The sequence below is a fragment of the Paenibacillus gallinarum genome (assembly GCF_014836635.1).
Classification (GTDB): domain Bacteria; phylum Bacillota; class Bacilli; order Paenibacillales; family Paenibacillaceae; genus Paenibacillus; species Paenibacillus gallinarum.
In genome coordinates, this window is record NZ_JACSQL010000002.1 from 1 (window position 1) to 57,671 (window position 57,671).

The following is a 57,671-nucleotide window of genomic DNA, read 5'->3' on the forward strand; positions in this document are numbered from 1 at the left end:
TGTGGCGGAATTGGCAGACGCGCGCGACTCAAAATCGTGAGGGAAACCGTGGGGGTTCGAGTCCCTTCACCGGCATATATATTTCGGGATGTAGCTCAGCTTGGCAGAGCACCTGGTTTGGGTCCAGGGGGTCGCATGTTCAAATCGTGTCATCCCGATTATGAAAAGGTTATTGCTTAGGCAATAACCTTTTTTTGTATATAAAGATTGGATCTCGGTCACAATAGACTAAAAAGTGTGTTAGAAGGGGATCCAATTGAAGTTTCTTAATTTTAATAAACGATGGAAAAAAATCAAACGAACGCTAACAACATTCACGATATGTGTTTTACTTGCATTACTAGCTGGAGCAGGCTTACCGATTTCTCAGATGGTACAATCCCTCTTAACAGCAGGCAGCATTGAAGTGATGGAAGAAAACTCATCCCTTGAAGACAGCAACATGGCCCAAGCCAGTCTATTGGAACAGATTCGTTCAAACGACAAATTGAGCCGTGTTTTTTTAGAGAAGAACTATGTTTGCGGTACAGAAACCATAAACTTGGGTAACTTCACTCCTGAAGAAATGATCACTCTAGTCAAGCAGCATCCTGGCTGGTCTGGTTATATTGAGGCGGAAAATGATCTAGTAGTGCAGGAAACGGTTAATGACCTATCTCCGCATTGCAAAGAAAACGCATATATGAGTTTGGATAAAGAAGGGAACCTAACTCTCTTTGAGGGGAAGCCGAAGGAAGAGAAGGCCATTCGTACTTTTTTTCAACTTGATGTTGGTTCGATGGAAACCTCATTACCAGCGGGTGTACTTGAGCAACTGCAAAATGGTATACGTGTTCAGGATATAGAGGAATATAATAGTGTGCTTTCTACTTTTGGTGATTACGCGGTTGCCCCTGTAGGGAATATTGTAGATTAGATAAGAATAGATAGTGAGAAAAGGCGGATGAGGGTCCGTCTTTTTTTGTTTTTTATACAAAAAATTCAAGGAATATTCGGAGTTTTCGTCGAAGCGCAAACTTTTTCGTTATAGGGCTGGAACATTTGATATAATGAATAAACGATACATATGTTCGCAGTATGTTAAGGAGAGATGTGTTTGCGTTTTTTAGGAATTGACCCGGGTATTGCTATTGTTGGTTTTGGTTTTATAGATAAAACAGGGAGTAAACTCACTCCCGTTCAATATGGATGTATACAGACAGAGGCACATACACCTGATGAGGAAAGACTGCTGCATGTGTATGAGGCTATGTTGCAATTAATTGATAAATATAAGCCTGATGCTGTGGCATTAGAGAAACTATTTTTTAATCGAAATGTGACGACAGCGATGTCGGTTAGTCAGGCACGGGGTGTGTTGATTCTCGCAGCAATCCAAAGGGGATTACCTATTGCGGAGTATACACCGATGCAAGTCAAACAGGCTGTCGTAGGCTATGGTAAAGCAGAGAAGAGACAAGTTCAGGAAATGGTCCGAATGTATCTTAAGTTACAAACCATCCCTAAACCGGATGACGTAGCCGATGCACTGGCTGTAGCCATTTGTCACGCTCATTCTTACGCGCTAAATTCTAAGATAAATGAGGTTTTGAAAAAATGATCGACTATATCAAAGGACCGATTGTGATCATTGAGAATGATCATGTCGTAGTTGATGTGCAGGGAATTGGATATCAGATTTTTTGTCCGAATCCTTATATATTTGCTAAGCAAGAAGGTGTTGTTACAGTATACACACATCACCATGTAAGAGAAGATGCGATGCTGCTTTATGGGTTTGGAAGTCGTGAGGAACAACAACTATTTCGGAAACTCATTGAGGTCTCAGGAATTGGTCCACGTGTTGCCCTTGGGATTTTAACTGGCGGTACACCAGAACAACTGGTTACGGCGATACATCAAGAGAATATTACCTTTTTGACCAAACTCCCAGGGATCGGGAAAAAGACAGCACAGCGTATGATTCTCGATCTAAAAGACAAGCTGGATGGCTTTGGTGGGGCGATATATGCTACTGGACTATTTGCTCCTAATGTAGCAGATGAAGGCGACGGTTCATACTGGTCCGAGGCTAGAGAAGGTCTGAAAGCCCTTGGATATACAGACAGTGAGCTCGATAAAGTATGGCTTCGCATGAAAAACGATACAACCGCAGAAGATACAGCAGATGTACTTATGAAGAAGGCTCTTAAAATGCTTTTTACAGGATAAACAGGAATAGAATAGAGGGATAAGTATGGATGACCGGATCATATCGGCCAACCTGATGATGGAAGATCAAGCGGTGGAGCTGAGTTTGCGTCCCCGCTATTTGAATGAATACATTGGACAGGATCAAGTAAAGGAAAACTTAAAGGTATACATTGAAGCTGCCAAGATGAGAAATGAAGCACTAGATCATGTGCTCTTATACGGCCCGCCAGGACTAGGTAAAACCACGCTGTCAAACATTATTGCGAATGAACTTGGTGTGAACCTGCGAACTACTTCTGGACCGGCGATTGAACGGCCTGGTGATCTTGCAGCTTTGCTGACCAATCTGCAAGAAGGGGATGTCCTGTTTATTGATGAAATTCACAGGCTTAATCGTTCTGTAGAGGAAGTGCTGTATCCTGCGATGGAGGATTTTGCACTCGATATTATGATTGGTAAAGGCCCAAGTGCGCGTTCCGTGCGTCTAGACCTCCCACCTTTTACTTTGATCGGTGCTACGACAAGAGCAGGTCTATTATCTGCTCCACTTCGAGATCGATTTGGAGTGATCAGCCGGCTTGAGTTTTATACTGTGGATGAGTTAACCTTTATCGTTTCCCGTACAGCGGATTTACTTGGTATTGAAATTGTTGGGGATGCAGCAGAAGAGATTGCCCTTCGGTCGAGGGGGACACCGCGTATTGCAAACCGTCTACTCAAACGTGTTCGGGATTTTGCCATGGTACGAGGAGATGGAATCATTACTTCGTCACTAGCAGAAGAGGCACTTAAAAGACTGCAAATCGATCCGCGTGGACTTGACGATATAGATTATAAGATGCTGAAATCGATGGTCACAAGCTTCCGCGGAGGGCCAGTAGGTCTTGATACAATTGCAGCGACAATTGGGGAAGAAAGTCAAACGATTGAAGATGTGTACGAGCCGTATCTCCTGCAAATTGGTTTTCTGCAAAGAACTCCGCGGGGCAGAATGGTGACTCCAGCTGCTTATGAGCATCTAGGAATTCCGATGCCGACAGATAGATAACTGGATGCTTACACAGTACATTTTTTTGTATTGTGCGTTGCTCCAGGGTGAAAACTAGCGAACAGGAATTTCTGGATCAACGAATAGGGAGGAGAACGATAAATGAACCGAATAACAAACACTCAAAGTGTCCGCTCCTTATGGACAAAGGGAGCTAAGATGACCCTTGCTGCAGTACTGCTGGCAGGTAGTTTATGGGGACCACTTCCATCAGCTAGTGCTGCAATAAATGACACCATTCGTGTCGCACTGTTCGCAGATCTCGGAAGCACCTATAGATCCACTACACCTGCAGTTACACTTCAGACGGATGGAGATTGGACTGCTGGGATGAATGGGGCATCAGGTTATGAATCATGGATATCATTGCCTGCGTTGACACAAACTCGTTTTAGTGTCGATGGTTTTCGTGTGAAAGTGCTAGAAACAGATGTATTCAAGACGGCTTCCGGGGCTGCAAAAGTACTGCAGGGAACAGTCGATAAACCTATCATTTATCAATCTTCTAAAAACGGAAAAACAATATATCAAGTTTACACAGGAAACTACTCAACATCAGCTCTTGCTGAAGCAGCTGCAGTACGAACACAGAAGACAGCTGCTTCTTATTTGGCTGGACAAAAGCCAGTTGTAAAAGGCAGCAAGCATAGTCAAGCAGGAGTATTTGCAAGTAAGAAAGATGCGGATACAACGCGTGATACGATAACTGCAGGCGGCTATGATGCCTTTACAGTCATTCAGTCGGAAGGCGGTAGTCCTGAATATGCAGTATGGGTTGGTGAAGAAACAACAGATGCTTCTTTAGCTGCGTTAGAAAAACTCGTGAAAGTAAAATTGCCACAACTATCTTTAAGTTCGGTAAGTGCGGGAATGAATGCTTTAATCATTAGGCAAGATGTGACTCTTAATTTGGTCTCCCCAGAAGTAACCAACCACTATATAGTAAGCGGAACCGATATGAAGTTAATGCTGGACTCGAGTAGCACTGGCATAAAAGTAACGGAGCGTTCCGCACGTACATATCGAGGAGATTTTGAAATAAGTGCATATAACGGGCAACTCGCTCTTGTCAATCAAGTACCACTTGAAGAGTATCTGTATTCAGTTGTTGGAGCTGAAGTATACACATCTTGGCCAGCAGAATCTTTAAAAGCACAATCCGTTGCTGCGCGGAGTTATGCACTTTTTCAAGGAAATAAATTCAAGATCGCTAATGTGGTAGATACAACGTTAAGCCAAGCTTATAACGGAATCGGATCGGAACATCAAAATGTAACAAATGCCGTAAATGCTACTGCTGGAGAGGTTATTAAAAGCGGTGGGAAAGTCATTGAGGCTATTTTTTCTTCCAATGCGGGAGGGATAACAGCGGATCCGTCTGAAGTGTGGAATGGTGGCGGGAATCTATTCGCAAGCGTAGATAGTGCAGGAGATAAGTCTGCTCAAGAAGGGACACATAATTGGTATCATGTACTTCTAAGTGACGGAAAGACAGGCTATATTCGGGAAGATAATACAAAACTGCTGGAAGGAACGACTGCAGCGGGACTACCTAAACTTACGGTTACTGCTAAAAATACAAATGTTCGTAAAATTCCTCTCATTCAGTCGAGTGTCTCCCCTGTAGCCCAGCTAAATCCAGGTACCGAATCGGTTATTCTTGGGAAAACGAAAGAATCAGGTACGTACAGCTGGATGCGTGGACCGTTTACATCTGCGGAGATTTCAGCGATGCTTCAAGGGAAAATATCAACGACCGTTCCATCCACTATTTCTAGCTTGGAAGTAACAAGCCGGGGTCCATCTGGTAGAGCAGTAGAAGTGAAAGCGAATGGACAAGTGCTTGGTGTTAAATACGGAGATGCATATCGTAGTGCTTTTGGAAGTTTACCGAGTACTTTGTTTGATATTACGAATACCGGAAGTTATACTGTACTAGGTGCAAATGGACAGGTTGTGACTAAATCTGGGGCAGCTGGAGCTTCTGTAGTATCAGCTTCCGGTACGACATCTTATTCTGGAAACTCCCTGGTTGTCATGAACAAAGACAGCGAGGCAAGAGCAGTTAGTAAGTCCCAAGCTTTTCTGTTTACAGGTCAAGGATATGGGCACGGGCTAGGTCTGTCTCAGTGGGGAGCAAAAGGACTTGCAGATGAAGGGTATGATTACCAGTCTATTTTGAAACACTATTATCAGAACGTAACTATAGTTAAGGAATGACGACATAATGAATGTAGATCTATATGATTTTGAGTTACCTGAATCTTTGATAGCTCAGACACCACTTGAAAATCGAACTGCATCAAGACTCCTGACGCTGAACAAGGACAGCGGGGAAATGGAACACCATACATTTTCAGATATCATTAATTATCTTCATCCCGGCGATACGTTGATTCTGAATGATACAAGAGTTATACCTGCAAGATTGTTTGGCGTAAAAGAAGATACAGGAGCTAAAGCAGAAGTTCTGCTTCTCCATAATCTTGGCGACAATCGTTGGGAGACCCTTGTTAAGCCAGGGAAAAGACTGAGAAAAGGGGCTGTCATTCGTTTTGGAGACGAGTTGTCAGCTACGATTGAAGAAGAGATCGATATGGGGGGACGGATTATCCGTTTCCATTATGAAGGTATTTTCCAGGAAATATTGGACCGGCTTGGTCAAATGCCATTGCCTCCGTATATTAAAGAAAAATTAGAAGACAAAGAGCGGTACCAGACGGTTTACGCGAAACATGAAGGGTCCGCAGCCGCTCCAACGGCAGGGCTCCATTTTACTACTGAACTGCTTGAGGCAATTAAACAAAAAGGAGTTCGCATTGGTTTTCTTACTCTCCATGTAGGACTTGGAACGTTTAGACCGATGTCAGTAGACGTAGTAGAAGATCATGTTATGCATGCCGAGTATTACTCCATCTCGCAGGAGACAGCAGATTTAATTAATGATACCAAGAAGAATGGCGGAAGAGTCATTGCTGTTGGGACCACAAGCTGCCGAACTTTGGAGACGGTAGGAAATCAATTTGAAGGTCAAGACTTGGCTGCAAGCAGTGGCTGGACGGATATTTTTATATATCCAGGGTATACGTTCAAAGTAGTGGATGCACTCATTACTAATTTCCATCTTCCCAAGTCTACTCTTGTGATGCTGGTCAGTGCCCTTGCAGGCAGAGAGCAAATTATGGAAGCTTATAATGAGGCAGTGAAACAACAATATCGTTTCTTTAGTTTTGGAGATTCGATGTTTATTTATTCAGATAGAGGATGAGAGAAAAATGTCAGCAGCGATAACCTATGAACACATTAAAACTTGTAAACAATCAGGAGCACGTCTTGGACGCGTTCATACTCCGCACGGAGTAATTGAGACTCCTATTTTTATGCCAGTAGGCACACAAGCAACGGTGAAAACGATGAGTCCGGAAGAACTCAAAGAAATGGAAGCGCAGATTATTCTGAGCAATACCTATCATTTGTTTCTTAGACCAGGACACGATATTGTTCGTGAAGCAGGTGGACTTCACAAATTTATGAACTGGGATCGTCCTATTTTGACAGATAGCGGTGGTTTTCAGGTATTTTCCCTCAGTGAAATGAGAAAAATAACAGAGGAAGGCGTGCACTTCCGCTCTCATTTGAATGGAGATAAATTGTTCCTTTCCCCTGAGGTAGCCATGGATATTCAAAACTCACTAGGTTCTGATATTATGATGGCATTTGATGAGTGTCCGCCATATCCGGCAGACTATGAATATGTTAAAAAATCGCTCGAGAGAACAAGCCGCTGGGCTGAGCGTTGTCTTGAAAGTCATGCGCGGCCAAATGATCAGGGATTGTTTGCAATCGTTCAAGGCGGAATGCATGAAGATTTACGGAAACAGAGCGCTCGGGATTTGACTTCCATGGATTTCCCGGGGTATGCTATTGGTGGACTTAGTGTGGGAGAACCCAAACATTTAATGTACGATGTGCTGGATTACACTGTACCTTTGCTGCCTAGTAACAAACCTCGTTATTTAATGGGGGTAGGTTCACCAGACGCATTGATTGAAGGTGCAATTCGCGGTATAGATATGTTTGACTGTGTGCTTCCAACTCGTATTGCCCGGAATGGGACAACGATGACAAGTCAGGGTAGACTCGTTGTTCGTAACGCGAAATACGCCCGTGATTTTGGTCCACTTGATCCTGAGTGCGATTGCTACACATGTCGGAATTATTCAAGGGCTTATCTTCGTCACTTGATCAAGGCTGATGAAACATTTGGTCTAAGGCTTACTACGTACCATAATCTTCATTTCTTGTTAGACTTGATGAAGAAAGTACGTCAAGCTATTATGGATGACCGGTTGCTTGATTTCCGGGATGAATTTTTTGATCAATATGGATTGCATGATAATGACAAAGGGTTCTAAGTAAACTACTTATAACCAATTCTTGAAAGGGGGGAATAAAATGTTGAATTTCACAGCAACAACAAATGCAGCTGGTGGTGGTTTGCAGCTAATCATTATGATGGTACTTATGTTCGCAGTGTTTTACTTCCTGCTCATTAGACCACAGCAAAAAAGACAAAAAGAACATCGAAACTTATTGAATTCCTTGAAAAAGGGAGACAAAGTAGTAACGATTGGCGGCCTTCATGGTACGATCACAGAGGTAATGGACGATACTGTTGTACTGCGTGTAAACGATGTCACTAAACTGACATTTAACCGTAGCAGTATTAGTGCCGTATCTCCTAGAGAGAGCGTTGAAGATAAAGCATAAGTAAAAAGAGGACTCCTGTTTAGGAGCCCTCTCAGACTGCAGGCACACTAGCTTAAACTGGTGTGCCTGCAGTCTTTTTTTATTCTAGATCATGATGTTTTAGGATTTTTCTACATTCACTCCAAAAATACCGCCGATTGCTCCTAAAATAAATGCAGCCCCCCATTGCAGAACATCTTTCAGTTGTAAGGAGGAATCCAGAGCAAGAAAACCAATGAGGAGGATTAGAAGTCCGTATACCGCTCCCATAATTCCACCGTGATACCATCCGCGTTCGTTTGATCTTTTGCCTGATATAAAGCCCCCTATTAGTATTGAAACAGCATGTACTACGTAAGTGTAGAATGATAAATCCTGCTCACGCATACCGGTAAGCCAAAGAAAAAGCGATAGAACGAATGCACCGATAAACATCCAGATGAAAGCAGCATTTAAACCAGAGAGCAGAGGACTATTAATTCGTACAGAAAACAAACGGCGAACAAATTGCATGAAGGTGACCTCCCTTAATCATTCGGTACTCATTAATACATTGTATGGTCAAGCTATCCATGATATGAACTGATTTTCCATTAATTAATGGGCATGACTTTTCCATGTTCGGTCAACCTATGAACTGTTATGGAACGAATCAATACGACTCACAATGCGGGGAGGATAAATTAAAAGATGGATCACATCATGTTACATATTGGTAGGACAATTCTCATGTATTTTATAGCTGCATTCGCCATTCGACTGATGGGTAAGAGAGAAATTGGAAAATTATCTGTTTTTGATCTGGTAATATCCATTATGCTCGCTGAAATTGCGGTGTTTGCTATTGAAGATATAAAAAGACCGATTTATGAAGGAATCGTTCCTATTATTGTTCTCGTTGTTCTGCAAGTGGGTATCGCTCTGATCGGACTTAAAAGCCGCTGGTTTCGACTCGCTCTGGATGGTAAACCGGTCATCCTGGTCTCTAACGGTGAATTGCAAAGAGAAGAGATGAGAAAGCAACGTTATAATTTAGATGATCTAATGCAGCAGCTCAGAGAGCAAAGTATTGATAATGTTGATGATTTACAATTCGCGATCCTGGAGACGACAGGCAAACTCACCACCTTTAAAAAGGAAAACAATGCTCCGTTGTCTGGCAACTCAGGGGACTCAGGATCCGCAGCAAATGAGAGCGATTTGAAATCAAAAGAAGACATTAAAAGTAATGATGAGAGTAAGGAACATATAAAGGCAATGCAAAATATACGTTATGGAGCTCTGCCATTACCGCTGATTATGGACGGGAAAGTACAAGATGCTAATTTGGAGTTAATTGAGAAAAATCGTTTCTGGCTCAAAAATCAGATTCAAGAAAAAGGAGTCAAAGATTTTAAGGATGTATTTTTATGTTCTATTGACCACAAAGGAGAGCTGTACGTTAACGTAAAGAAAAAACCGTAATTCATTTATTTACGACGAATCCAAGCGCCTAGAATAGGAACACGAGATAAATCATGAAGATCAATTAAGCGACAAGCTGCCATAACCGATAAATAGAGAAGCAGACCTATAAAGCTAGAAGCAAGAAACTGAAGGAACAATATACTCGGCCAAGGGAGATGATGAAATAAATATTGAACAACGGCAGCCATTATGATCATTCCTGTTCCCACTTTTAGAGCATCAAGCCAGCGAAAACGAAACCCAAGGAGCTGCTTTAGACTTCTCCCATGCAGCAGAGTTACAATAAGGGCATTAATACAGATGGCTATAATGGCGCCATAAATACCGTATTCGGGTTTTGAGGCAAGATAAAGGATAAGACTGATCTTAATGATGGCGCCCAGCATTGTATTGAACAGCGCCTTTCCAGGACGATCTAAAGCTTGTAGAGCCGCTTGCAAGGGAGCTTGAGTGTAAATAAATAGAGCAAAGGGAGACATCGTCCTCAGCATATTTGCAATGGAACTATTATTGTAAAGAAGCAGGCACAGCGGTTCTGCGAGGACATACATAATGACTGCAAACGGTCCCCCGGTCACTAGCGCTAAACGTAGAGATTGGTGCATTCTTTTATGAATTGTTTTGTAATCTTTTCGGGCAGCAGCTTCAGACAGAGAAGGAACCAAAGACGTAGCAAGTGAAGAAGTGAGTGCACCTGGTAAAAGAAGCAAAGGAATTACCATACCCTGCATCGCCCCGTACTGTGCTGTTGCCATTGCTTTTGTGAATCCGGCGAGAGCAAGACTTTGTGCTGTGACAATCGTTTCGAGAAGATATGAGATGGAGCCAACCAAACGTCCCGCTGTAACAGGAATTGAAATAGACATGATTCGTTTGAATATAGATTTACTTTCCATCTTAGTCTTGTTGGGCTGCGGAATAGGTGCGGGCACCAATATCCCAGCTTTTCTATTGCGTTCATGCTGCCAAAGTAAAACAAACATGCCGATAAGCTCTCCTGCTACTGCACCGAGCATGGCTCCCGCTGCCGCAAATTCGATTCCTTTTGGTAACAGAAGATAGGAGAACCATAGTACGCACAAAATACGCATGAGTGTTTCAGCAATGGAGGAACTCGCAGACGGAATCATATTTTGTTTTCCTTGAAAATAGCCCCTGTATACGGATGAGACGGCGACAATTAAGATCATGGGCGTCATACTAACAAATGTGTAATAAACCCTTTCATCTGTGAGAATTCGGCTCGTTACAAAAGGAGCAAATAGGAGGCATAACGCTGTAAAGACGGCACCAGCAGTCAAAGTAAAGAACAGACTTGTTTTTAAGATTTTCTCTGACGCTTTTACGTCTCCATGGGATTCAGCCTCAGCTACAAGCTTAGCAATGGCTAGCGGAATTCCACCTGTAATGAGTGTTACGATAACGATGAAAAAGGGGTATCCTTGCTGATATAAGCCAACGCCTTCCGCACCAATGACCCGTGGTAAGACGATTCGGGGTATGAATCCCAGGATCCGATTAATGATGCCGGCTGCTAGCAAAATCATAGTCCCCTGGATGAACGTTTGTTTTTTCATAAGTGTTAATCCCTCTTCCCCATGGGTTAGTACATAATAGGTTTTGACATATGGTACTAGTTCTACTTCATGAATATGCCGAACCTGTCCCATCTCATGACTGTTAGTTAACAATCAGATGATTTCCCTTAATTCACCAGGGAGATGCTCGTTCAGCTAGGCAGGAATACTGTAGGAAGATGTCGAATAGGTAAGCAGGAGCACAAAAGGAGTGATTTAACGCCATGGAATCATTTATTGAAGAAATGGACGCCCACGAGTTGGAAAATGCAATTGAGCTCTTATGCTGCAGTAAGGCAGAAGAACTTCAATTAGTGGGATATCAATATGTAACAAGTAAGGATGTTTGGAATTGCGTCAGCCGCAAATATGAAAAACAAGGAATCCCCCCACTCCATCAACTGGTTAATGATATTTTGTCGCTGAAAGCTACCAGTTTTATGAACTTTATGACAGTATCTGCATACCGAGGCTCCTCTTTCTAAGGAAGAGGACTTTTTTAATGAAAATTGACTGAGATTTCCTGCATCGCTATAATGGGAATATTGAGAATGAAGGGGGAACTATGGACGGCATGAAGAGAATAGTCAGTTTCATTCTGGTCGTGCTTGTAACGGTCGGCTTAATGGCCTATACAAGTCCGGGGCTGCTCAAAGATATACGTTTGGGCCTCGATCTTAAGGGAGGCTTTGAGATTCTATATGAAGCACAGCCGCTCGAAGCTGGACAAGCAATCACCAGAGAATCACTTACACAAACTGCAAAAAGCTTGGAACAACGTGCGAATGCACTAGGTACAAGTGAACCCGAAGTAACTACAGAGGGTACGAACCGCATTCGTTTAAGGCTTGCAGGCGTTACGGATGAGGTAGAGGTCCGGAGTAAAATGAAAGAACCTGCCGAACTGACATTTCGGAGTGCGACAGAAGATGATGAGCCCGGAACATACAGCAAAATCGAGCTTCGTGGTAATGAATTTGTTGAGAACGGCGCATCCGTCGTTTATGACTCTCTGAACCAACCGATGGTCGATATTCAGGTGAAAGACAAAGATAAATTTGCTGAAATTACAAAACGTCTCCAAGGTAAAGCACTGGCTATATATCTTGATGATGAATTGTTGTCCGCTCCTGAGGTTAAACAAACATTAACCGATGGTAAAGCACAAATCTCAGGCAGTTATACAAGAGAAGAAGCAAATGAGCTTCGTGATACGATTAACTTAGGAGCATTGCCTCTTAAACTGACAGAGAAATATTCCCAGAGCGTTGGGGCTAGTCTAGGTCAATTATCACTTGAGCAAACGATAAAAGCAGGGATTATTGCTTCCATCTTTATTCTAGTCTTTATGATTAGTTTGTATCGTATTCCAGGACTCGTAGCAAGTTTTGCGCTCATCACACATACTTGGCTTGTACTCGCTATTTTCTATCTCGGTGATTTTGTTCTGACTCTTCCGGGTATAGCGGCCTTCATTCTAGGTATTGGGATGGCAGTCGATGCCAATATTATTACTTACGAACGGATTAAGGAAGAACTTCGCAGCGGGAAAAGTATCCTGTCTGCTGTGAAATCAGGTGAGAGAATTTCGTTCCGTACGGTCATGGATTCTAATATTACAACGATTATTGCCGCATCCGTTATGTTCTGGTTAGGAACCGGGTCTGTAAGAGGATTCGCCATCGTTCTAATTATTGATATTGTGACAAGTATCCTCACGAATGTCTTCTTCTCCCGCTTCTTATTGAACCTGCTTGTGAAAGCAAATCTCATCAAGAAGCCTAGTTACTTCGGAGTGAAGGAGAGTGAAATTCGTGCGCTTTAATTGGGATTTTGATTATATTAAAATCAGTAAGTATTTCTATACCTTTTCTATTATTATTACACTGCTTGGTATTTTAAGTCTGGCGGTCTTTGGACTTAACTACGGAGTGGATTTCCGATCAGGTTCGAACGTGGATATTACAGCAAGCAAATCAGTAACGAAAGAAGAGATTGAGCCGGTCCTTGAAGAAATCGGACTCGCAGCGGATGAACCTCAGATCTCTGCAGGAAGTGACCGAGTTAATATTCGTTTTCCTTCTGTACTTAATGAAGAACAAGAAAGCAGCTTAAAAGCGTCCTTTAACGAGAAAATCGATCCTGAGGCTTCCTTTGAAGTGAACACAGTTGATCCAGAAATGGCGAAAGAGCTGGGTAGAAATGCAATTTATGCTGTTCTACTTGCAAGCTTGGGTATCATGATCTACGTAACGATCCGTTTTGAATGGAGATTTGCGGTTGCTGCCATTGTGGCATTACTACATGATGCGTTTGTTGTCATTAGTATTTTCTCACTATTCCGGTGGGAAGTGGATCTAACCTTTATAACGGCAGTACTTACCATTGTCGGGTTCTCGATTAATGACACCATTGTAGTATTTGACCGTATACGTGAAAACTTGCGTTTCTCTAAAATTAAGACACGTACAGATTTAAACGAAGTCGTAAATCGCAGTATTTCACAAACGATGACTCGTTCTCTGTACACAACAGTTACTGTATTCATTGCATCGTTGTTCCTGTTCCTGCTTGGCGGAGAGTCCATTCGGATGTTCTCACTTGCGATGGTCATCGGCCTTGTATTTGGGGCTTACTCATCCATCTTTATCGCAAGTCCATTATGGGCAGTACTTAAAGGCAAACAAAAACCAAATCACAATAATCCTTCTAAGACGACTCCATAACTTACTCAAGGATTACCGAAAACCGCGTCTTATGACTATAGGCGCGGTTTTCTAATATAACTGTCTTACGTGTAGAGGGGGAACACGGATGACCACCAAACAACACCGAGCAATACATGTAATGTTCTGGATGGAAGTTTGTAAGAATACAGTTTTAACAATTATTAAGGGAAGCGTTGGTATTGCTTCGGGAAATAAAGCATTATTAAGCGATGCTCTATATTCCGCAGGCGAAGCAGGTTCTCTTTTTACACGACAATATCAAGTATGGAACGGTAAAGGATCGCCCACAGAATCTTCAGAGAAAAGGAAGAAAGTTGGCCAATTCATAGCACTCATTGTTCCGCTGATGGTTCTATTAGGAGGGCTTCAACTTGCCATATCTTCTGTCCAAGTCATGATTAAGGCAGATCCGGAGCCCCCGCATATCAGTGCATTAATTGCAGCAGTTATCGCTTTCACTTTTGCTGAAATTTGGTTTCAGTATGAATGGCGCCATACATATAAAGACGCTGAACGTTCGATTATGAAGCATTATTTTGAACAGCACAGATACGCATTTTATACTTCCTTATTGGTACTTACTGGAATTATTTTGTCTATGATTGGTAAATCATTTGATTATTTCTATCTTCTTTATGCTGATCCTATCGCTGCTCTTGTAACTTCAGGAATCGTGATCTGGAGAAGCTATCTGCTTATAACAGGTCACATACCTCGGCAAAAAGAGGAATCTTATTTAGATACCTATGATTACATGCAGACAGTTCAGCGTGTTCATGGTATTGTTACCGTGGAGCATATTTGTGCCTATGAACGTGAAGAAGGAATCCATATTGATTTAACAATAACCGTCAATCCGCGAATGACCGTAGCAGAAGCACAAGAAGTAGCGGAAAGATCGAAAGTACTACTAATGGGACGTTTTGAACAAGTATCTAGAGTTCAGCTGAAAGTCGTTCCCTACCAATCAGAATACCCATATAAAAGTAATTGTGAGCTTGCCGAAAGAGAGACAAACACATTACTACAATAAGAATGTAAAATGAAAACTCAGGATTATCTGAGTTTTGTTTTTTTGCTAGAAAGAAAGGTGATTAATGAGTGCTTTATTCTCAATATCATTGGAACGAGCCTAAGATTACAGATGAGCAGATAAACGGCTTATCAGAGGAATTATCCACTTCTCATTTGATGTCAAGATTATTGCTAAACCGAGGTATCGATAGCAAATCAACAGCAGAGCAGTTTTTGCGTCCTTCTGATGAGGTGCTTCATGATCCGTACCTTATGAAAGGAATGGACCAAGCTGTTCCACGTATCCGTGAAGCTCTTGAACAAGGAGAACATATCCTTATTTATGGTGATTATGATGCCGATGGAGTATCCAGTACTTCGCTTATGATTTATCTTATGAGAGAGTTGTCAGCCTCGTACGATATCTATATTCCTCATCGAGCCAATGAAGGATACGGTCTTCATAATCATGCACTGGATTGGGCGCACCAACAAGGAGTTACCTTAGTCATTACCGTAGATACAGGAATTAGTGCCGTCGAACAGATTGCTTACGCTAAAACACTCGGAATAGATGTCATTGTTACGGATCACCATGAGCCGCCTGAAGTTCTTCCTGAAGCATACGCCTTAATTAATCCTAAACAGAAGGACTGTCCTTATCCTTTTAAAGGGCTTGCCGGGGTTGGTGTTGCAATGAAATTGGCAGAAGCGCTTCTAGGAAGTGTACCTCGTGCCTGGATGGAAATCGCAACGATCGGGACCGTCGCTGACCTCATGCCGCTTATAGAGGAGAATCGGGTTATTGTTCAAAGAGGCATCGAAGAAATGAGAAACACCTCATTCCCCGGAATTCGAGCCCTGTTAGAAATCAGCGGAGTGGACATGTCTACTGTTAATTCAACGAATGTTGCCTTTGCTCTTGCCCCTCGTATTAATGCGAGTGGTAGACTTGCCCATGCAGGCAGAGCAGTTTCTTTGTTAACAACGGAAGACCCTGATGAAGCTGCGCATCTTGCGGAGGAACTAGATCTGCTTAATCGTGAGCGGCAGCAGGTGGTAGAACAAATGACGCAGGAAGCTTTTGAGATACTGGAGCAAAAAAAAGTGGATGGTAAAGTTCCTGATGTTATCGTTGTAGCTGGTGAGGGCTGGAATCTAGGCGTAGTGGGTATCGTCGCTTCAAAAGTGCTTGAGAGATATTATCGTCCTACACTGATCTTGGGGATTGATCCTGCCACAGGAAAATGCAAAGGTTCGGCTAGGTCCACTCCTGGACTTGATATGTATGAAGCTTTGACTGCTTGTAAAGACATCATGGATCATTATGGAGGACATCCGGCTGCGGCAGGAATGACGCTTCATCGGGATAAACTGGAGCTGCTGGAGCGTAAACTGAATGAGTATGCCGGCCAAGTAATGAAACCCGAGCATTTTATTCCTGTTACAGAAACAGACGGAGAGTGCCGTATATCCGAAGTACCGCTGAATGTAATTGAAGAAATGGAACAATTGCAGCCTTTTGGTATGAATAATCCTACTCCTAAATTTATTATTCGCGATGCTAAACTGATGGCAAGCCGGAAAATGGGAAAAGATTTAACTCATTTAAAATTAACGATTGAACAGGACGGGAAAATGCTGGATGCTATTTCTTTTGGAAAAGGCAAACTTGCTGACTATATCCCAGAGGGATCTGTAATCGATGTGATGGGGACGCTTCAAATTAATGAATGGAATGGGTCTAGAAAACCTCAATTCATGATGGAAGATATCCGAGTGAAAACACGTCAGGTGTTTGATTACCGTGGATGCAGAGAACCTCTTGAGGAAATGAATACCATTCTAAAAGACCTATCTCATAGAATAATTCCTAATGCTGGAAAGATTGCAGTTCTTGTTCAAGAGAAAAACTTATTTGCTATCGAAAACCATTTGTATGAAAAGGCAGTTTGGGTATATGATAGGAAGGTTGGGATCGTTCCGTGGAACGATTCGGCCAAAAAAATTGGCGATAAGCATCTGGAAAGTCTGTTTGTGCTGGACATCCCTGAAACTGCAGAGCAATGGACAGCCATGCAAAGCATGATTGTGAAAGCGAATAATGTCATTCTTCTTCACCGTACGGTTGAGCCTAAACAAAGATTACAACGACCGAGTCGTGATGACTTTAAACGTATATATGTCCTTATTTCGAAATGGGGACAGGAAGCTGTGCCTGAAAAAGAGATGATTGAGGCTTTAAGCCGACAATGTGGATATTCTGTAAGAATGATGTCAAAAGTCATGGACGTGTTTGAAGAGTTGTCGTTTATCAAACGTCATTCAGGTACATTGACCTTTGTGACAAATCCGCCGAAGCAGAGTTTGACGGATTCCAGGAACTACCAGGCTATTGAGCAGCTGGCTGAAATGGAGAAAGCCATGTTTGATTTGGCAGCGCCCCAACTGATGCAATGGATGAAATCTCAGACAAAGGGTGCATCCTAGCTCATTTAAATTAGGAGGAGATTATTTTGGATTTTAAAGAGTACATTCGGGTTATACCTGACTTTCCACAACCAGGAATCAGTTTTAAGGACATTACAACCCTACTGAAAGACGGCGAGATGTATCGCAAAGCTATAGATGAAATGAAAGAAATGGTTTCTGATCTGAAAATTGATGTTATTGCGGGTCCAGAAGCACGTGGATTTGTAGTAGGTGCACCGCTTGCTTATGCACTAGGTGTTGGTTTTGCTCCGATTCGTAAAAGCGGAAAGCTTCCAGGTGAGACTATTGAACTTGGATATGACCTAGAGTACGGAAAAGACAAGCTTGCAATGCATTCAGATGCGATTGAAAAAGGACAAAATGTGCTGATCGCTGATGACCTGCTCGCAACAGGAGGCACAATTGCAACATCCGTAAGCCTTGTAGAACAACTTGGAGGCAAGGTGGTAGGTGCTGCTTTCTTGATCGAGCTAGAAGACCTTAAAGGCAGAAATAAATTGACGGACATCAATGTATATTCTTTAATGAAATACTAAGTTTGTAAGCAATAATAATTCTCAAACTGAAATTTTAGATTTCTAGGTGACAGGTTTCCCGGGAAATATCCTGAAAACTTGTAATCTGGTTTTTAGGTTTTAAAAAAGGTATCCTCCACACGGAGGATACCTTTTTTGGTCTTAGTGATTATTTTTTTTAACTGATTCTTCAATCCAACCAAGTTTATGGAACAGACCGAACAGAAGGCTTGCAATCATACCCACTATCGTTGCTAGTGCCATCCCTTTTAGTTCAACCGTACCAATGGTAAGTGTTGCACCACTGAGGCCTGTTACAAATACTAAGGTAGTAAGTATCATATTACTTGTTTTAGAAAAGTCTACTTTTTGCTCTACAAAAATACGGAAACCAGATGCGGCTATAATCCCGAAGAGCAAAAGTGATACGCCGCCCATGACTGCATCAGGTATATTAGCGACTACCGCTGTAAACGTACCTGAGAATGACAATATAACAGCAATAATCGCCGCACCGCCAATAACAAAAATGGAATACACTTTTGTAAGTGCCATAACACCAATATTCTCACCGTATGTTGTGTTCGGTGTAGATCCGACAAAACCAGAAATGATGGTTGAGATTCCGTTACCTAGTAGAGAGCGATGAAGCCCGGGGTCTTTCGATAAATCTTTTCCAACAATACTGCCTGTAACGAGTAGATGACCAATGTGTTCGACAATAACAACAAGTGCCACAGGTACAATGGTAACAATCACGCCAATATCCCATGAAGGTGTAGTAATCGTTGGTGCAGTTATAAGGTCCACATTTGTAATAGAGTGAATATCAACTTCGCCCATGAAAAAGGCTAGTGCATAACCTGTAACGATCCCAATCAAAATATGAATGATTTTAGCAAACCCGCGGAACAAGAGTGCACCTAGTACGGTTACACCGAGAGTTACCATAGAGAGTGTAATTGTGGTAGCATCAGGAGCCCAATTCGGATTGGTTGCCGGGTTTGAATTAATCAGTCCTGCCATTCCTGCGGCAACAGGGACAATCTCTAGTCCAATCAGGGCAACAACAGCACCCATTACAGCGGGTGGGAAGAGTACGTCAAGCCATCTTGTCCCAACAAACTTAACAATAAGTGCTACGAGACAGAAGATAATACCGGTAATAATAAAAGCAGCCAGTGCCATTGAGTATCCATTACTCGGATTATTATCTATTACCATAGTTACAGGCGCAATAAATGCAAAACTTGATCCAAGATAGGCAGGAATCTTCCCTTTACATATAAATATGTATAGAAGTGTTCCTAAACCATTCATTAACAGAATCATCCCGGGATCTACACCGAAAAGATTAGGAACAAGAACAGTACTTCCAAACATAGCGAACAAATGTTGCATGCTGAGTAAAAAACCTTTTCCTAATGGTAGTTTTTCATTAACTTGTATTTCGCGTTGCAAAATGAGTCCACTCCTTATTCAATTTTCATGTCTTGCTGTAAAAGTCGTAATCTCCAACAATCTTTACTAGGATATACAGATTTCCGTCATTTTTCAATGTAATTTTTTGCGGAAAAACGGGTATGTTGGATCAGACATAAAGGAAAGGAATATTGAGAAATGGAGATAACCCTCAGATTATGTCATCTACTGGCGATGGTTGACGTAGAAGCAGGTAAGCGTCATAATATTATAAAATCACTTTTTCGGGGAACCTGTGTAGACGTAAGATCAGCGGGTTCCATTTTATTATAGAAAGGAATCGGACAAATCTAGATGGGCATAGAGCAATTACTGGAGAAGGCTGGAGCCTATATAAAAGAACCTGAGCTTATCCTGATCCGTGAGGCTTATGACTTTGCTGAAGAAGCCCATCACGGACAGACGCGCAAATCAGGTGAACCGTATATATTGCATCCGCTGGCGGTGGCAGACATCGTGGTGAATATGCAGATGGACAGCATATCAATTATTGCTGCCCTGCTTCATGATGTTGTAGAAGATACTACAGTTCCTCTGGATGAAATCAGAAAGAAATTTGGCGAGACGTGTGCCATGCTAGTCGATGGATTAACTAAGCTGGAACGAATTAAGTTCCGTTCGAAGGAAGAACAGCAAAACGAGAACTATCGTAAGATGTTTATCGCCATGGCGCAAGATATCCGTGTTATTGTGATTAAACTAGCGGATCGTCTTCATAATATGCGTACTCTTAAATATCAGTCAGAAGAAAGCCAACGTCGTATTTCATATGAGACATTGGAAATTTTCTGTCCTATTGCTAATCGGTTAGGTATTTCTGCGATTAAATGGGAGATGGAAGATATCGCTTTGAGATATCTGAACCCGCAGCAATATTACCGGATTGCAAACCTGATGCATAAGAAACGGGCAGAGCGTGAGCTCTATATTGATAACGTTATTGACCGAATCAATGAGAAATTGGGAGAAATGGGGATTCAAGCGGATCTTTCAGGAAGACCCAAACATATCTACAGTGTTTATAAGAAAATGACGACAAAGAACAAGCAGTTTAATGAGATTTATGATCTGCTTGCTATTCGTATTATCGTTGATAATATTAAGGACTGTTATGCAACCTTAGGCATTATCCATACGTTATGGAAGCCGATGCCAGGCAGATTTAAAGATTATATTGCGATGCCAAAAGCGAATATGTACCAGTCCCTTCATACAACGGTTGTTGGACCAAATGGTGAGCCTACGGAGGTTCAAATTCGTACTTGGGATATGCACCGTACTGCTGAATTTGGTATTGCTGCGCACTGGGCTTACAAAGAAGGCGGAACGAGTAATCTTGAAGACAGCATCACTTTCTTCCGGGAAATTCTTGAATTGCAAAATGAAGCAAAAGATGCCTCTGAATTCGTTGAATCTCTTAAAATGGATTTCTTCTCTGATCTGGTGTTTGTTTTTACGCCAAAAGGAGAAGTCATTGAGCTTCCGGCAGGATCGGTACCGCTGGACTTTGCTTACCGGATCCATACAGAGGTCGGTAATCGAACCATTGGAGCAAAAGTGAACGGTCGGATTGTTCCGCTGGATTATCAGCTGAAAACCGGGGATATCGTTGAGATTTTGACTTCCAAGCATTCTTATGGTCCGAGCCGAGATTGGCTGAAAATTGCGCAGTCTTCTCATGCGCGCAGCAAAATCAAGCAATGGTATAAGAAAGAAAAACGGGAAGAAAACGTTGAAAAAGGCCGAGAGAGCCTAGAGCGTGAAATGAAACGCCTTAGTCTTGAACCTTCTCAGTGGCTGACAGACGACAAACTTCAAGAAGTAGCTAAGCGTTTTGCTTTTAATGATATTGATGATATGTTATGTGCGATCGGATTTAGCGGCATTACAGCATCTCAAATCGTTACACGTCTTACTGAAAAACTCCGTAAGGAGCAAGAAGAAACGAATCTTCTGGAACTAACTACGGAACGGAAAGATATCAAAGTAGCACCTGAACGCAAAGTACAGCATACCAATGGTGTTCGCGTGAAGGGAATTGACAATTTACTCGTACGCTTTGCCAGATGTTGTAATCCTGTACCTGGAGACGAAATTGTCGGCTATGTTACGCGCGGACGAGGTGTGTCTGTGCATAGAACGGACTGCCCTAACCTGCCGTCTGTCGATGGACAAGAGGAAGAAGCAGCCCGCGTGATTGAAGTGGAGTGGGAAATCGAAAGCGAAACAGCAAACTACAGTGTCGATATTGAAATAACAGGACATGATCGGAATGGTTTGCTTAATGAGGTGCTTCAGGCTGTCTCTGAAAGCAAGACGAATATTTCCGCTGTTACAGGCAGAACAGATAAGAACAAACTGGCTCAAGTGCATATGACGATTCTCATTCGGAATACAGATCATCTGCAGTCTGTTGTGGAGAAGATCAAACGAGTGAAGGACGTATATAGCGTACATCGAATTATGCAATAGGCTGTAAGGTAAGGGGTATGTAAATAGTGAAAGTGATTATCCAGCGTTGCAGCAGCGCTAAAGTTACGGTGGACAACGACATTATCGGCCAAATCGGTCAAGGACTTATGCTTCTTGTGGGTGTTACTCATGAAGATGAGGAGAAAGATGCAGATTATTTGGCTGAGAAGATTGCGGGTCTGCGTATTTTTGAAGATGAATCCGGTAAAATGAATCACAGTGTTCTTGATGTACAAGGGGCTATTTTATCGGTATCCCAATTTACGCTATACGCAGATACACGCAAAGGAAAAAGACCAAACTTTATGGCTGCCGCGAAGCCAGATGTAGCTGAACCATTGTATGAATACTTTAACGAGCAGTTAAGAAAAAAAGGGCTGCGAGTGGAGACCGGGAAGTTTGGAGCCATGATGGATGTGTCGCTCACAAACGATGGCCCTGTTACCTTGATCCTTGAAAGTAAAGTGTGAGAATGCTTTGGAAGTTTGTTTAAGAAAAGACCCTGACTAATAATAAAAGGACCCGGACATAATAGGAGATATAACCGAAATGATCCGTCAAAAAGAAGGTGCTTTTATTATGCGTCAATCTTTTAAACAAGCGAACATGAGTTACTCATCTTTACTTCTGCCGAGTAGTGTTTCGGAAGCGATGCACCTTGCCAGGCAGGCATCGAGCAATCTACCGGCTATTTTTGAAACAAGACAATTGGATAAACCGGCAAGGGAAAATATGCCTCGCCCATAAAAGTTATTGCGATCCTCCTGATTGGCTGATTAATCTCAGTCAAACAAGGGGGATCGCTTTTTTTGATGCATCGTTATGAAGAGAACAATATCAAGTATTTTTACCTTTTATGTTATAAACACCCCATAGCAGGGTAATTACATCTCGAGGCATATTAGCCAGAAAGGAGACGATATCGATGAGTAAAATCGCATTTTTATTAGCAGACCAATTTGAGGATTCCGAGATGAAGGTACCTTACGATGAGGTGAAAAAAGCAGGACACGAAGTCGTTATTGTCGGACTTGAAGCAGGTAAGACAGTTAAAGGGAAACAAGAGAAAGCAGAATATAAAGTTGACAAAGCAATTGCAGATGTTAAAGCAAGTGACTTTGATGGTGTAGTTATTCCAGGCGGTTCTTCTCCAGAAGCCCTGCGTGGCAATGAAGACATATTGAATTTTGTAAAAGAAGTAAATAAATCAAAAAAACCAATCGCAGCGATCTGCCATGGTCCACAAATTTTAGCGAGTGCGGAGCTGTTGTCCGGTCGGACGATTACTTCCTATCCACCGCTGAAAGACGACATGGTTAATGCGGGCTCTACATTCGTGGACAAAGAAGTAGTCGTTGATGGTAACTTCATTACTTCCCGTACACCGGAAGATGAACCAGCATTTGTTCGTGAAATTCTAAAAGCAATATAATTAGATATGTCACTTTACCTGGATACATCACTTTAAAGGAGGGTTTGTCATGTCAAAGAGGATACAAGCATATTTTAGAACGGAAAATGAGGCAGAAGGGGCAAGAACTTCACTACAGGTCTATGCGACAGAACAGCTTGAGGTGGGTGAATTAGAGTCCGGAGTAGGAAGGGAAAAACATATCCTGCTCCCCTTCGTACCGAATAACGGAGGTTCGGGCACTGCAAGTGGAACTGGAGGAGTTGGGGTAGCAGGTACAGGATCAGCTCAAGGGGTTCCCATAGTACCTGTTATTACAAATGATGATCGTGGGGAAGTGGCTTCTGCTGATATTAACGGCAACCGGGAAGGCGGTATTCTAAATGCGGAGGATGTATCATCAGCGGATCATGACGACCTCCGATATGTACTTTCTTGTAAGGTGAAAGATGATGAATATAATGATGTGGTGAACAAAATTCGTCAGAACGGCGGTTTTGTAGAAACATTTGAATAACTAATAATGAGTAAAAACAAGAGCTTTTCCCCAGGGGGAAGGGCTCTTGTTTTGTTATGATATGTATAGGACTCGACAAAATAATTAAAGCGTTTTCATATTTGTAACATACTTGTAATATAAACAACATCTTTCGTTAATATCGGCTGTTTATAATAACAGCATGACCCCCTTTTTTAATATATTTTACTTTTAACCTACAAACCGTTTTTGTAGGTTTTTTTCTGTCTTTTTTTATTTGGTCTGCACAATCAGGTCATTTGAAATGGATATCTCTCACCTGTTGTGTAAATTTATGATGTGAAATGCTTGACTTTGATGTATGGGTTCATTACAATCGAACAATAATAGATAATATAAATGATTCGATGACAGGACCAAGTACTCCGTGCCCCACATGCCTAGAGATGAATCCCTTTGGCTGGAAGGATTCTCATGATGACCGGACGAATGACTTCCTCGAGAACGAGTGGCGAAAGAAATATGGAATCCTAGATGGGTTCGTATATGTATGAGTAGCCATTACGCGCTGACGAGCGTTACACGTTGAAGCGAATGAATGGCTAGTTTTTTTCATGCCTGTATAAAGGGTGTGTGCTAGTTCATCTTTCGAAATGTGGGTGGTACCACGGTAGATTCTTGCGATTCAGCAATCTCTCGTCCCTGTTTCAGTAATGAAACAGTGCGGGAGATTTTTTTGTTGTATAAAGATTGATTAGGATATAGTGGAGGGATGAAAATGGCTTTTCAAAAACCGACAGGAACTCAGGATTTGTTACCAGGTGTCGTAGAAAAGTGGCAGTATGTCGAAGAGAAAGCAAGAGATCTCTGCAGACGGTTTAACTACCGCGAAATTCGTACTCCTATTTTTGAACAAACGAACTTGTTTGAACGCGGAGTAGGAGAAACAACGGATATTGTAGAGAAAGAAATGTACACGTTCCGGGATAAAGGGGATCGCAGTATGACACTTCGCCCCGAAGGAACAGCGGGTGTCGTTCGTTCTTATGTAGAGAACAAGTTGTATGGAGAACCGGATGTAACCAAATTGTATTACACCGGACCTATGTTCCGTTATGAGCGTCCACAAGCGGGCCGCCAGCGTCAATTTCACCAGTTTGGTGTTGAGGTGTTCGGAGCTGTAGATCCTGCAATTGATGCTGAGGTTATTGCGCTTGGATATCAGTTCTGTCGTGAACTTGGACTTCAGGGCGTTAGCGTAGAGCTAAACTCTGTAGGGAATGCAGAGAGCCGTGCTGCGTACCGTGAGACTTTGCTTAGCTTCCTTAATCCAATGAAAGATACCTTGTGTAAGGATTGTCAATCTCGGATGGAGCGTAACCCGCTTCGTGTGCTGGATTGCAAAGTGGATCAGGATAAATTTACAGATGCACCTTCTATTTTAGATAGTCTTAGTGAAGAGGAAATGACTCATTTCAAAAAAGTGCAACAATTCTTGGATGAAATCGAGATTCCATATACACTCAATCACCGTTTAGTAAGAGGTTTAGATTATTACACTATGACGGCGTTTGAACTCAAAGCCGAAGGAATTGGGGCAATTGATACCATTGGCGGAGGCGGACGATATAACGGTCTTGTGGCTGGTATAGGAGGTCCAGATCAGCCAGGTATTGGTTTTGGTATCGGACTGGAAAGAATCTTACTTATCCTTGATAAACAGGGAGTAGATTTGCAGGCGGTCAAACCACTTGATGTTTATTTTGTAGCTTTAGGTGAGGCTGCCGAACATGAAGTAGGAAAACAAATCTTTAAACTGCGTCAAGCAGGTTTCAGTGCAGAACGAGATTATTTGGGACGTAAAATGAAAGCTCAAATGAAATCTGCCGATCGCTTAAAAGCACGTTATACTGCAATTCTTGGTGATGACGAACTTGAGCGTGGAGAAATTGCGATCAAGTCGATGGAAAACGGTGAGCAACAAGTTGTAAAACTAACAGATATCGAATCCGTATTACGTTAGAAGTTACAACAACTTAATATACAGCTCTATGCGAAGCAGAGCAGAACACGCCGAAGGCTAAGGGTCTAAATCACCTGCCTTTACTGCTCCAAGCGAAGCAGAGCAGAACACGCCGAAGGCTAAGGGTCTAGATCACTTGCCTTTACTGCTCTAAGCGAAGCAGAGCAGAACACGCCGAAGGCTAAAGGTCTAGATCACTTGCCCTTACTGCTCTAAGCGAAGCAGAGCAGAGCAGAACACGCCGAAGGCTAAGGGTCTAAATCACTTGCCTTTACTGCTCTAAGCGAAGCAGAGTAGAGTACGCCGAAGGCTAAGGGTCCAGATCACTTGCCCTTACTGCTCTAAGCGAAGCAGAGCAAATCACGCCGAAGGCTAAGGGCCTAAGTCACTTGCCTTTACTGCCCCAAGCGAAGCAGGACAGAATACGCCGAAGGCTAAAGGTCTGGCTCTACGCCCTTACTGCTCCAAGCGAAGCGGAGTAGAACACGCCGAAGGCTACAAGGGTTTAAACTCTTTAGATCTTATCGGCTTCGAGCGAAGCTAAGCAGTATATCCGCCGAAGGCGTATTAGCGCATGGAAGCTGCGACGGCGTATTTGCAAAGCAAGTACGCAAGGCAAGCAGCGACTCCTTCCGCAAACGTAAGTTTTTTCTACCATCCACTACCTGAGATCAGTTCGCTAGTTCCGGGTGTCCAGAGGGCAGCGCCCTCTGGGGTCCTCCCTGTCAGGGAGGATTTAGGTGGGTGCATTATAACTATAAGGGAGCAATCACAAATGAAAAGAAGTCATTATTGCGGTACGCTTACGACCGAACATATTGGACAAACCGTTACACTGAACGGATGGGTACAAACTCGCCGTGACTTGGGAGGCGTCCTTTTTATTGACCTGCGTGACCGCAGTGGTATTGTACAGGTTGTATTTAACCCGGCATATTCTGGTGAAGCGCTGAGTATCGCAGATCGCGTTCGTTCCGAGTATGTTATTGCAGTATCAGGAACCGTAGTGAAACGTGACGAAGAAACAGTTAATGCAAACTTGCCGACTGGGCAAATTGAAGTGCAAATCACAGAAATCGAAGTACTGAATGCAGCAAAAACACCTCCATTCTTCATTGAAGATGGGATTGAAGTTGATGAATCTCTGCGACTAAAATATCGCTATATGGACTTGCGTCGTCCTGAAATGCAAAAAACGCTTAAACTGCGTTCAAAAGCAGCGAAAGTATTCCGTGACTTCCTAGACACGCAAGACTTTGTTGAAGTAGAAACACCAATCCTGACGAAAAGTTCACCAGAAGGTGCGCGTGACTATTTGGTACCAAGCCGTGTACATGATGGAGAGTTCTTCGCTCTTCCACAATCTCCACAAATCTACAAACAGCTGTTAATGGTGAGCGGACTTGAGCGTTACTACCAAATCGCTCGTTGTTTCCGTGACGAAGATCTTCGTGCGGACCGTCAACCTGAATTTACACAAGTCGATATCGAAACTTCCTTCTTACAACAGGATGATTTGCTCCCAATGATGGAAGAATTGATGGTTAAATTGTTCCGTGAAACAAAAGGAATTGAACTGGAAACTCCTTTCCAGCGTATTACTTATGCGGATGCAATCGGAAAATACGGTTCAGATAAACCAGATCTTCGTTTCGGTCTAGAACTTGTAGAGATGAATGATATTGTGTCCACAAGCGGTGTGAAAGTATTTGCTTCTGTTATTGAAAAAGGCGGAGAAGTAAAATGCTTGAACGCGAAAGGTTGCGGAACTTGGACGCGTAAAGAGATCGATGAACTTGGACCTTATGCAGCTCGTTATGGAGCTAAAGGACTAGCATGGATTCAAGTAAAAGAAGGGGAATTTAAAGGACCAATCGTGAAATTCATGTCCCCTGAAGAAATTGAAGCGATTAGAGAACGTACAGGCGCAGAAGATGGAGACCTGCTGTTATTCTCTGCGGATAACAAAAAAGTCGTAGCGGATGTACTTGGTGCGCTTCGTTTGAAAATTGGCCGCGACTTAGGTCTGATTGACGAAAACAAATTTAAGTTTGCTTGGGTCGTAGACTTCCCTCTCCTTGGATATGATGAGGATGAAAAACGTTATGTAGCGGAACACCATCCGTTCACACGTCCAAAAGATGAAGACCTTCACCTGTTCGACACAGATCCAGGTCAGATTCGCGCTCAAGCTTATGACCTTGTACTGAATGGTTATGAAGTGGGCGGCGGTTCAATGCGTATTTACAAACGTGACATCCAAGAGAAAATGTTTAACGCAATTGGTTTGTCTCCAGAAGAAGCAAATGATAAGTTTGGATATCTGATGGAAGCATTTGAATATGGTACACCACCACACGGCGGGATTGCATTTGGATTTGACCGTTTGGTTATGCTTCTTGCAGGGCGCACAAACTTGCGTGAAACGATTGCTTTCCCGAAAACAGCAAGCGCAACAGATCTGCTCATGAATGCACCTTCCGAAGTGGATGCGAAACAGCTCGAACAACTTCATATCCGAGTGGCACGTAAAGTCAAAGCAGAAAAGAATTAAGTAAGGGGGACAAAAAGTCACCATGCTACATCAATTTTCTAGAACGGAACTTGCCATCGGAGCAGAAGGCCTCGACAAACTGAAGAACAGCACAGTAGCTGTTCTTGGAATCGGGGGCGTAGGCTCTATGGCAGTCGAAGCACTGGCAAGATCGGGAGTTGGACGGATTATTCTAATCGATAAAGATGTCGTGGATATTACGAATATTAATCGTCAAATTCACGCGCTGACAACAACGATCGGTCAGAAAAAGGCGGATCTAATGGTAGATCGGGTAAAACTCATCAATCCAGAATGTGATGCAATTGCACTAAATATGTTCTACACGGACGAAACATATGAAGAACTTTTTAAATACGATCTGGATTATGTCCTGGATGCGTCCGATACGATTATTTACAAAATCCATCTGATTAAAGAATGCCGTAAGAGAGGCATTCCGATGATCTCTAGTATGGGCGCAGCGAATAAAATGGATCCAACCAAGTTTGAGATTGCAGATATTTCTAAAACATCAATGGATCCTATCGCAAGAGTAATACGCAATAAGCTTCGTAAAGAGGAAGGGATTAAAAAAGGAGTTAAAGTCGTTTTCTCTACGGAACAACCAATGAAGCCACGTCAAGATGTGACTGAAAAGATTGTTCCTGAAAATGCACCTGAAATCCGTAAAGCAAAACAGCCTCCGGCAAGCAATGCTTATGTCCCTCCTGTAGTTGGACTTATTATGGTCAGTGAAGCCATTCGTGATCTACTCGCTGACATTTCTGTGTAATGTAAGAGAACTATGTACAAACTAGATTTATCCGCGTGAACACTTAACGCTTGGTGTTCACGCTTTTCTATGTCTATAGGTGAATGTGGGAAAGGAAAGAGGAACATAAACATGAAACAAAATGGCTGGGCTCGTTCTCTGGGATTGAGGCAGGAGGATGAAGTAAAGAAAGAAATAGGCGCGGGAGTCATCTCGTATTTTGCCATTGTGTATATTGTGATGGTTAATGCTTCTATTCTGGCGGATGCGGGAATGCCGCTGCAGGCAGCAATGGTAGGTACGCTTCTGACTTCCATTGCAGGATGTTTACTGATGGCTTTTATCGGTAAATCACCTATTATTGTCGTTCCGGGTATGGGGATTAATGCGTTTTTTACGTATACGCTTGTTCACTCTATGAATTTGAGCTGGCAAGAAGCGCTTGCTGTAGTTACCGTAACTGGGATCTTGTTTGCCGTGGTTGCTTTTACGAGTCTATATAAAGTGATCAGTGAGGCAATACCGCACAATCTGCAACATGGAATTACAGTAGGGATTGGACTCTTCCTTACGTTTATCGGGCTACAGAAGAGCGGGATCGTGGTTGCACATCAAACGACATTTGTTACGATCGGACATTTTGATGACCCAGGAGTGCTGACTGCCTGTATAACTTTACTGCTCGCGTTTGTTCTATTTGTTCGAAATGTGCCTGGAGGTCTACTAATTAGTATGGTATCGGGAACGGCCCTTGCTTATCTGCTCGGAGCTGCGGAACTTCCTGCACAAATGATGTCGGCGGCAGAACCTCTTCAGCAATATGGCCAGCTCTTCGCTGAGTTGTCATTTGGAGGACTTGTACAGTTATCTTTTTGGATTGCTGTATTTTTACTATTGCTTATTGTCGTCTTCGAGAACATTGGACTGATTGCATCTCACACGAGTATTATTGGCCGGCCTGAAACATTCCCTGGGAGTCTGCGTGCTCTTTCCATTACGAATGTGGTTGCCGGTATTTTTGGAACAAGTCCTGTCGTAGCTGCTGCGGAAACAACGGCAGGCATCGCTGCTGGGGGAAGAACCGGACTGACATCGTTTACGACTGCCATACTTTTCTGTGCGACATTTTTCTTCATTCCTGTTCTTACGTTGATTCCCGATAGTGCAATTGCTCCAATTCTAATTGTGATCGGTGGACTTATGGTACAGAGCGTAAAAGATATAAATTTTTCCGAATACACGGAAGCTTTTCCGGCATTTTTAATTATGGTGATGATTCCGTTCACATACAGTATTGTAGATGGGATGGCTTTCGGCTTTATTGCATACCCCGTAGCGAAAATCGCTGCTGGAAAAGCAAAAGAAGTACCTAAAGTCATGTATGGAATTGCGGCTCTGTTTTTACTCAACTTTATTATTTATGCACTCTTGTGAATCAATTTCATAACTTAAATAAGCTGTAAAATGGATAATAAGGAAGCTTCGCCTTAAGTGGCAAGGCTTCTTTCTTTATGCATTTAGGGGCAGGAAAACAAAATAGCTTTTTTCCATCAATTGTGTTATATTGATACTCCTTTTGCGGTACGGATAAACGTCCGAATGCAAATACAATTCTTAGGAGGTAACTGAACATGGAGGAAACGTTTCAAAGTGCCTATCAAGAAGAAGAACAGAGGCTGAAAAACACAATGAAGGAAGTAGACCGGCAGCTCGCTAAGTTTAAGTCTATACCTGTGTATACAGGGCATGACTTTACAGAGCAAGTGCTTGAAGCAGGCCGAGAAGAGCGCCGTCAGCGTCTTTCCAAAATTGTAAAAGAGCCCTATTTCGGACGTCTTGATTTTGAAGAACAAGGCACAAACAAGATGAAGCCGCTGTACATTGGCAAGGTTGGTGTAGATCGGGAAGATTATACAGACCAGCCGCTCGTAATCGATTGGCGTGCCCCTATAGCAAGTCTTTTTTATTCCTTTACGGGGGGAGAAGGGCCTGCAGAGTATGAATCTCCAGAAGGGATCATAGAAGGACTTGTATATCTAAAACGAAATATCGTCATAAGACAACAAATTTTAGAACGTGTGGCAGATACCTATAATCGGGATAGTGATCAGCCGGCTGTATCGGATGAGTTTCTCGTTTACCGACTAGGTGAGAATAAAGATAATAAACTGCGTGACATTGTATCTACGATTCAGGCTGAACAGGACCGGATCATTCGGGCAGCACGGAATACAGCGCTGATCATACAAGGGGTTGCGGGAAGTGGTAAGACTACCGTTGCTTTGCACAGACTTGCTTTTTTACTGTATCAGTATAAAGAACAAGTATCGGCAGATAAGATGATTATATTTGCACCCAATAATATGTTCCTTGATTATATTTCTAATGTATTGCCTGAACTGGGTGTCGGGGATATTCAGCAAAGTACATTTTCGGACTGGGCTCTTCAGGTGCTAAACCTTGATTTACGGCTTGCAGATACGACAGAGACACTGGATTATTGGTTTGAAAGAGAAGGAGAGCTACCTGAGATTACAGATGAAGTTCCAGGTAGGTTTAAGGGTTCAATGAAGTTCATGGACATCTTGCGTAGCTGTATAGAGCAGATGGAGATGACCTCGGTTCCTGATATGGATTTCTCTCCATGGGATGGGAAGGTGCTGCCGCGTGCAGAGATTATCAAATGGTTTGAAGAGGAATATAAACCTTATCCCCTTGCCAAGCGAAAAGAACGGGTGATGGCCCGTATCCACCGCTGGATCGAGATGGAACTGAAGAAAGCCCCTTCTGCAGCAGTGCAGAAAGAGAGAAAGAAAAAAGCATCAGCAAGAGAAAAAGCATACGCAAATAAATGGCCCAAATATGAGCCGCTTACTTTGTATAAACATATATTTAAGGTAGCTAAAGGCGGAAGTGTCATTCCGGACGAAATTCGGAAGCAGATTCCACAATCGGTATTGAAATCGACGGCAGCTGATCTCAAGCAAAATGTGGTGCGAGAAGAGGACCTTCCTGCATTGGTTTACTTACACGTACTCGTCAATGAAATTTCTGGCGAACAGCGTTTTGATCATGTTGTTATCGATGAAGCACAAGATTTCTCGCCGTTTCAGATCGCATTATTGGATCTGTTTGTGAAGGGCCATTCGTTTACGATTCTTGGTGATTTGTCACAAGGAATTCATGCGTACCGGGGAGTTCACCGTTGGGAAGAGATAAGCCAGCTTTTTGCCGAAGAACATAATGATTACTTTGCGCTTACTCGAAGTTACCGATCTACAATGGAGATTATTGAGTTTGCGAATACGATTCTCGAAAAAGGGGTACAAAGCGGCATTACAGCGGTTCCCGTGTTCCGGAGCGGTGACGGGGTCAGACTTATCGATTATGGAGAGGATTCAAGAAAGAACGCTCTTCAAAAGGCAATGCAGCATCTAATCGATAAGGAGTACAGAACGGTTTCCATTGTGACTCGTACCCTTCATGAAGCAAGGGAATTATACGAGGAGCTGAAAAGCTCTGGAGTAGAAGTGAATTTAATTGATGATGGGAAAAAGCAGTACGAGGGCGGTTACTCTGTATTACCTGTGTATTTATCAAAAGGGCTTGAATTTGACGCTGTGATTGTAGCTGATGCCGATCAGGATCACTATGGAAACAGCTCCTGGGATGCGAAACTACTGTATGTAGGATGTACCCGTGCACTCCACGAGTTGTGGCTTATGAATGGTAGTGAGCGTCCCGTTTATGTGGAGCAAGAAGCCAAAGAAGTGGTAACACACGGCTGGCCAAGCGAATAAGCTGCTTCATGCCTGGATTGGATGTCTCTAATAAAAAAAGCTGGAGGGAAAATCATAATCTCATTTATGAGAGCTATGCATCGCCCTCAGCTTTTTTGTTTTAGAGCTAAAGTTGAAATGTTTTTTAGTCATTTTACTCGTCCTCTCGTGATTCTTGAAGTGGGGGCAGTATAGCTTGATGCTTTTTACGTTGTAGCTCCCGATGGTTAAAATAGAGCCGAATAAGATTCACGAACCATATTACAATGAAGTAGGAGTGGAGTAATATGGTGAATATGATATCAGTAATAATGTGTTCTTGTGACTTTGATCCAAGTTCTCTCAACAAGGGTATCGAGTCATGATAGATGACTGTAGAATAAATTTGTATAGCACTTGTTGCTAATCCAAAAATGGATATGACTAAATTTAGCCAAAAATTCCTCATCTCAGACGCAACCATCTGAACTGTCAAAACATCGTTTTTTTGGTCACGGTATTTTCTCATAAAGTAAATAGATAAAAGAGTAACAGTTATTACAAAACAGACACTATATTCTAACAAGAGGATTTCTTTATCATAGTGGTAAGATAGAAAAAAACGACCTAATAGAATGATATTAATGGATAGGGCTGTAGTGATGGGATAATATTTTGAAATTTGCATAAACCAATCCCTCATTTACTTTGTTTGGATTAACTAATATTACCATATAAAAAAGGGTTTCATGCCGCTGAACTGGAATGTTAAAAAATAAGTTTGATATGGAGGTGTTCTCATGAGATGTGGCGCCAAAAGGTATGTCGTTATTACAGAAGCAGGCGGTCAAACGAAGGAAACGATTGTAAAAGCTAGAACTGCCATAGAAGCAAGAAAAGTGATTCGTAAACAATATGGACCTTCGGTTCCCATTCAGAATGTATATGTATTGCCAGAAGAACAAGTTCAAGAAGGCAGTATGTTATCATAGAAGATAGAGGAAGATAGGGTGTTAAGCTCTTAAGTAAGTAAAGGAAGTGAATGCATCATGGATTTATTCTCGTTTAGTCAGGACTCAGAGCCGAAAGCAAGGCTTCTTGCTGACCGGATGCGGCCACAGAACTTAGATGAATATATTGGTCAGGAACATATCGTAGGACCTGGGAAGCTGCTTAGACGAGCAATTGAAGCAGACCAGGTATCTTCCATTCTTCTGTATGGACCGCCTGGCTGCGGAAAAACAACACTTGCACACATTATTTCACATCATACAAAGGGACATTTCGTTCGTCTTAATGCGGTTGATGCAACGGTTAAAGATGTTCGCGAAGTGATAGAACAAGCCCAGAATAATAAAGCAATGTATGGAACGAAGACGATCTTGTTTTTGGATGAAGTCCACCGTTTTAACAGCTCAAGGCAGGATGCACTCCTACCTGCAGTTGAGAAAGGAACGATTATTTTTATCGGGGCAACAACGGAGAATCCTTTTCACTATGTAAATGGGGCCCTCCTCAGCCGCTCGACTTTGTTCCAGCTGGAATCTTTAACGAAGGAACATTCTTTGGAAGCGATGAAAAGAGCGCTAAAGGATCCCGAAAAAGGGCTTGGATTCATGGATCTTGCAGCCGATGATGAAGCTCTTCTTCACATTGCGACGATGGCGAATGGGGATATTCGAAGAGCACTCAATGCTCTTGAACTGGCGGCACTCACTACGCCTCCCCAGCAGGACGGAACGGTGCATATTACGCTTGCGGTAGCGGAGGAATCGATACGCCGACCGATTGTAAAAGCGGACGAGTCAACCCAGTATGACGTTTTATCTGCCTTTCATAAAAGCATCCGCGGATCAAGTGATGCCGCCTTATTCTGGTTTTTATATGCAGTAGAGAAACTTGGTATGGACCCGATGGTGTTTATTCGCAGACTGATTGCGGCAAGCAGTGAAGATATTGGACTTGCTAGTCCAAATGCAATGGTACAGGCTGTTGCTGCACTGGATGCCTACCGAAATAACGGCTGGCCCGAAGCGAAACTGAATATTGCGCAGGCTATACTGTTTGCTGTGGAAAGTCCAAAATCTAACCGAGTATATACGGCCATATCAAGCGCGATGAATGCAATTGAGGACCTGAAGTCAGCCGATGTTCCTTTGCACCTGAGAGATGGTCATTACAAAGGTTCAATCAAGCTCGGTCATGTCGGATATCAATATCCGCATAATTTTCCAGGTCATTATGTGGAGCAGCAATATTTGCCTAATGAAATCAGCAATTACGTTTTCTATGAAGCATCGGAACAAGGGAATGAAGCGAAGATTAAAGTTAATCAAGACCGTAGACGTATACGCAATCAAGGACGTTGAATAGAATTATGAATAGGACGGGCGTAAGGATATTTTTGTTTTGGTTCTAGCCCTAGCAATGTGTATAGAGGAGAAATTTGGAGTTATGAGAGAGCTGATATATGTAGGAGCAGGTGGGTTTCTGGGCACGGTTCTTAGGTATGGAGTTCAGTTGTGGCTGGAACCTGCATCTGCTAATTTTCCACTAGCGGTGCTGATGATCAATCTAGCAGGGTGTTTTTTTCTAGGGTGGTTTTTCACCATAACCCCTGTGAAATGGCGAATTCCTGCTGAATGGAGATTACTTATCGGTACGGGCTTTACGGGTGCCTTTACAACCTTTTCTACTTTCTCGATAGATAGTATTCAGCTGCTCCAAGATCGTCAAGTAGTGCTGGCAGTAAGCTATATTTTGCTCAGTGTCGTTATTGGGCTGCTCATGAGCTTCCTCGGTATAAAAATAGGGGAACGGATGAGTTTAAGCCGCTTAGCCAAGGAGAATAGTTTATGATTTGGTTAGCAGGATTGGGCGGGATTGCTGGAGCTATTATGAGGTACACGCTGGGACGTTACATTATGAAAAGGGCAGGCGGTCAATCACCGCATCCATTTCCTCTGGGAACGTGGGTTATTAATATTAGCGGATCCTTCTTGCTCGGTTTATTGTTCGGTCTATCAAAAGCAGAGCTATTAACCTCTTTATGGTGGGCCTTACTTGGCGTTGGATTTTGCGGAGCGTATACCACGTTCTCCACATTTGGATATGAAACGATGCAGCTGATCACTGCAAATAAGTTACGCAAAGCTTGCTTGTATGTGATCAGTTCCGTTACGTTAGGACTTATTGCTGCCTGGTTCGGAATTTGGGTTGTCGGCATCTTCATTCATAAGGGATAGGATTTTCCAAGGAGGAACAGATGAAGCATAAGGCATGGTTGTCAGGTGTAATGGTATTATCCGTTTTATTGTCGGGATGTGGAAACGGAGAAGCAGGGACAAAAACAGTCTCAACGACTCAGAATACTAATGTGGATTCAAATCAGGAACATAGCGGTCATCATCATAGTGTCTCAGCAAACGGAGATATTCAGGAGAGGACAGACTCGCAAAAAGATCTTCCTGCTTTTCTTGATGGACAATCAGAAGAAATGCGTAACATTTATCTACTGTCTGCTCAGTATGCAGATGTACTGGAATTTATCCCTTGTTATTGCGGTTGTGGCGAAAGCGCGGGGCATAAAAGTAACTTGAACTGTTTTATTAAGGAGATAGAAGAAGACGGAGCCGTTGTATGGGACGACCATGGTACAAGATGTAATGTTTGTCTTGATATCGCTGTTTCTTCAGCAAAAATGGCGCATGAAGGGAGTTCTCTCCTTGAAATTCGTGAGGCAATGGAGGCAACCTATAAGGAAGGGTATGCGAAACCAACGCCAACTTCGATCCCGGAAGTATGATATTTATCATAAATGAAAAATGATTCTTCATTTAGGCAGGAAAAAAGCCATCCTTCATGGTAATACATGAAGGATGGCTTTTATTTTAGAATTCTGTTTTATGCGAGAATGTTAGACTCGTATGGTACTTTTTCAACTTTATCGATCGTTCCGCCTCCAAGACAAACATCACCATCATAGAAAACAACGGCTTGTCCCGGGGTAATCGCTTTTTGCTGTTGATCAAAAGCAACATGAACTGTACCGTCTTCACGCCATGTCAGAGTAACACCTTGATCAGGCTGACGATATCTGAATTTGGCAGTGCAATGGAATGGTTCCTTCGGTGTTTGATCGCTGCCAGCAATCCAGTTCACATCTGTCGCGATGAGTCCTGTTGAATACAGACTAGGATGCTGATCACCTTGAACGACGTAAAGAATGTTCTTCTCAAGATCTTTGTCAGCTACAAACCAAGGTTGTCCGTTACCGGAACCACCGATACCCAGACCTTGACGTTGTCCGAGGGTGTAGTACATGAGTCCGTCGTGACGGCCTTTTACTTCACCACTTTCGATATCAACCATGTCACCTGATTTTGCTGGCAAATAACCAGAAAGGAATTCTTTGAAATTGCGTTCACCTATAAAGCATACGCCTGTACTGTCTTTTTTCTTAGCAGTATATAAACCTGCCTGCTCCGCTAAGCGGCGAACTTCCGGCTTAGGAAGGTGCCCGATAGGGAACATCGCTTTTGAAAGCTGTTCTTGACTGAGGGCATTAAGGAAGTAGGTTTGGTCCTTGTTATTGTCTACACCGCGAAGAAGTGTGTATTTCCCATCTTCTTGAATGAGTCTTGCATAATGTCCTGTTGCCACATAATCTGCGCCAAGATCAAGCGCTTTGTTAAGGAACTCTCCAAACTTGATCTCGCGGTTGCACATGACATCAGGATTCGGTGTCCGTCCGGACTTATATTCATCGAGGAAATAGGAAAATACTTTATCAAAATATTCCTTCTCGAAGTTAACTGTATAATAAGGGATATCCAGTTGTTCACAGACGCGGCGGACATCTTCCGCATCATCTTCTGCCGTGCAGTGTCCGAATTCATCGGTGTCGTCCCAGTTTTTCATGAAAATACCGATGACGTCGTAACCCTGCTCTTTGAGTAGCAGTGCTGTGACGGAGGAATCAACGCCTCCCGACATGCCGACGATGACGCGGGTGTTTTTGTTGTCGTTAGACATCGTCATCACCATCTTTAATTAGAATGTTTTTACGCGTTTTATTGTAACACATTCGTGGTTAACTTACGATAGAATGGAAAAGTTGTGTTTATGTCCTTCCAGGACGGACATTTTTACTATTATCGTCAAGGTTTATTTTCCATATTCACCGTTCTTATGTTACCATTATCAAAGGGTTATGATCGGAATAGAGTGGATTGGTTAAATATAGAAAAAGACAAAGAGACTTTTACTGATATAACAAACAAATGACTATAAATTAATGAGGTGTACCTACTTTGAAAATATCAACCAAAGGCCGTTATGGATTAACAATTATGATGGAACTCTCTGGTCGTTTTGGCGAAGGGCCGACTTCACTGAAGAGTATTGCAGAGAAAAATCAACTTTCAGAACATTATCTAGAGCAACTCATAGCTCCTCTTCGTAATGCGGGACTCGTAAAAAGTATTCGTGGTGCGTACGGCGGATATATTTTAGCTCGTGAACCTTACACGATTACAGCAGGAGATGTAATACGCGTACTTGAAGGACCGATTTCACCTGTTGATTTCACGGAAGAAGATGATCCAGCTAAACGTGATTTATGGATCCGCATCCGCAACAGCATTGCAGATGTGCTCGATTCGACTACGTTACAAGATCTGATATCTTATAAAGAGAAATCTGACGCGGATAACTATATGTTCTATATTTAATGCGGGGTGAAGTGAAAGTGAATATCTACTTGGATCATGCTGCATCTACTCCTGTGCATCCAGAAGTTGCCACTGCAATGTTTGAGGTAATGACTGGACAGTTCGGTAACGCATCAAGCGTGCACGCTTTCGGGCGTGCCGCAAAGCGTTCCGTAAGTGAAGCTAGGGATAAGATGGCGGCTTATTTGGGCTCTTCTCCGGACGAACTTGTGTTTACTTCCGGGGGGACAGAAAGTGATAATTTAGCCATTTTTGGTACAGCAGCTGCTGCGCTGGATAAAGGCAAGCATATTATTACGAGTCAAATCGAGCATCATGCTGTGCTTCATGCCCTTGCATCACTTGAGAAGCAAGGATATGAAGTTACTTATCTCCCTGTTGACTCTTATGGAATGATCGACATTGCTGACGTAGAGGCAGCAATCAGACCAGATACGGTTTTAATTAGCATCATGTATGTTAATAATGAAGTAGGTACGGTCCAAAACATTGAGGAGATTGGCAAGATTGCAAAAGCTCACGACATTCCTTTTCATGTGGATGCCGTTCAAGCACTCGGATCTATTCCAATACATTTGCATCAGCTGCCTGTAGATTTGATGAGTTTTTCCGCTCACAAAATCAACGGACCTCAAGGGATTGGACTGTTGTATGTTCGTAAAGGAATGAAGCTTGAGCCAATGGCCCATGGCGGGCTACAGGAACGCAAGCGTCGTGCGGGTACAGAAAATATGGCAGGGATCGCCGGTTTCGCTAAAGCAATGGAACTCCTGGAGAAGACGATGGGGGAACGGATGCTTCAGGATGCAGCGCTGCGCCAATTTTTTATTGAAGAGCTACAAAAAGAAGCAGGAGAAAATGCGGTCGTTGTAAACGGACACCCACAGCAAACGGTATCACATATTGTGAATGTCAGTTTTCCAGAAGTGAAAACAGAAACGATGCTGATGAATTTGGATGTGGAAGGTATTGCTGCGGCAAGCGGCTCAGCCTGTACATCTGGTTCTCTTGAACGCTCTCATGTCCTTGAAGCTATGAATTTGCCAAAAGAAGTTATGGATTCAGCGATTCGATTTAGCTTTGGTTTGGGTAATAGTAAAAATGATTTGGAATATACGGCAAAAAAAGTTGGAACCATTCTGAAACGCTTGCGTAAAAGAGCGTAAGGGTTTCCTTGTATAGGGACAGAGGAGGGATTATGCGTCTGTTGTCACCAGCCGAATGAAAGAGTTGTTAATCTTAATATGGTTTCTTGTGCATACTAAGGTGAACATACTGTTTCATAATTGACTTTAGGTGATGGAAGGGATAATCCTGTCATGAAACTTCAAGAAATGATTGGACTTGCCGTATTTGATATCGAAGAAGGTAAGAAGATCGGCAAAATATGCGATTTTACTCTAACAACAGATTGGCAACTCACCGGAATTGAATTGGATGGAAGAGGTTTTTTTTCTAAACAAGTCAAAACGGTGTCTTGGGAAGACATCCTTGCTTATGGCAACGATGCTGTGATGATTCGAAACAAACAGGCTGTCCGTAAAACGGATGCTGACAACATAAAATATAATTATTTAAAAGGACATCATAAACTCAGGGATATGACGGTGATAACGCAGGAAGGTCTGCAACTCGGACGGATTACCGATGTTTATTTTGACCAAAAAATGGGGAAAAATATACTAGGACTCGAAATCAGTGATGGATTTGTAATGGATCTGATGGAAGGTCGAAAATGGTTGCCTCGCACGGATGAAATGAAGATAGGTGAACATACAGTCGTAGTTCCTACGGCAAGCGAGCAGCATTTAGTAGATGCTATTCATTCTGTAAACGGATAGGTGGAAATGTAATGAAATGTCCAAATTGTAATTCAAAAGATATAGGTAAAATTGGTTCTCATCAATTCTATTGTTGGGGATGCTTTATAGAACTTAATGTAAATGGAGAAAAAATGTCGGTGTATCAAGTCGAAGAAGACGGTACACTGAGTTCGCTTGACGATCTTTTCTTTGGAGAAGAGATCGTTCAGGAGTACCCTGGAATGCATATAGCTCCTTAACCTTTGTTAATAACTTCCTCTATAAACGGTCTGGCACACTTTTGTCGTAGTCGTATATATGACTTGGTTGTGGTTTAGTAGTTCTGTTTAGAGGTAGGTAAGGTACATAGGAGGATGAAGACTCCAATTAATACAATTGTTTTTTATATAGAAACACTTGCGCAGCTTGAGATGACTTTCGAGCGGTACAAGTGTTTTTGTATTTTTACAGTTGATACAAGCAGATTTCACCTCGATCTTCAGGGTTAATTTATCCACTCACTACATATACTTACAAGGATAAGCCTGTCCGAGGAGGAATCTTGATGTGGAACATCTAACGAAAAACAAGCTGTTCCGTTACGGACTGCTCGTGCTGCTGGCCCTCGTCATTCTATATTTTGTGTGGCTGCTGCGTCCTATGCTGCTGGGGATTTACGGTTTTTTGAAAGCCATATTTGCCCCTTTTCTAGTGGCATTAATTATTTCATATGTTCTGAATCCGATTGTATCTATGCTTGGGGGACGTAAAGTTCCGCGTACCGTCGCTGTGCTGCTCATTTACGCTGTATTTCTGACATCTTTGGCTGTCATTTTGATGAATGTCATACCGATGTTTATAGAACAATTGGAGCAACTGAATGAACATTTGCCTGAGCTGAATATGCATGCTCAAAGCTTGCTGAATAATATGAACAGTAATCTCATTCCACCAGGCGTTCGTGTGGGAATCAATGGCTGGATGTATCAGATGGAGAATAAGCTGGCTTCCGGCATTTCTGTCTTTATGGATAATATCGGGGCTACCATCAGCACCATTTTCAATATTTTCATCGTACCTTTCTTAATCTTTTATATGCTTAAAGATTTTGATGTGATGGAAAAAGCCGTTGTTTCTTATTTACCCCGGACCCAGCGGAAATCGATTGTTATGCTTCTCAAAGAGATTGATACTGCACTTGGAAATTATATAAGAGGACAATTTCTGGTGTGTATTATTGTGGGTGTGTTTGCCTATATTGGATATATGGTGATTGGTATGCCTTATGCACTTATTCTAGCAAGTATGGTGAGTGTGTTTAACATTGTCCCTTATTTGGGACCGTTTCTTGGGGCAGCACCTGCCGTAGTGATGGCTTCAACCATATCGGTAAAAATGTTGATTTTCGTCATTGTCGTAAATACACTATGCCAAATTCTCGAAAGTAATGTGATCTCTCCTCAGGTTGTGGGGAGAACGCTTCATTTACATCCACTGACCATTATTTTTGCTCTGCTCGTAGGGGGAGAACTTGCAGGAATTGTGGGGTTAATTCTGGCTGTTCCAGTCTTTGCAGTGTTAAAAGTGGTTTGCCAGCATTTCTTTTTGTACTATATCAAGCGTAAAACCATTGAGTAGCGAGGGAACCAAGGGGACTAAAAATAGAGCTTATTTATTCTTAGATATGCCCCCTGCAAAAAGTCCTTGATAGGATGAGTAAAGATCCTTATGGGGCTTCGCCTGCTTGCATTGACACCATTCTGCTCTAAAGATATAATCGGTTATATATGTATATCGTAAAATACAGTGATGAAATCAAGTACGTCAGGGTGTTTCTACAGAGAATGGACTCCTACTATCTAAGGTACATAAGTACTCTATGGATAGCAGGCTGGAAGAGTCCTGAAATGAAGCGGCGGAAAGCTAATTTCGGAGTGCGGTTAAAAGCCGCCGGATGACCTCCGTTATCGGGTTCTAACAAGGCGATCGCCGGTTTTACTCTTTTGCTTAGGACATGCTTATGCATGCTTTTGCAATAGAATGTAATGGCGATAACCAGGGTGGTACCGCGAACTTCTCGTCCCTGATTTATTCAGGGGCGTTTTTTTGTTTTTTATATGGGAAGTTCCGCTCGCTTTTATGAATCTGTTACTCCTGTTTTTTTACTGTAGGGAGTAACCTTTTCAATCTTTATATTTTTTAGCCAGGGAATATGTTTCCGCTATCCCTAGCGTAATGACCAGCATGTTTGAAGAAGCGAAGCGTTCGTATTTGGTTCTGATATGATTAAAGTAGGAACCAAACTAGATCTGAGATTTCAGAAACAACGACGATCGGAAAACAAGCTGGGCGTGAAGCGGCTTAAATAAGCGGACAGATCATATTTACGGCTAATCCAATATACAATTTAAACCGGAGGTTATGACCATGAAGGCAAGTGAAATCCGTTCCAAATGGATCGAGTTTTTCAAAACCAAAAATCATAAAATTGAACCGAGTGCATCGCTTGTACCTCATAACGATCCCTCACTATTATGGATCAATGCAGGTATGGCGCCGCTTAAGCCTTACTTTGACGGCCGTGTAAAACCGGAGAATCCGCGTATTGCTAACTCTCAAAAATGTATTCGTACCAACGATATCGAAAATGTAGGGAAAACACGCAGACACCATACTTTCTTTGAGATGCTGGGGAACTTCTCCATTGGCGATTATTTCAAAGAAGAAGCAGTAACGTGGGCTTGGGAGTTTTTGACTGATAAAAAATGGATCGGATTTGATCCGGAGCGTTTGTCCGTTACGGTGTACCCAGAAGACGAAGAGGCTTTCAAACTGTGGAATGAAAAAATTGGTCTGCCTGCAGAACGCATCATTAAATTAGAAGAGAATTTTTGGGATATCGGTGAAGGTCCTTGTGGTCCTTGTACAGAAATTTTCTATGACCGCGGAGAAGCGTATGGCAATGATCCTGAAGATCCAGAACTGTATCCTGGCGGAGAAAACGAACGTTACCTTGAAGTATGGAATCTGGTATTCTCCCAGTTTAACCATAACAAAGATGGCAGTTACACGCCGCTTCCAAACAAGAACATTGATACAGGTGCTGGACTAGAGCGCTTTGCATCTATTTTGCAAAACGTAGATTCTAACTTTGATACGGATCTATTCCAGCCCACTATTCAGCGTACAGCAGAACTAGCTGGTGTGAAATATAACGACAGTGTAGAAATAGATGTAGCTCTGAAAGTCATCGCTGACCATGTTCGTACCGTTGCTTTTGCTGTTGGTGATGGGGTACTTCCTTCTAATGAAGGCCGTGGATATGTTATCCGCCGATTGCTGCGCCGTGCAGTACGTTACGGAAAAGTACTTGGACTCGATCGTCCATTCATGTATGAGCTGACACAGCAGGTTGCTGATGTAATGGGCGTCTATTACCCAGAGGTTGTAGAAAAACGCGAATTCATCGCGAAAGTAATTAAAACAGAAGAAGAACGCTTCCATGAAACGCTAAGCGATGGTCTTGCTATTCTCGCTGATATCAGCGGACAAGCAAAAGCGAACGGACAAAATGTGATCAGCGGCAGTGATGCTTTCAAATTGTACGATACTTATGGTTTCCCATTTGATCTTACTGAAGATTATGCAGCGGAACATGGACTTACGGTTGACCGCGAAGGTTTTGATAAGGCGATGGAAGAACAACGTAATCGTGCACGTTCAGCACGCCAAGATAACGCTAGTATGAAAATTCAGGGCGGAGCGATCTCGGAGCTTACGGTTAAAAGTGAATTTGTTGGATATAATGACCTCGTGACCGAAGCCAAAGTCGTAGCAATTATTCGTGACGAAGAAATGGTGGATTCCGTAAGCGAAGGCGATACTTGTCAGATCGTTCTAGACCGTACTCCTTTCTATGCCGAAAGCGGCGGTCAAGTAAGTGACGAAGGTATTTTGCGCGGTGAAAGTGTATTTGCTAATGTAAAAGGTCTCTTCAAAGCGCCTCTTGGACAACATGTTCATATGGTAACCATTGATTCTGGGGAACTTCGTGTTGGAGATTCTATCAAGGCTGAAGTAGATAAAACCAGTCGTGAAGCGATTGTAAAAAATCATACAGCAACACATTTGCTGCATAAGGCACTAAAAGAAGTGTTAGGAGATCATGTTAATCAGGCAGGTTCTCTTGTAGAACCAGGACGCTTGCGGTTTGACTTCTCTCACTTTGGCGGAATTACACCAGAAGAACTGGCTGTTATTGAACGTAAAGTAAACGAACAAATCTGGAGACAAATTCCGGTTGTTATCGAATACAAATCCATTGACGAAGTAAAAGCAATGGGTGCTATGGCTCTATTCGGCGAAAAGTACGGTGATATTGTTCGCGTTGTACAGGTGGGTGATTACAGCCTTGAACTGTGCGGAGGTTGTCATGTGAATAATACGTCGGAGATCGGTTTGTTTAAACTTGTTAGTGAAAGCGGAATTGGATCTGGCGTAAGACGTATCGAGGCTTTGACAGGACGCGGTGCATATGAATACATGGAAAGTCAGTTAGATCTTTTGAAACAAGCAGCAGCTTCGCTCAAGTCGAATCTAAATGATGTGCCTAAACGTATTGATGCAATGCATGCTCAAGTCAAGGAACTCACTCGTGAGAATGAATCTCTCCAAGGAAAACTTAGCTCCATTGAAGCAGGACAACTTACGGATAAAGTAGTTCAGCATGGAGATACCAAAGTACTTACAGCTCGCGTTGAAGCAGCGGGAATGGATACACTTCGTACTCTTGCAGATGAGCTTAAAGGGAAATTGCCTGATACGGTGATTGTTCTTGGTGCTGCAGCAGAGGAAAAAGTCAACTTTGTTGTCATTGTCCCACAAGATCAGGTGAAAAAAGGCCTGCATGCCGGTAAAATTGTGAAAGAAGTCGCTGCAGTATGCGGAGGCGGAGGCGGTGGACGCCCTGATATGGCTCAAGCTGGCGGTAAAGATGCGGCTAAACTTGATGAAGCACTTCGTCTTGCTGAACAAATTATTGCGGGATAAGGTTTTATAACGTTTGCAAAAAACAAAATATTCTCACTTTCCTGCTATATTTACAGAGGACAGAATATGTTATTATAGAGAAGAAATCAATTCGGCATATCCAAAATGAATAATTTTGATTTATGCAGAAGCGAGGTGTCGTTATGGACTCCATGGATAAGACAGTTAAATTTAATGTGAAAGGCGATGTGGAAGAAGCTTCTGCACAAGAGATTCTTCTTAAAGTGTATGACTCCCTTCAAGAAAAAGATTACAACCCCATTAATCAAATGGTGGGCTATCTTATTTCCGGGGATCCTGCTTATATCCCGCGCCACAACAATGCAAGAAGTCTGGTCCGCAAAAAAGAACGCGACGAACTGATTGAAGAATTAGTACGTTCTTATCTGGCCAATCACCGATAAGAATAAGGAGAAATGAATGAAGATCTTAGGCTTAGATTATGGCGACCGCAGAATTGGCGTTGCTCTTAGTGACGCCTTTGGCTGGACTGCTCAAGGTTTAGAAGTTATTGAACGGCGCCGCGCAGGGGACGAAATCGTACGAATCACTGAACTTGTCAAAATGAACGAGGTTAGTGAAATCGTCGTCGGGTTACCCAAAAACATGAACGGCACCGTGGGTCCTCGTGGTGAGATCTGCATCGAATTTGCAGAAACGCTACGGGAAACATTGGACTTGCCCGTACACCTATGGGATGAAAGGCTCAGCACCGTTTCGGCGGAGCGAACGCTGGTTGATGCCGACGTAAGCCGAAAGAAGCGTAAAAAGGTTGTGGACAAAATGGCCGCAAGCCTAATATTACAAAATTATTTAGATGCCAAAAGTACAAGGTGAGGGGGAGTTTACTATGACTGATATTCATATGGGTATGGAAGAGGATCGCGAGATCATATATATCACGGATGAAGAAGGTAATGACGAAGAGTTTGAGGTGCTCATGACCTTCGATGTAGATGGATCAGACGCTAAATATATGATGGTTGTTCCTGTCGATGTGAGCGAGGATGAAGATGAGTCTGAAGTCTACGCTTTCCGTTATGAAGAAGAAGGGGACGACATCAAGCTGTTTATGATTCAAGATGAAGCAGAATGGGCGATTGTGGAAGAAACTTTTAATACTCTCGTAGATTCAGAAGACGACGAGGAGAATGTATAGATGACAGATTTTCCTTTTACAAGAGCGGATCTGATCATTACGACTCGCTTGCAAGAAGCATTTGGAACAGAGGTTGAGCTCGAAGAAGCGAATGGTAAATCCGTTCCTTATAAACTGCTCGCTGAGTTTGAAGTGCAAGGACAGGGTTATGCTGTACTGCAATCCTTAACAAGTAAGAATGAAGAATATGAACTTTTGCGTGTAGAAATTACAGCAGAAGGTCATCCAGAGCTTCATACCATTGAAGATGATGAAGAATGGGAAAATATTGCGGAACTCTATGATGAATGGTCATTACCTGACGACCAAGGTTAATACGAGGAGGCACCTCTACCGAGGTGCCTGCTTTGTATGTTATTATAGAATTCTTGGTATACTTACTTAAAATACGGTTGATGAGAGGGCGGAGCAAGTCCGCTCTTTTTGGCTGTGAAGGGGTTGTGATTTTTTTGAAAGCAAAATACTTCAGGCGATTCATTTTCCTTATAATCATTATGGTGATTCTTGCCGGCAGTGCTGTATATGTATGGCAATCGACAAAACCGGTTGCAACATCAACAGAACCCGTTATTTTCACGATTGATAAAGGGACAGGCACCTCTCAGATTGCTGATAATCTAGAGGCAAATGGAATCATTCGAAACAGTTTTTTCTTTAAAGTATACTTGAAACTGAATAATGAAGGCGCGGGTTTTAAAGCGGGTACGTATGCATTTGTTCCTGGTCAAAGTTACAAAGAAATCGTTACTTCTTTAAATAATGGAGATGTACAGCAAGCAGAGACATTGAAATTCACTATTCCTGAGGGATATACACTAAAACAGATGGCAGAGAAGCTGGACACCGAAGGTGCGACAGTAAATGAAATTTTCATGGATATTGTAAATCAGCCGGAGTTATTCAGTGATATTCCGATCATAGCTGAAATTCCAGACAACACAGACTATCTATTTAAGCTCGAAGGCTACTTATTCCCGGAAACATATGAACTTGCAAAAGGAAGTACAGCAGAAGATATTATTATACGTATGCTGACCGAAATGCAGGAAAAACTGGATTCTATTCCGGATTTTGAGGCCAAACTAAAAGCAAGAGGTCTCACGGTGCATGAGCTACTCACTGTGGCTTCACTGATCGAGAGAGAAGTTGTTGTTCCCGAGGAACGACCTTTGGTAGCAAGTGTGATTTATAACCGGTTAGAGAGTGATATGAGACTCCAAATCGATGCGACCGTTCAATATTTGCTGGATAAGCAGAAAGAACGTTTGCTTTATAAAGATCTGGAAGTGGAAAGTCCATATAACACGTACCGAAACGCCGGACTGCCCCCAGGGCCGATTGCAGCCCCTAGCCTGAGTTCCATTGAGGCTGCATTATCGCCGGAAACATCCGATTATTTATTTTATGTTACGAAGAAAGATGGAAGTTCGGAACACCTTTTTGCCAAGACGTATGAAGAACATTTGAAAAATATAGAAAAAAGTAAAGAAAGTGCGGAATAACGGAGGGATGACTTTTGACTCGGCCTTATGAATTGCTAGTGACGGCAAGTGATTTACAGGAAGCAGAAGTACTGCTTACAGCGGGAGCGGATGCAATACTTATCGGGAACGATCGTTTTGGGATGCGATTACCCGGCAGTTTTACTTTGGATGAAACGAAGGAAGCAGTTAAGCTTGCTAAGAATCATCATGCCAAGGTATACGTTTCGATGAATAACATTATGACAAACGAGCTTTTGCCAGAAATACCGGACTATGTACGCGGTCTTAAAGAAGCGAGAGTTGACGGAGTTGAGTTCAACGATCCATCGGTTCTGCGGGCTGTGCGTGAGATTGCTCCTGAAATCAAGCTTCACTGGAATGCGGAAATGACTTCTACCAACTACAGTACTTCGAATTATTGGGGGCGTAAAGGTGCATCCCGAGTGGTACTTGCAAGAGAACTGAACATGGATGAGATCACAGAAATGGTACCTATGCTCGAAGTAGAAGCGCAAGTACAGATTCATGGGATGACGAACATTTATCATTCCAAACGTCAGCTGGTTGCCAGTTACATGCAGCAACAAGGACGTCCTGTAGAGGGCGATTTAGGACTGCAAAGAGGACTTTTCCTTATCGAGGCTGAGCGGCGGGATGAGAAGTTTCCGATCTATGAAGATGTGAACGGTACCCACATTATGAGTTCTGAAGATATTTGTATCATGGAAGATCTCCACCTTTTAATGAACGCAGGCGTGCATTCTTTTAAAATTGAAGGGATTCTAAAAAGTACAGCATATAATGAAGCGGTTGTGAAAGCTTATCGTAAAGCCATAGATGCTTATACGGTGGACCCGTTAAACTATGAATTTGATGAATCTTGGCTTGCTGAAGTACGAGAAATGCAGGATCCTGAGCGCGAACTATCATTTGGATTTTTCTATAAAGAACAAGTTTATTAATATGAGGTGGTAAAAGGAATGGACACGATTACGAAACCTAAGTATACGGGCAAACGTTATCGGCTCGACAAGCCTGAGCTGCTCGCTCCGGCAGGGAATTTAGAAAAACTGAAGTTTGCTATTCACTATGGTGCCGATGCTGTATATATCGGAGGACAAAAGTACGGCCTTCGTTCCAATGCGGACAATTTTAGTTTTGAAGAAATGCGCGAAGGTGTTGAATTCGCTAATAAATATGGGGCAAAAGTGTTTGTTGCAACAAACATTTATGCACATAATGAAGATATAGAAGGTATTGAAGCCTATCTTAAAGAGTTATATGAAGCAGGGATTTCGGCTATTATCGTAGCAGATCCGGCCATTATTGAAGTGGCACAGCGTGCCGTTCCTGGTCTTGAGGTACATCTTAGCACACAGCAATCAACGATCAATTGGCAAGCCGTGCAGTTCTGGAAAGAAGAAGGTCTGCCGCGTGTTGTTCTTGGGCGGGAAGCAAGTCTTCAGGAGATCGCGGAGATCAAAGAACATGTAGATATCGAAATAGAGGCATTTATTCATGGCGCAATGTGTTCCTCTTTTTCGGGACGCTGCGTATTATCTAACCATTTTACAGACCGTGACTCTAACCGCGGAGGATGCTGTCAGTCTTGCCGCTGGAAATATGATCTGTTTGAAGATGCGAGAGAGAATGAAGTATGGGTATCGGAAGAAGATACAAGAGATTCCCAGATACTGAAGAATTTTGAGCTTGGAGTAAATCAGCTTCCGCTTTATGAAGAAGGAGATCAAGCGTTTACGATGGGTTCTAAGGACCTGTGCATGCTTGAAAATATACCGGATCTCATTGATGTGGGGATTGATTCCTTCAAAATCGAAGGACGAATGAAATCCATTCACTATGTGGCAACGGTCGTAAATGTATATCGTCAAGCGATTGACTCCTACATGGCTGATCCGGAAAATTATGTACTGAAACCGGAATGGCTCGAAGAAATTCAAAAAGCAGCCAATCGCCCGCTGAATACTGGATTTTTCTACGATACTCCGGATCATGAAGATCATATCTACGAACCGGAAGAAAAAGCAGTTCCTTATGACTTTGCAGGTCTTGTGATGGATTATGATGAGAAGTCACAAATGGCCACGATTCAACAGCGGAACTATTTTAAAACCGGAAACGAGATTGAGTTCTTTGGTCCGAATGGTACATTCTTCAAGCAAAAAGTGGGAGAAATTTATGATGAAGCTGGAAATTTACTAGATGCCGCCCGTCATCCACTGCAAATGGTGAAAATAAAAGTCGATCAGCCTGTTGCGTACTTTGACATGATGCGCAAGAAAAAATAATACAATCAGGTCTAAAGCCCTCATCTATCGGAAGATGAGGGCTTTTTTATGTTGAAATAGGTAAAACTATTGAATTATTTTCCTTAAAAGCAAAGGTTTTGCTCTTCACTTACCGAAATAATAGGTATTAATTGATCTTGAAAACGATAACAATTGACGGCGGTGAACAGAATGAAACCAGTTTTTAAGTTTAGAAAGAAGCTAGATTCGCAAGAATCAGCTCATTCAAATAAGGAGGGAGTACAAACAAAGTTATCTTGGAGACAAATGAATAGGCTGAATCCGGTGGAGTACGTAGGAGCTCGATTATTCCTTATTTTTATGATTGCCATTCTGATGGTAGTATTTGGACTTGGCACTTTGTCCTATCAGACAGCCAAAGCCACAATTAAAGAAAAAGCAGCGGAAGCGAATCAGGAAACAATGGAACAGACGGCGCAGAGATTAAATATTATTTTGGAACGGTATGTAGATATGTCGACTCAAATCTTCTTTGATACAAACATGCAGAAGAATTTAGAAGCTTTAAATGAAAGCAACGCGTCCGCTTTTGATATTTATGAGTCTAGTTCGCTGCTCAGTGAACAATTGACGAACTTACAATTTACGAATAATTCGATTTCATCGATTTCACTAATTCATGAGAATCCAGATACTCCGGCAATTAGTACAGGAACGGGTGACTTAGTAAAATTTCGAGAAGAAGAATGGTTCATGTCCCTTATCAAAAATGGGGGGATGTTATGGCTTCCTACGGTAGAAAAAGAAAATGGATCTGAAAGTACATATCGTATGGCTCGTGTATTTAAAGATGTTAATGCAAATATCGGCACTTTTATGATTGTTTTTGAGATTAAAGCTAGTGCCTTAGAAGAGGAACTGAAGAAAGTTAATTTTGGAGAGAATGGAGTCATTCAAGCTATTTCTGAAGAGGGTACTGTTATAGGATCAACCGTAGCAGAACGAGAAGGGAAGCAAACTCAGCTCACATTCCTACAGGATCTCTCAGAGAAAAGCGGTTTTAGAGATACCATGAATACGATCAATGGTAAACATCAGGAAGTGCTCGCTGTGTATACTACACTTGAACTTACTGGATGGAAAATTATTGGGATGATTCCTGTAAGCGAACTGGTGAAGGGAGCAAATCAGATCTTGCTCGTGACGATTATTTTTGCGATTGCCGCAACTGTAATCGCTTTGTTGATTGGAATGTGGATGGTACGTATGATTGCTAAACCTCTATCCATTCTGAAAGATCTGATGCAACAAGGCGCAAAAGGGGACTTAACGGTACGAACAGCGCACCAATCAAAAGATGAAATCGGACAGCTGTCTGCGAGTTTCAACCAAATGATGGAGCAGATTACGCGTTTGGTTCAGCAAACGAATCAGACAGCACAGGATGTATTACAGACTGCATCCGAATTAAGTAGTGCTTCACAGAAGACGGCAGCATCTGCTACGGAAGTAGCTGTAGCAACGGAACAAATCGCAGGAGGTGCAACGAATCTGGCGAGTGAAGCAGAGCGAGGTTCGGAAATGACGGAACTCATCTCTACGCAGATGCAGAAAGTTGTGGTCACCAATGAGGAGCTTGGAAGTTCAGCACGGCAAGTAGAAGGGGCAAGTCAACAAGGAAGTGCCTATTTAACAGGGTTAATTAGCAAAACAGAACAAAGTGAAGAAATGATTCGTTCGCTTGTTCATAAAGTAGATCAGCTTAAACAGAGTACAAGCTCTATTCTGAATATTTTAGACGTACTGCACAATATCGCTAGACAGACAAATATTTTATCTTTGAATGCGACGATTGAGGCAGCTAGAGCAGGAGCAGCAGGTCGTGGTTTTATGGTCGTCGCTGGTGAAGTTCGGCAGCTTGCGGATCAGTCAAAGGAATCGATAGATATGGTTGCAGGGATGACGGATCGTATTATGACGGAAATGAATGAAACCGTATCCGCCTTGTCTGAGGCTTATCCACTGTTCCAGGATCAGATTACAGCTGTAAAAGATACAGGGGAGATTTTTCAAACGGTTGAAGATCAGATGGGCATCTTCGTGAAAAGATTAGATGAAACATCCATGTCTATCGAAGCCTTGAATCAGTCCCAGATCACACTTTCCGAAACGATGATGAATGTGAGTTCGGTTGCCGAACAATCTTCTGCGACATCACAAGAAGTCGCATCACTGAGCAGTGAACAGCAGAGTATCGGCTATCAGCTCGTCGAATTGTCGATGAAATTGGAGAAGGTATCCGGTGAGTTAAAGGCAACGTTATCTGTTTTTAGGTACTAAAACTGTATTCGCAAGTACGATAAGTTGAAGCCCTGTTTTCCTGAGTGAAGGAGGCAGGGTTTTTAATATGTTGAAAAAGGGGATAATAGCCAAAAAAAGTCGAAAGTAGGACCAGGGTATGGACCTGTTAAGAAAAAGACGAATATTTTTCACTGTGCTTCTATTGGGTGGTTTACTAGCTGTATTAATGTTTCGTCTGGGGTATATCCAGTTTGTTAGGGTGAACCAAGAAGTTCTTGAAACCGGAAGAACGATGAGAGAAATGTCCGTATTACAGCGTGAACAAGGGATTATTTTGGACCCAGGTCGTGGGCAATTTCTTGACCGTCATCACAAGTCTTTAACCGGGAAAATGGTTTATGTACCGGTCCTATTTCCACTGCCTGACCGGATTACGGAAGAACAAAGAAGTGAGCTGTTAGAGATGGCAGACATCTTAAAGATTAACCGTGACACCCTATGGACGAAATGGAATGCTTTAACTTCACCTGAATGGTGGGCACTTGCGAGTGGAGAACCGCGGATCCTCACATCTGGCGAAGTAGAAGCGATTCAAGAGAAAAATATGGGAATGATTAAAGCATTACCCTATATGAAAAGATATATAGACTCAGAGAACGGGATGCAGTGGCTCGGATATCTTGCAGAACTTCCTGAAAAGACAGCGAAGAGTAAACTTCATCAGGAAGTGAAAGATCCTTTTAATGTAAAGTCAGGAGCAGGCGGACTCGAGCGGACCTTAGAACCGGTATTAAAAGGTCTTGGGCCAACCATTGTATCAAATATGGTAGACGGGCATAAACAGCCGTTAAACGGAACCCTCGGGGCAAGAGTAATTGCACCTCACAATCCGAGATACCCGCTAAATGTAGAGACTACAATCGATATAGATCTGCAAGAGCAAATAGAGAAAATAACGGAAGAGGCAGGGGTGACGGAAGGAGCTGTTGTGGTACTGGATGCCAAAAATGCAGATGTAGTGGCTATGGTATCAAGACCCTTCTATAATCCGCAGCAGATTAGTCTAGAGAAGAATGAATGGGCAAATCAGGCGCTAAAGGCGGCTGTACCCGGATCAATTTTCAAAATAATCACTGCTGCAGCTGCCCTCGAACAGGGAGTGGTACATCCGGAAGAAAAATTCCACTGTACTGGTCATTATGGAAAATATGGTCTGAGCTGCTGGAAAACAGAAGGTCATGGAACTTTGACATTTGCAGAAGGTTTCGCAAAATCATGTAATATTACTTTTGCAGAAGTGGCATCACGTCTAAACTCTAAACAGATAGCGGATGCTGCAGAGTCGCTTGGTCTTGGCAGAACAGTGGGATTTGAAAAGGACCATTATTTAGGACAGGATCATTTTGAGTTGTTCGATCATGAGGAGAAAGGTCGGATTTTTAATACGAAGGAGAGCATTCTGCTTAATGATGAAGGAACAAGGATACAGACGGCAATTGGTCAGCGCGATGTACAAGTTACTCCTTTGCAAGCAGCTAATCTTATGGTGACCCTGCTTCATGGGGGGGAGATGCAGTCTCCGCGAATTGTCTCTCATATTCATTATGCCGATGGATCTCTGCTCGCTGAAATTCCTCATCAGCGCTTGTTAGATAAAAATGTGCCGGCCATTCATAAGTCAACAGCGAGTAAGTTGTTAGAGTTTATGGAGAAGGTAGTGGAGGAGGGAACGGGACAGGCGCTAAACAAAGCATCTTGGCATCTTGCTGGGAAGTCAGGTACAGCACAGGTAATACAAAATAAGGCGAAGCGAAATCATCAGTGGTTCATCGGGTATGGCCCTGTGGAGTCCCCCAAATATGCAGTCGCTGTACTGATCAAGAATGTAACCCCCTCATCAAAGCACAAAGCGACCTCCTTATTTAAACAAGTCATGGACATGCTTGCGAAGACTCCATTTTAAGCCCTAACAAATAAAAAACTCTACAGTCGCCATATGGATGACTGTAGAGTTTTTCGTCTGGACTGGGCGATGATTACTCCGCAGGAGGAGCTGGTTTATCTACTACAAAAGGGGAAGATTGGAACTCATCCTCAGGCAGATGAATCCACCGCTGTAAATATCCTTGTTGAAGCAATTCCTTGATTAAGATGAGCAAGATTGGCGATAGGATCACCCCGGAAATTCCAAAAATAGATAAGGAAATGAGCATGAAGGATAACATTAAATAGGCAGATGTGACTCCAATTGAATTTCCTGATATTTTAGGTTCGGCCAGTTGCCTTGTCAGCATGGTCACTACTAATACAATAATGAGACCAATGGCTGTTCCTGTATTACCTACTATAAACAGATAGATAATCCATGGAATAAAGATGACGGGAACACCAAGCAGAGGCAAGAGATCAAAAAATGCGGATACGAGTGCGATCGTTAGAGCATTACCGGTTCCCACAATTAATAGTCCTACATATACAAGTACAAAGGTAATGGAAATGAGAATCAACTGTGCTTTCAAATAAGAACCGATCGAACTGAGGACGTGATCTTTTAAAAACAGATAGGCTTTTTTGATCGTATTCGGTGCTTTTCTTTTAGTAAGAGTCCGCCACATATCAATCTCTACGCTAAGGAAAAAGGCAAGAATCATGGCAACTGCGAAATTTCCTATAAATGTGGAGAAGGAGCTGAGCATAGTAATAATATAACCAAGAAATGTTTTGCCCCAGTTTGACAGGGTTGCAGTAATGATCTCAAAGTAATCATTTATTTGATTCGTAACGCTTGCGGGAAGTGCATTGATTTGGGTATGTAAAAAGGTCATAGACTGATTAAATTGGGTTTGAATCATTTCAGTATAGTAAGGGATATTTTCTTGAAATTGAATGATAGACGAGACGATGATTACACCAAGTCCAAAAAATATACCGAGCAGTATACCGAGAAACATCAGAACAGATATAGCGGAAGCAATTGCTTTTTTTATTCCTTTTCGGTGCAGAAACTTGGCTAGTGGCTCAATAATGATAAAAACCAGAAATGAAAGAAATACAGGTGCTGCAATATGATACAGCTTGCTTGAGACAAACATAATTAAGAACACGGTGAGTGCAATCAGGCCGATATCAAAAGCAGTGCGCCAATACTTTTTATATAGGGGAAGCATACGATAACAACGACTCCTTTAATTAATTTGATGAGGGTTACTCTAGAGTATACGTAAAATTTGAATTCAAAGGTTCATTTTATTCACAATATGATAAAATAGGAATTAGTGTGGTTTGGATTGGCAGGCGAGTAAAGCGAGAAAAGTGAGGAATTACATGATGCAAAATTTGCTGCTTTTGCTTTTTTATATTACATCCTTTTATGCATTTATTCCTAGTCTAATCAGCCGGTTATTCGGTTTTCGTGTATTTCGAAAAGGGAAAAACGTAAAGGATTATGCACTTACCTTTGATGATGGACCGGATCCATACTATACACCGCTTTTGTTGGATTTGTTGAAAAGGTACGATGCAAAGGCTACATTTTTTGTAGTGGGAGAACATGCAGAACGTAATCCCGACCTGCTAAAACGAATTCATAACGAAGGTCATTTGATTGGTATCCACAATTATAAACACTATACAAACTGGTTGATGTCACCTAAGCTTGTCCGCCAGCAAATTGAACGAACAGATACCATTGTGTTTCAGATAACAGGGTCGCATACGGAGTATTACCGCCCGCCGTGGGGAATTACCAATTTATTTGATTTTTCAAAAAAGCATCACCATCGCATTATTCTCTGGTCTGGCATGTTTGGCGATTGGAAAGAACGTATCGGTGTGGATCGTTTAACGGAACGGATGAAGAAAAAACTTCGGGGTGGAGAAGTCATGGTTCTTCATGATTGCGGAACGACACCAGGAGCTGACAAACATGCCCCGCAAATTATGCTTCTCGCGCTGGAAAAAGTCTTAGAAATGGCAAGAAACGAAGGACTGAAGAGCATCCGCATTGACGAAATGATTGATCTTCATAATGCATCAAAGAATGCAAATTCAGTCAGAACACTACAATTCGGGAAGGATCGGCTGGAAACGATGAGAACAGGAATGAAAAAAGTAGTCGTTAAACTATGGTTAGGCTGGGAGAAAGTATTTCATCTTGTTACTCAGCTAAAGACGATTACCCCAGAGAATCCTTTTTTGCATTATCGAATTCGCCCCTATCAAGGGAAACCTATAGCATTGACAGATGGGGAATTTCTTGAAAAAGGCGATGCAATTATTGAACTTCATTTTGATAACAAAAAATTATATCAGCTTGGAACGACATCACGGACATCGGTTCATTTAGCTATACGTATGATCCGGACAATGGAAAAGCAACTTCCTGATCTAGCTCATCTTATTGCAAAGGATCCGGATGCAGCGGGTGTAAAAGCCCTGTATGGTGTAACCATGATTAACCGAGGGCCAGAGCAATTTGGATTCCTTGTCAAAGATTTACCAAAAGGGTGGTTTGCTGCTTCCAGTTCTATTTATCTCAAAATTTTGATGAGTGTAATTCATCCGCAAGGGCAGAAACGTTTAAAAGAAGGCAACCAGCAAATGGTACCCAAAATGATCATCATGCCTATGGATGTACTCTATGAACGATTCGGGAGTGTACATAAGCCTGAGCGAACTGCTCCAAGAGAAGTAAAGGACGAAAGATATGAAGAAGAGGAACCGGGAATTCTTACAGGGAATTCCGATTTAAGCAGAACGCCGCCGGTAGCTTGATAGAAATATATATCATAAAAAAGATCCTCCGTTCTAATGAACGGAGGATCTTTTGTTTATGCAATATTAGATTTTTAGAACGCCGCCGTTACTTGCGTTTGTTACAAGTTTGGAATAGCGAGCCAAATATCCGGTTTTTACTTTAGGTTCAAACTCCGTCCATTCTTCGGCACGGCGACGTTCCATTTCTTCTTCACTAATAAGCAGTTCAATCTTACGATTGTTCAGATCTAGTTCAATCAAATCTCCATCGTGTACGAAAGCAATCGGTCCGCCTTCTGCAGCTTCAGGGGAAATATGTCCGATACTGATTCCTCTGGATGCGCCCGAGAAACGTCCGTCTGTAATCAGACCCACTTTGGCACCCAGCCCCATCCCTGCAAT

Annotated in this window: 52 protein-coding genes and 1 tRNA gene (1 of these 53 running past the window's edge); 47 read left to right on the plus strand and 6 right to left on the minus strand. The window is 42.4% G+C overall.

Annotated features, from left to right (window positions below; genetic code table 11):
- Positions 1 to 84: 84 nt before the first annotated feature.
- From H9647_RS04970 to yajC, 9 genes are all read left to right on the plus strand, one after another.
- A tRNA-Pro gene (locus H9647_RS04970) sits at positions 85 to 158 on the plus strand.
- A gap of 98 nt (positions 159 to 256) precedes the next feature.
- The gene (locus H9647_RS04975; RefSeq protein ID WP_191798680.1) at positions 257 to 916 is read left to right on the plus strand and encodes a BofC C-terminal domain-containing protein; all 660 of its coding nucleotides are present in this window, start codon (positions 257 to 259) and stop codon (positions 914 to 916) included.
- Between the two features lie 180 nt (positions 917 to 1,096).
- Positions 1,097 to 1,600 (plus strand): crossover junction endodeoxyribonuclease RuvC, encoded by a 504-nt coding sequence (ruvC, locus tag H9647_RS04980; RefSeq protein ID WP_191798681.1) that lies wholly within the window; start codon positions 1,097 to 1,099, stop codon positions 1,598 to 1,600.
- Complete coding sequence (gene ruvA, locus H9647_RS04985; protein ID WP_191798682.1) at positions 1,597 to 2,211, plus strand: Holliday junction branch migration protein RuvA; 615 nt, start codon at positions 1,597 to 1,599, stop codon at positions 2,209 to 2,211. The genes ruvC and ruvA overlap by 4 nt, the downstream gene beginning before the upstream one ends.
- A gap of 25 nt (positions 2,212 to 2,236) precedes the next feature.
- Positions 2,237 to 3,241: a Holliday junction branch migration DNA helicase RuvB gene (gene ruvB / locus H9647_RS04990; protein WP_191798683.1), complete on the plus strand. Its 1,005-nt coding sequence runs from the start codon at positions 2,237 to 2,239 to the stop codon at positions 3,239 to 3,241.
- A 102-nt stretch (positions 3,242 to 3,343) separates the two neighbouring features.
- Complete coding sequence (locus H9647_RS04995) at positions 3,344 to 5,461, plus strand: SpoIID/LytB domain-containing protein (protein ID WP_191798684.1); 2,118 nt, start codon at positions 3,344 to 3,346, stop codon at positions 5,459 to 5,461.
- 7 nt (positions 5,462 to 5,468) lie between these two features.
- The gene (gene queA, locus H9647_RS05000) at positions 5,469 to 6,509 is read left to right on the plus strand and encodes a tRNA preQ1(34) S-adenosylmethionine ribosyltransferase-isomerase QueA (protein WP_191798685.1); all 1,041 of its coding nucleotides are present in this window, start codon (positions 5,469 to 5,471) and stop codon (positions 6,507 to 6,509) included.
- Between the two features lie 7 nt (positions 6,510 to 6,516).
- Entirely contained in the window at positions 6,517 to 7,656 is a 1,140-nt protein-coding gene (tgt, locus tag H9647_RS05005; RefSeq protein WP_191798686.1) for a tRNA guanosine(34) transglycosylase Tgt, read from the plus strand.
- Positions 7,657 to 7,696: 40 nt separating this feature from the next.
- Positions 7,697 to 8,011, plus strand: coding sequence for a preprotein translocase subunit YajC (gene yajC, locus H9647_RS05010; protein ID WP_191798687.1), 315 nt, complete (start codon positions 7,697 to 7,699; stop codon positions 8,009 to 8,011).
- Positions 8,012 to 8,110: 99 nt separating this feature from the next.
- Here the strand turns inward: yajC and H9647_RS05015 are convergent, their stop codons facing one another.
- Positions 8,111 to 8,503, minus strand: coding sequence for a TIGR04086 family membrane protein (locus H9647_RS05015; protein WP_191798688.1), 393 nt, complete (start codon positions 8,501 to 8,503; stop codon positions 8,111 to 8,113).
- Positions 8,504 to 8,680: 177 nt separating this feature from the next.
- Here H9647_RS05015 and H9647_RS05020 point away from each other — a divergent pair, with 177 nt between their 5' ends.
- Entirely contained in the window at positions 8,681 to 9,454 is a 774-nt protein-coding gene (locus tag H9647_RS05020; RefSeq protein ID WP_191798689.1) for a DUF421 domain-containing protein, read from the plus strand.
- Between the two features lie 5 nt (positions 9,455 to 9,459).
- On the opposite strand, the gene spoVB is transcribed toward H9647_RS05020, so the two are convergent.
- Positions 9,460 to 11,034, minus strand: a complete 1,575-nt coding sequence (gene spoVB / locus H9647_RS05025; protein ID WP_191799413.1) for a stage V sporulation protein B — start codon at positions 11,032 to 11,034, stop codon at positions 9,460 to 9,462.
- A gap of 224 nt (positions 11,035 to 11,258) precedes the next feature.
- Here spoVB and H9647_RS05030 point away from each other — a divergent pair, with 224 nt between their 5' ends.
- The 6 genes from H9647_RS05030 (at position 11,259) to H9647_RS05055 (ending at position 17,806) form a co-directional block, all read left to right on the plus strand.
- On the plus strand, positions 11,259 to 11,519 hold the full coding sequence (locus tag H9647_RS05030) for a post-transcriptional regulator (protein ID WP_191798690.1): 261 nt from the start codon (positions 11,259 to 11,261) through the stop codon (positions 11,517 to 11,519).
- An 89-nt stretch (positions 11,520 to 11,608) separates the two neighbouring features.
- Positions 11,609 to 12,859: a protein translocase subunit SecD gene (secD, locus tag H9647_RS05035; RefSeq protein ID WP_191798691.1), complete on the plus strand. Its 1,251-nt coding sequence runs from the start codon at positions 11,609 to 11,611 to the stop codon at positions 12,857 to 12,859.
- The gene (secF, locus tag H9647_RS05040; RefSeq protein WP_191798692.1) at positions 12,849 to 13,760 is read left to right on the plus strand and encodes a protein translocase subunit SecF; all 912 of its coding nucleotides are present in this window, start codon (positions 12,849 to 12,851) and stop codon (positions 13,758 to 13,760) included. The genes secD and secF overlap by 11 nt, the downstream gene beginning before the upstream one ends.
- A gap of 88 nt (positions 13,761 to 13,848) precedes the next feature.
- Positions 13,849 to 14,796: a cation diffusion facilitator family transporter gene (locus H9647_RS05045; RefSeq protein ID WP_191798693.1), complete on the plus strand. Its 948-nt coding sequence runs from the start codon at positions 13,849 to 13,851 to the stop codon at positions 14,794 to 14,796.
- Positions 14,797 to 14,864: 68 nt separating this feature from the next.
- Positions 14,865 to 17,267, plus strand: a complete 2,403-nt coding sequence (gene recJ / locus H9647_RS05050) for a single-stranded-DNA-specific exonuclease RecJ (protein WP_191798694.1) — start codon at positions 14,865 to 14,867, stop codon at positions 17,265 to 17,267.
- 26 nt (positions 17,268 to 17,293) lie between these two features.
- Positions 17,294 to 17,806 (plus strand): adenine phosphoribosyltransferase, encoded by a 513-nt coding sequence (locus H9647_RS05055; protein ID WP_191798695.1) that lies wholly within the window; start codon positions 17,294 to 17,296, stop codon positions 17,804 to 17,806.
- A 141-nt stretch (positions 17,807 to 17,947) separates the two neighbouring features.
- On the opposite strand, the gene uraA is transcribed toward H9647_RS05055, so the two are convergent.
- Positions 17,948 to 19,246, minus strand: coding sequence for a uracil permease (uraA, locus tag H9647_RS05060; RefSeq protein ID WP_191798696.1), 1,299 nt, complete (start codon positions 19,244 to 19,246; stop codon positions 17,948 to 17,950).
- A 315-nt stretch (positions 19,247 to 19,561) separates the two neighbouring features.
- Between uraA and H9647_RS05065 the strand changes: the two genes are divergently transcribed.
- The 15 genes from H9647_RS05065 (at position 19,562) to H9647_RS05135 (ending at position 36,522) form a co-directional block, all read left to right on the plus strand.
- A complete protein-coding gene (locus H9647_RS05065) occupies positions 19,562 to 21,739 on the plus strand; it encodes a RelA/SpoT family protein (protein ID WP_191798697.1) in 2,178 nt (725 codons plus the stop codon).
- Between the two features lie 26 nt (positions 21,740 to 21,765).
- Complete coding sequence (gene dtd / locus H9647_RS05070; RefSeq protein ID WP_191798698.1) at positions 21,766 to 22,209, plus strand: D-aminoacyl-tRNA deacylase; 444 nt, start codon at positions 21,766 to 21,768, stop codon at positions 22,207 to 22,209.
- Between the two features lie 79 nt (positions 22,210 to 22,288).
- On the plus strand, positions 22,289 to 22,486 hold the full coding sequence (locus tag H9647_RS05075) for a hypothetical protein (RefSeq protein WP_191798699.1): 198 nt from the start codon (positions 22,289 to 22,291) through the stop codon (positions 22,484 to 22,486).
- A gap of 178 nt (positions 22,487 to 22,664) precedes the next feature.
- Positions 22,665 to 23,171, plus strand: coding sequence for a type 1 glutamine amidotransferase domain-containing protein (locus H9647_RS05080; protein WP_191798700.1), 507 nt, complete (start codon positions 22,665 to 22,667; stop codon positions 23,169 to 23,171).
- Between the two features lie 49 nt (positions 23,172 to 23,220).
- The gene (locus H9647_RS05085; protein ID WP_191798701.1) at positions 23,221 to 23,667 is read left to right on the plus strand and encodes a hypothetical protein; all 447 of its coding nucleotides are present in this window, start codon (positions 23,221 to 23,223) and stop codon (positions 23,665 to 23,667) included.
- A 739-nt stretch (positions 23,668 to 24,406) separates the two neighbouring features.
- Positions 24,407 to 25,651, plus strand: coding sequence for a histidine--tRNA ligase (gene hisS, locus H9647_RS05090; RefSeq protein ID WP_191798702.1), 1,245 nt, complete (start codon positions 24,407 to 24,409; stop codon positions 25,649 to 25,651).
- A 775-nt stretch (positions 25,652 to 26,426) separates the two neighbouring features.
- Complete coding sequence (aspS, locus tag H9647_RS05095; RefSeq protein ID WP_191798703.1) at positions 26,427 to 28,205, plus strand: aspartate--tRNA ligase; 1,779 nt, start codon at positions 26,427 to 26,429, stop codon at positions 28,203 to 28,205.
- Between the two features lie 22 nt (positions 28,206 to 28,227).
- Positions 28,228 to 28,980 carry a tRNA threonylcarbamoyladenosine dehydratase gene (locus tag H9647_RS05100; protein ID WP_191798704.1) on the plus strand — a complete coding sequence of 251 codons (753 nt, stop codon included), beginning with the start codon at positions 28,228 to 28,230 and terminating at the stop codon, positions 28,978 to 28,980.
- A gap of 111 nt (positions 28,981 to 29,091) precedes the next feature.
- Positions 29,092 to 30,393: an NCS2 family permease gene (locus H9647_RS05105; protein WP_191798705.1), complete on the plus strand. Its 1,302-nt coding sequence runs from the start codon at positions 29,092 to 29,094 to the stop codon at positions 30,391 to 30,393.
- A gap of 197 nt (positions 30,394 to 30,590) precedes the next feature.
- Positions 30,591 to 32,759: a HelD family protein gene (locus tag H9647_RS05110; RefSeq protein ID WP_191798706.1), complete on the plus strand. Its 2,169-nt coding sequence runs from the start codon at positions 30,591 to 30,593 to the stop codon at positions 32,757 to 32,759.
- A gap of 758 nt (positions 32,760 to 33,517) precedes the next feature.
- On the plus strand, positions 33,518 to 33,709 hold the full coding sequence (locus H9647_RS05115; protein WP_160034426.1) for a hypothetical protein: 192 nt from the start codon (positions 33,518 to 33,520) through the stop codon (positions 33,707 to 33,709).
- A 57-nt stretch (positions 33,710 to 33,766) separates the two neighbouring features.
- On the plus strand, positions 33,767 to 35,086 hold the full coding sequence (locus tag H9647_RS05120) for a replication-associated recombination protein A (RefSeq protein ID WP_191798707.1): 1,320 nt from the start codon (positions 33,767 to 33,769) through the stop codon (positions 35,084 to 35,086).
- A gap of 85 nt (positions 35,087 to 35,171) precedes the next feature.
- Entirely contained in the window at positions 35,172 to 35,576 is a 405-nt protein-coding gene (gene crcB / locus H9647_RS05125; protein WP_191798708.1) for a fluoride efflux transporter CrcB, read from the plus strand.
- Positions 35,573 to 35,962, plus strand: coding sequence for a fluoride efflux transporter CrcB (gene crcB / locus H9647_RS05130; RefSeq protein WP_191798709.1), 390 nt, complete (start codon positions 35,573 to 35,575; stop codon positions 35,960 to 35,962). Before crcB (H9647_RS05125) ends, crcB (H9647_RS05130) begins: the two co-directional genes overlap by 4 nt.
- A gap of 20 nt (positions 35,963 to 35,982) precedes the next feature.
- Positions 35,983 to 36,522: a PCYCGC motif-containing (lipo)protein gene (locus tag H9647_RS05135; protein ID WP_191798710.1), complete on the plus strand. Its 540-nt coding sequence runs from the start codon at positions 35,983 to 35,985 to the stop codon at positions 36,520 to 36,522.
- Positions 36,523 to 36,620: 98 nt separating this feature from the next.
- Here H9647_RS05135 and mnmA read toward each other — a convergent pair whose 3' ends face one another.
- Entirely contained in the window at positions 36,621 to 37,751 is a 1,131-nt protein-coding gene (mnmA, locus tag H9647_RS05140; protein ID WP_404822584.1) for a tRNA 2-thiouridine(34) synthase MnmA, read from the minus strand.
- A 278-nt stretch (positions 37,752 to 38,029) separates the two neighbouring features.
- Here mnmA and cymR point away from each other — a divergent pair, with 278 nt between their 5' ends.
- The 15 genes from cymR to H9647_RS05215 all read left to right on the plus strand — a co-directional run bounded on the left by cymR (position 38,030) and on the right by H9647_RS05215 (position 54,477).
- Complete coding sequence (gene cymR / locus H9647_RS05145) at positions 38,030 to 38,449, plus strand: cysteine metabolism transcriptional regulator CymR (RefSeq protein ID WP_191798711.1); 420 nt, start codon at positions 38,030 to 38,032, stop codon at positions 38,447 to 38,449.
- Positions 38,449 to 39,615 (plus strand): cysteine desulfurase family protein, encoded by a 1,167-nt coding sequence (locus H9647_RS05150; RefSeq protein WP_191798712.1) that lies wholly within the window; start codon positions 38,449 to 38,451, stop codon positions 39,613 to 39,615. The genes cymR and H9647_RS05150 overlap by 1 nt, the downstream gene beginning before the upstream one ends.
- Positions 39,616 to 39,768: 153 nt before the next feature.
- Entirely contained in the window at positions 39,769 to 40,290 is a 522-nt protein-coding gene (locus H9647_RS05155) for a PRC-barrel domain-containing protein (RefSeq protein WP_191798713.1), read from the plus strand.
- Between the two features lie 11 nt (positions 40,291 to 40,301).
- Positions 40,302 to 40,511 carry a hypothetical protein gene (locus tag H9647_RS05160; RefSeq protein ID WP_191798714.1) on the plus strand — a complete coding sequence of 70 codons (210 nt, stop codon included), beginning with the start codon at positions 40,302 to 40,304 and terminating at the stop codon, positions 40,509 to 40,511.
- A 307-nt stretch (positions 40,512 to 40,818) separates the two neighbouring features.
- Entirely contained in the window at positions 40,819 to 41,889 is a 1,071-nt protein-coding gene (locus H9647_RS05165; RefSeq protein WP_191798715.1) for an AI-2E family transporter, read from the plus strand.
- Between the two features lie 789 nt (positions 41,890 to 42,678).
- Positions 42,679 to 45,300, plus strand: coding sequence for an alanine--tRNA ligase (gene alaS, locus H9647_RS05170; RefSeq protein WP_191798716.1), 2,622 nt, complete (start codon positions 42,679 to 42,681; stop codon positions 45,298 to 45,300).
- A gap of 143 nt (positions 45,301 to 45,443) precedes the next feature.
- The gene (locus tag H9647_RS05175; protein ID WP_160034448.1) at positions 45,444 to 45,704 is read left to right on the plus strand and encodes an IreB family regulatory phosphoprotein; all 261 of its coding nucleotides are present in this window, start codon (positions 45,444 to 45,446) and stop codon (positions 45,702 to 45,704) included.
- Positions 45,705 to 45,720: 16 nt separating this feature from the next.
- Positions 45,721 to 46,137: a Holliday junction resolvase RuvX gene (gene ruvX, locus H9647_RS05180; protein ID WP_191798717.1), complete on the plus strand. Its 417-nt coding sequence runs from the start codon at positions 45,721 to 45,723 to the stop codon at positions 46,135 to 46,137.
- Between the two features lie 13 nt (positions 46,138 to 46,150).
- Positions 46,151 to 46,459 carry a DUF1292 domain-containing protein gene (locus tag H9647_RS05185; RefSeq protein WP_191798718.1) on the plus strand — a complete coding sequence of 103 codons (309 nt, stop codon included), beginning with the start codon at positions 46,151 to 46,153 and terminating at the stop codon, positions 46,457 to 46,459.
- The gene (locus tag H9647_RS05190) at positions 46,460 to 46,774 is read left to right on the plus strand and encodes a DUF1292 domain-containing protein (protein ID WP_191798719.1); all 315 of its coding nucleotides are present in this window, start codon (positions 46,460 to 46,462) and stop codon (positions 46,772 to 46,774) included. It begins immediately after the preceding gene.
- Between the two features lie 134 nt (positions 46,775 to 46,908).
- A complete protein-coding gene (gene mltG / locus H9647_RS05195) occupies positions 46,909 to 47,961 on the plus strand; it encodes an endolytic transglycosylase MltG (protein ID WP_225229105.1) in 1,053 nt (350 codons plus the stop codon).
- Positions 47,962 to 47,975: 14 nt separating this feature from the next.
- On the plus strand, positions 47,976 to 48,905 hold the full coding sequence (locus H9647_RS05200; protein WP_191798720.1) for a peptidase U32 family protein: 930 nt from the start codon (positions 47,976 to 47,978) through the stop codon (positions 48,903 to 48,905).
- A gap of 18 nt (positions 48,906 to 48,923) precedes the next feature.
- Positions 48,924 to 50,252, plus strand: coding sequence for a peptidase U32 family protein (locus H9647_RS05205; RefSeq protein ID WP_191798721.1), 1,329 nt, complete (start codon positions 48,924 to 48,926; stop codon positions 50,250 to 50,252).
- A 267-nt stretch (positions 50,253 to 50,519) separates the two neighbouring features.
- Positions 50,520 to 52,553 carry a methyl-accepting chemotaxis protein gene (locus H9647_RS05210; RefSeq protein ID WP_191798722.1) on the plus strand — a complete coding sequence of 678 codons (2,034 nt, stop codon included), beginning with the start codon at positions 50,520 to 50,522 and terminating at the stop codon, positions 52,551 to 52,553.
- 118 nt (positions 52,554 to 52,671) lie between these two features.
- Positions 52,672 to 54,477: a peptidoglycan D,D-transpeptidase FtsI family protein gene (locus tag H9647_RS05215; RefSeq protein ID WP_191798723.1), complete on the plus strand. Its 1,806-nt coding sequence runs from the start codon at positions 52,672 to 52,674 to the stop codon at positions 54,475 to 54,477.
- Positions 54,478 to 54,550: 73 nt separating this feature from the next.
- Here H9647_RS05215 and H9647_RS05220 read toward each other — a convergent pair whose 3' ends face one another.
- On the minus strand, positions 54,551 to 55,681 hold the full coding sequence (locus H9647_RS05220; RefSeq protein ID WP_191798724.1) for an AI-2E family transporter: 1,131 nt from the start codon (positions 55,679 to 55,681) through the stop codon (positions 54,551 to 54,553).
- A 157-nt stretch (positions 55,682 to 55,838) separates the two neighbouring features.
- Here H9647_RS05220 and H9647_RS05225 point away from each other — a divergent pair, with 157 nt between their 5' ends.
- Positions 55,839 to 57,287: a polysaccharide deacetylase family protein gene (locus H9647_RS05225; protein ID WP_318245265.1), complete on the plus strand. Its 1,449-nt coding sequence runs from the start codon at positions 55,839 to 55,841 to the stop codon at positions 57,285 to 57,287.
- A 66-nt stretch (positions 57,288 to 57,353) separates the two neighbouring features.
- Here the strand turns inward: H9647_RS05225 and ilvD are convergent, their stop codons facing one another.
- Positions 57,354 to 57,671 carry the final stretch of a dihydroxy-acid dehydratase gene (gene ilvD, locus H9647_RS05230; protein WP_191798725.1) on the minus strand. The gene runs 1,371 nt beyond the window's last position, so the window shows 318 of its 1,689 coding nt (coding positions 1,372–1,689); its start codon lies beyond the right edge, outside the window; it ends in the stop codon at positions 57,354 to 57,356.

Coding starts and splice junctions, on each gene's coding strand:
- secD (WP_191798691.1), top strand. CDS start 11,609: ATGAAGAGAATAGTCAGTTTCATTCTGGTCGTGCTTGTAACGGTCGGC.
- crcB (WP_191798708.1), top strand. CDS start 35,172: ATGAGAGAGCTGATATATGTAGGAGCAGGTGGGTTTCTGGGCACGGTT.
- H9647_RS05190 (WP_191798719.1), top strand. CDS start 46,460: ATGACAGATTTTCCTTTTACAAGAGCGGATCTGATCATTACGACTCGC.
- H9647_RS05115 (WP_160034426.1), top strand. CDS start 33,518: ATGAGATGTGGCGCCAAAAGGTATGTCGTTATTACAGAAGCAGGCGGT.
- ruvA (WP_191798682.1), top strand. CDS start 1,597: ATGATCGACTATATCAAAGGACCGATTGTGATCATTGAGAATGATCAT.
- hisS (WP_191798702.1), top strand. CDS start 24,407: ATGGCTTTTCAAAAACCGACAGGAACTCAGGATTTGTTACCAGGTGTC.
- H9647_RS05065 (WP_191798697.1), top strand. CDS start 19,562: ATGGGCATAGAGCAATTACTGGAGAAGGCTGGAGCCTATATAAAAGAA.
- H9647_RS05215 (WP_191798723.1), top strand. CDS start 52,672: ATGGACCTGTTAAGAAAAAGACGAATATTTTTCACTGTGCTTCTATTG.
- H9647_RS05160 (WP_191798714.1), top strand. CDS start 40,302: ATGAAATGTCCAAATTGTAATTCAAAAGATATAGGTAAAATTGGTTCT.
- H9647_RS04995 (WP_191798684.1), top strand. CDS start 3,344: ATGAACCGAATAACAAACACTCAAAGTGTCCGCTCCTTATGGACAAAG.
- H9647_RS05205 (WP_191798721.1), top strand. CDS start 48,924: ATGGACACGATTACGAAACCTAAGTATACGGGCAAACGTTATCGGCTC.
- H9647_RS05105 (WP_191798705.1), top strand. CDS start 29,092: ATGAAACAAAATGGCTGGGCTCGTTCTCTGGGATTGAGGCAGGAGGAT.
- H9647_RS05030 (WP_191798690.1), top strand. CDS start 11,259: ATGGAATCATTTATTGAAGAAATGGACGCCCACGAGTTGGAAAATGCA.
- H9647_RS05150 (WP_191798712.1), top strand. CDS start 38,449: ATGCGGGGTGAAGTGAAAGTGAATATCTACTTGGATCATGCTGCATCT.
- crcB (WP_191798709.1), top strand. CDS start 35,573: ATGATTTGGTTAGCAGGATTGGGCGGGATTGCTGGAGCTATTATGAGG.
- spoVB (WP_191799413.1), bottom strand. CDS start 11,034: ATGAAAAAACAAACGTTCATCCAGGGGACTATGATTTTGCTAGCAGCC.
- H9647_RS05075 (WP_191798699.1), top strand. CDS start 22,289: ATGATCCGTCAAAAAGAAGGTGCTTTTATTATGCGTCAATCTTTTAAA.
- aspS (WP_191798703.1), top strand. CDS start 26,427: ATGAAAAGAAGTCATTATTGCGGTACGCTTACGACCGAACATATTGGA.
- ruvX (WP_191798717.1), top strand. CDS start 45,721: ATGAAGATCTTAGGCTTAGATTATGGCGACCGCAGAATTGGCGTTGCT.
- ruvB (WP_191798683.1), top strand. CDS start 2,237: ATGGATGACCGGATCATATCGGCCAACCTGATGATGGAAGATCAAGCG.
- H9647_RS05080 (WP_191798700.1), top strand. CDS start 22,665: ATGAGTAAAATCGCATTTTTATTAGCAGACCAATTTGAGGATTCCGAG.
- H9647_RS05220 (WP_191798724.1), bottom strand. CDS start 55,681: ATGCTTCCCCTATATAAAAAGTATTGGCGCACTGCTTTTGATATCGGC.
- alaS (WP_191798716.1), top strand. CDS start 42,679: ATGAAGGCAAGTGAAATCCGTTCCAAATGGATCGAGTTTTTCAAAACC.
- H9647_RS05100 (WP_191798704.1), top strand. CDS start 28,228: ATGCTACATCAATTTTCTAGAACGGAACTTGCCATCGGAGCAGAAGGC.
- queA (WP_191798685.1), top strand. CDS start 5,469: ATGAATGTAGATCTATATGATTTTGAGTTACCTGAATCTTTGATAGCT.
- yajC (WP_191798687.1), top strand. CDS start 7,697: ATGTTGAATTTCACAGCAACAACAAATGCAGCTGGTGGTGGTTTGCAG.
- H9647_RS05085 (WP_191798701.1), top strand. CDS start 23,221: ATGTCAAAGAGGATACAAGCATATTTTAGAACGGAAAATGAGGCAGAA.
- H9647_RS05185 (WP_191798718.1), top strand. CDS start 46,151: ATGACTGATATTCATATGGGTATGGAAGAGGATCGCGAGATCATATAT.
- H9647_RS05015 (WP_191798688.1), bottom strand. CDS start 8,503: ATGCAATTTGTTCGCCGTTTGTTTTCTGTACGAATTAATAGTCCTCTG.
- H9647_RS05045 (WP_191798693.1), top strand. CDS start 13,849: ATGACCACCAAACAACACCGAGCAATACATGTAATGTTCTGGATGGAA.
- H9647_RS05155 (WP_191798713.1), top strand. CDS start 39,769: ATGAAACTTCAAGAAATGATTGGACTTGCCGTATTTGATATCGAAGAA.
- H9647_RS05175 (WP_160034448.1), top strand. CDS start 45,444: ATGGACTCCATGGATAAGACAGTTAAATTTAATGTGAAAGGCGATGTG.
- H9647_RS05225 (WP_318245265.1), top strand. CDS start 55,839: ATGATGCAAAATTTGCTGCTTTTGCTTTTTTATATTACATCCTTTTAT.
- H9647_RS05120 (WP_191798707.1), top strand. CDS start 33,767: ATGGATTTATTCTCGTTTAGTCAGGACTCAGAGCCGAAAGCAAGGCTT.
- H9647_RS05135 (WP_191798710.1), top strand. CDS start 35,983: ATGAAGCATAAGGCATGGTTGTCAGGTGTAATGGTATTATCCGTTTTA.
- tgt (WP_191798686.1), top strand. CDS start 6,517: ATGTCAGCAGCGATAACCTATGAACACATTAAAACTTGTAAACAATCA.
- mnmA (WP_404822584.1), bottom strand. CDS start 37,751: ATGTCTAACGACAACAAAAACACCCGCGTCATCGTCGGCATGTCGGGA.
- H9647_RS05110 (WP_191798706.1), top strand. CDS start 30,591: ATGGAGGAAACGTTTCAAAGTGCCTATCAAGAAGAAGAACAGAGGCTG.
- H9647_RS05020 (WP_191798689.1), top strand. CDS start 8,681: ATGGATCACATCATGTTACATATTGGTAGGACAATTCTCATGTATTTT.
- H9647_RS05210 (WP_191798722.1), top strand. CDS start 50,520: ATGAATAGGCTGAATCCGGTGGAGTACGTAGGAGCTCGATTATTCCTT.